Origin of the sequence: Brucella ciceri (genome assembly GCF_041930145.1) — a bacterium.
Lineage (GTDB): Bacteria > Pseudomonadota > Alphaproteobacteria > Rhizobiales > Rhizobiaceae > Brucella > Brucella intermedia.
In genome coordinates, this window is the sequence record NZ_JBHEEV010000013.1 from 1 (window position 1) to 57,671 (window position 57,671).

Genomic DNA, 57,671 nt, shown 5'->3' on the forward strand with positions numbered 1-57,671 from the left:
CGCATCAGCCTGCCGCTTGCGGCGCCGCCGCCCTCGTTGTGGCGCCATATAGACCCCACCAAACAAAACTGTCAACGACCAATCATAACTTTTTCCAAAAATTCTTTCCACAGGCATCAAAGAAAAAGGGCCGCTCAAAGCGGCCCTTTTTCAAAAGTATGTAGGAACGCGATGCGCTAATCGGGTTCGTATTCGCGCGCACCATCATCCTTGGAGAACAATACGCATGGTCCCTGGGAACCGCGGGGATCATATGCATAGCCCTTAGACGCAAGCGCCTGGGTCATGTCCCGAATGCCAGCCAGGCCGTAGAGATGGTCGTGCAATTCAAGAAAGATGCGTTCCACGCCTGTCAAATCCGCGTTTTGCAGCAGATCACGCTCGGCGCCCTCGATATCCATAACGAGGACATTGATGCCGTGTTGAGCGATGAATTCGTCAATATTGGTCGAGAACAGTTCTATGGCATGTTCGTAAGGCCCCTGATTCTCGTCCATGGACGACATCCAGAGATCACGCCGCACATAAAAGCGGAACGAACTGGGCTCACCCGCAGTCAGAATCCCTTGTGACAGCACCACATTGTTGAGGCCGTTGGCATCGACAACACGCCGGGCCAGTGCCGCTGTTGTCGGGTTCGCCTCGAAAGCCCAAACCGACACATCCGCTATCCTGGCAATAATGGAGGTGATAATTCCGATGCCTGAACCGAGTTCCAGTACACGATCCCCTGGCTTGACCGCCTTGAAAATCGAACGTGCTTCCTTGGCCTCATAGCTGCCACTTGTCAAAGCCTGCCAGATAACCGGCGAAACTTCGTCAGACGTTATCGGTACGTTAATCCCATGTACTTTCAGCAATTCCTGCGCCCCGGTTCCCCACGGAACATCTTGTTCGAACAAACGAGCAAAGAGTTCCGACATATTGATGTATTACATCGCAATCTAATTTTGCGCTGCAATCAGCGTATGAGCATAAACTGATTTGTGCCTTTGAAGCCAGTTGCAACGCGATGATATCATCAATGATTGGAAGCCAGACCGACTGTCTTCAAGTCTCGCGGGTGTCCGTGGAGATGTTTGAGCTTTGAAGCGGGCATCGGCTTACCAATTAGATAGCCTTGGACCTGATCGCATCCTAGCCGCTTGAGGCATTCAAACTGCTCCTCGGTTTCAATGCCTTCCGCGATCGTCACCATTCTGAGGCTGCGCCCTACTCCGGTTACGAGTTCGACAATCGCAAGTGCGTCGGGCCGTGTGGTCACATCGCTCACGAAAGTACGATCAATCTTGATCTTGTCGAAGGGAAATCCGCTGAGACTGCCGAGCGAAGAATAGCCTGTGCCAAAATCGTCCATGGCGATCTGAATACCCAGTGCTTTCAGTTGGCGCAGCGTGCTCAAGGTCTGTTCGTTCTTGTCCAGCAGCACCGATTCCGTAATCTCAAGTTCGAGCCGGTCCGCACCAAGCCCGCTTTGCTCCAGCGCATCAATAACGCTCTGAATAAGGTTCAGACTGCGAAACTGAACAGGAGAGAGGTTGACCGCGATCTTGAGAGGCTTGTTCCAATGTGCGGCCTCCAGACAGGCCGTCTTGAGCACCCAATCCCCCAGTGCATGAATAAAGCCTATCTTTTCGGCGACTGGAATGAATTCGACCGGTGAAACCGAGCCTCGGACCGGGTGTGTCCAACGAAGCAGGGCCTCATAACCGCATATTTCCCGCGTTACGGTGCAGGCTTGCGGTTGATAGTAGACCTCCATCTCACGGTTCTCCAGCGCCTTCTGAAGATCGGCTTCGAATGATTTCTTTTCCCGCAAGCGTGTCTGCATCTGGGATTCGAACACACTCGCGTGACCGGGTCCAAGCGCCTTTGCTTCGTAGAGCGCAAGATCGGCGTGTTTGAAAAGCTCTTCCGTATCGGGCTCGCCCTGAGAGATCGCGACGCCGACACAAGTTCCGATTTTTATTTCCAATTCGCCCACATGATATGGCTCACTGATGGCCTCCATCAGGCGGTCTGCAAGTTCCAGGGCCTGATCTTCCTGAAGTCCCGTGGAGAGCAAGGCAAACTCATCGCCCCCCAACCGGCAGACCATGTCGCCTCGCCCGCCCAGTTTGGTCAGACGCCGCGCGACAGCCTGCAACAACGCATCGCCGACATCATGTCCAAGTGTATCGTTGACGTCTTTGAAACCATCAAGGTCCAGAAGAAGAATGACCGCCGACTGACCTCCGGCATGTGCGGCTTCCAGCCTTTTTTCCAGATCCTGCCGAAACAGAACACGATTGGGCAAACCGGTCAGAGCATCGTGGTGCGCATCATGTTCAAGCCGAAAGTTCTGAGACTGCAGTTCCCCAGTCGCCTGCCGAAGATCGCTCGTCAGGCGCTGCATGCTACCATGCGCCCTATCAAGAAGCTTGTTGTGGCGAAGCAGAAGGATAACCAGCACCACCCCGCAAATGATGAGGCCCGCCGCCAAACCAGTGTAGATGAGATGCAGTTGACGCACTTCCGCCTGTGCGGCATCGATAAGCCCTACGTCATATTCGACGGCCGTCGAGGCAAGCGCTGTCATCGGTCCATCAAGTATGGTCATGGAGTGCAGGACAGTTTTGATACTGTCTATGTCCAACTTATCGAACTGACGATCAAGCGCCTGCAGAACATCGCTCAGTTTCAAAAACAGATCACGGCGCTGCGGATCGTCCTGAATGAAGGATCGCAGATTGCCCTGTTGCAGCAATTCCAACCGACCCAACATAATATCGAGACGAAGCCGTAATTCGTCGCGGCTTTCTTCGTTCATGTTCAGGGCATATCCAGCCAGAACATGCTCGAGCCGCATATATTCGGACACCGTCTGCCCGACGGCCCAGGAGTCGTTATAACGGGAGAATTTCTGAAGCGCTGTCTGCCGTTCGGCAATGACATAGGCGATATACGCCGTTGCCACCACGAAACAACAGATAATAACGCCTAGAATTCGTCTCACACTTGCCTCTATTCAACTATCAGCTTGGCAACCTGCCAGGCAGAACGTGTGTAATAGGTCTGAGTTTGAAGTTGTGGGTCGCTGTCATAAGGGTAAATTATAAACAACGGTCCTTTGTCACGAACCGGCATGTAATTCCCATCCCGCTTCATGGCAAGAATAACGTTGAATCTCTTGAAGTCCTCCAACGGCAACGAACTAACGTAATCGTTCAAAGCAACTGCGGTCACCTTCGTTCCCTTCGCGCCCACGAGCGACATAAGCTTGTCCATCGATACGCCCTCGAAACGCACGCGACCGTCATACCAAGGATTTGCCGTTTCCACGGTGACCAACCCCATCGCTTCCAGCATGTCCCGATCAAACTGGGCCGTATCGCCAACATTCGTATTCGAGATTTTGCCGGATATGACGAGAATCGGCTTACCGGTCGGCTTCGCCAAGGGTTCAGCAGCTGCCCCGGACAACCAGGCAAGAGGCAAGACCAGGCAGAAAAGGGCTCGGATAAGTTTCATTGCATTCTCCATAATAAACTAAACCATTAAAGAGAATTGCCTAAATCAACGTGAAGATCGCACCAGTTTTGTACCTTTTCATGCTTATCTGCAATAAAAATGAAATATCAAAAGCTCCCCTGACGCAACGTAACTTCAAAGGGTCGCAGTTGGAGAACCATCTTAATATTAGATAGCTTTCACATAACGGTCGCATTTTAACATGCCATGCCCGATAATCAGTTGAGGCGGGAGTGTCGATCCATACCAAAACAGGGCAACGTCATGACGCCGCCCTGTAGAAATAATCGATATGGATCGTTGATTCAGCCTGCCAGTTTTCCACCTGTCATGGCTTTCGGCACGCCCGTTGTGCTTGGAAAGCTGATGGGCAGGCCGCGCAGGACACGTACCGCCAGGAAAGCAAAACATTCCGCTTCCACGGCATCGCCCCGCCAGCCAAGCGTTTCGACTGGAACAAGTTCCACTTTCGCACGCTCAACCAACATGCGCATCATTGTCGGGTTACGGCGTCCACCCCCACTGACGGCAAGACGCTGAGGTCGGCGGGGGAGAAGGTCCAAAGCCTTGCCTACTGCCGAAGTCGTGAACGCGGTCAGCGTGGCCGCCCCATCTTCCTCATCCAGACCATCAGCCATTGCATCCGTAAAATCGAACCGATCCAGAGATTTAGGATATGGCGCGGCCAGATAGGGGTGTTTGAGCAGTTCGGCGAGCCGTGCCTCGTCCGCGCTGCCCTTCGCCGCCAGCGCTCCGTCGCGATCCATTTCCCCCAAGCCGCGTGCTTTCACGAAATCGTTGATGGGCGCATTGGCTGGTCCCGTGTCGAATGCCACAAGCGCATCCTCACCATCCCACCAGGTGATGTTACCGACACCGCCGAGATTAAGAATCGCTGTATTGCCGCTCGGATCCACGCTGCGCAGCAAGGCAGCATGATATATGGCAGCAAGCGGAGCACCCTGCCCGCCAGCACGGATATCTGCGGTGCGAAAATCATAGGCGACCTTGGTCCCCAGGAGTTCGCTCATAAGCCTTCCGTCGCCGAGTTGCCTTGTGTCTCCGATTCGACCGGTTTGCGGCGCGCGATGCAAAACCGTTTGCCCGTGGAAGCCGACGACACCGATATCCGCCATCGAGAGCCCGCTTTCCTCTACCAATTCGCGGACAGCCGCAGATTGCGCGCGCGTCAGCGCTTCTTCCGCCTCGGCAAAAACAGTGGGCTCCGATCCTTCGAAATTCCAGATGCGCGCTTCGGCCTGTGCCTGTTCCAACAGGTCGCGAATCCAGCGCGGATAAGGCTTTAGCGCATACGCTCCGAATTCTGTTACCGTTTCCCCATCTGTTTTCAACAGAGCGACGTCGATGTTTCCGTCAAGAACTGTGCCGGTCATCAGTCCGACGGCCCATATTGGCTGCATAGATGTCTCCTATCCCAATGAGATTGCGTCACCAACGCCCTGACGCAGTGCCAAGATACCGCTGTCGAAATGACGGGTGGGATGAATGCGGTTGGTGAGCAGGGTCCATGCCCGGCCTGCTTCAAAATCGATCCATAAGCCGGTTCCGGTAAACCCGGTATGGCCAATCGTATCCTTCGAATTGAAGCTGCCGCCCGACCAGCCATCATAAGGCCGTTCCCAGCCATGCGTGCGGGTTGCGGATAGTGGCTGACGCATGTGGGCGATCACGTTTCGCGGTGCTCCCGTTCCGTCAAGCAGACCAAGCGCGAAATCGAGTATGGATGCGGCAGTACCGAACAGACCGGCATGCGCGGCCCCTTGCAATGCCGAGCAATTATCGTCGTGTACTTCGCCGCAAAGTACACGATTGCGCCATGTGCAGTTTTCCGTCGCGGCACTCATTTCCGGCTCCGCAGAAAAAGCGAAGCCCTCGCCGGGCTCCATCTCTCGAATGGTCTTGCCGTATAGCCTTTCCAACGCAAAGCCGAGCAGGATGAAATTGATGTCCGAATAAACCGGTTGGCATTTGCGCCATTCGCGCTGCAGAACGAACGCGCGCAAAAGTTCCGGATCACGCCCGTAAGTGTAGATCGGTTCGACGGACGGAAAAGGCGTCTGGTGGCCAAGGCATTCACGGAACGTGACCTTGCGCTCCCAGGCGTCATTATCATACTGCCGAAGATCGGGTAGCAAGGTGGTCAATGGCGCATCGAGATCAATGACGCCATCCTCAGCCAGCGCAAGAATGCGGTGCGTCGTGAAAATGACTTTTGTCAGCGAAGCAAGATCGAACCACGTATCGATGCTCATTGCCCGTCTGGTCGGGACGATCTGTGCAAAGCCGGTCGCCCTGACAGCGCGGTTGCCAGAAAGATCGACCATCCCAAGAACACCGCCGGGAATGCGATAAGAGTCGCAAGCGTCTTTCACCAAAGCGAACGCTTTTTCAAAGCGAGCCGTAAAGGCGGTATCGGATCGGGGAATATTTGATTCTGCCATGGTAATTATGCCTCGGTCCGGGCCATGTGATCCCGGCCATATGTCTGCCAGTTTGCCGGCTCCGGCTCATAACCCAGCGGGCGCACAAGCGAGGGCACTTGTCGTGTGTCGAGGGCGAAATGTTCGTTGCGCCGATCAATACTTGGAACAGCAGAAATCAGCCGCTTCGTATAAGAGTGTTTCGGCGCAGAAAGGATTGTTGCGGCATCGCCGATTTCCACGATTTGCCCGGCATAGACAACTGCTATGCGATGCGCGATCCGCTCTACCACTGCCATGTCGTGCGATACGAACAAGTAAGCAAGGCCACGCTCCTTCTGGAGGTCGATCAGCAAGTCCAGAACTTTGGCCTGCACAGATACATCCAGCGCGGAAACGGCTTCGTCCAGAACTACGACCGCCGGGTTCAGCATCAGCGCGCGGGCGATACAGAGCCGCTGGCGTTGCCCGCCCGAAAACTCATGTGGGTAGCGCTCCAAGCTGTTGCCGGGGAGCCCGACGCGGTCAAGCAGTTGTAGCATCTTCTGCCGCGTCTCCGGTCCGTCCCGCCCGCCAGCTGCGATAACCGGCTCGGCAAGGATACTATCTATGCGCAGACGCGGATTGAGCGATGCGTAGGGGTTTTGAAAAACCATCTGCACCGAAGAGAAATTTCCCGCATCGTTGGTGCTAACCGCACCAATTTCCAACTTTCCGCGTGAAGCTTTGACAAGCCCGAGAATGGCTCGCGCAGTTGTCGATTTTCCCGAACCGCTCTCCCCCACGATCGCAAGCGTTTCACCGGGAATGAGATCAAGATCGACGTTCTCCACCGCATGAACTGCCCCCAGCCTGCGACCCAGAAAACCGCCTTTGACCGGAAAACGGACCGTCAATCCTTTCACCGACAGGATCGGTTTTGTTCCCGATAGCGTGGTGCGCACGGTATCGGTTCGCACCGCTTTGCCGCTTTCAAAATGCGGAACGGCCTTCAGGAGATGTTGTGTGTAGGGATGCTGAGGCTGGTCGAGAACAGTGCTCAGCTGTCCTTGTTCAACCGCCTTGCCATGCTGCATCACCATGACCTTGTCGGCCATTCCTGCGACCAGACCAATGTCATGCGTGATGAAGATCATCGCCATGCCGGTTTCTCGCTTCAGCTGTGCGAGCAGCGCCATGATCTGCGCCTGCACGGTAACATCGAGCGCCGTCGTGGGCTCGTCGGCAATCATGAGGCGCGGATTACATGCAAGCGCCGTGGCGATCATCACTCGCTGCAACATGCCCCCGGAAAGCTGGTTCGGACAGTATTTGAGCCGCCGTGCGGCGTCCGGAATACGCACGCGATCCAGCGCGTCCTTGGCAGCGGAAGCTGCCTGTTTTCCTGTGAGCCCACGATGGAGACGGAATGATTCCTCGATCTGCGTGCCTATCGTCAGTACAGGATTGAGGGATGTCATCGGCTCCTGAAAGATCATACCGATTTCTGCACCGCGGATTTTCGTCAGCTCTGCTTCGTTCGCAGTTACAAGATCGATTGTGCTACCGTTTGCGCGATTCAGCTTGATTGATCCGTCGATGACGCGACCGCCGCCAAAATCCACCAGACGATTGAGCGACAGGGCCGTTACAGATTTGCCGGAACCACTTTCGCCGACAATTGCCAGTGTTTCGCCCACAGCGAGATCAAAACTTACGCCACGCACAATCTCGTTGGCTACAGGATTGCGACCGAATCCAACGCGAAGGCTCGAGACAGAAAGCAGCGTGCTCATGCCATCGCTCTCCGCATCTTCGGGTCGAGGATGTCGCGCAGGGCATCACCCAGAAGGTTGAAGCCAAGAATGCCGATCATGATCGTAAGTCCCGGAAAGGCCAGCAGCCATGGCGCGATCTCCATGAGATTACGCGCATCGGCCAGCATGAGACCAAGTGACGAAGCGGGTGGCTGTGTGCCCAGACCCAGAAAGCTCAGGCCTGCCTCCGTCAGCAACGACCAGGCGAGCGCCAGGGTGATCTGCACTGTCAAAGGGGCCACCAGATTAAGCAGCAGATGGCGGGAAAGGATATAACGGTTGCTGCTGTGGAACGTACGCGCCGCATCAACGAATTCGCGTGTTTTGATCGACAAGGCCGGGCCGCGTACAACCCGCGTGAAGATCGGGGTGTAAACGATGGCAATGGCGGCGACACTTGTTCCTGTTCCCGGCCCGACAACAGCAATGATGAGAAGCGCAAGCAAGATTGCCGGAAACGCCAGAAGCACATCCATGATGCGCATGACGACACCGTCCCACCAGCGCCCGAACCACGCCGCGGTCAATCCCAGAACAGTTCCCGCGAAAGCGGCAATCCCGACTGCCGAAAAGCCCACCATGAAGGATTGCGCGACACCAGCCATCAGGCGGCTCATGACGTCACGTCCGAAAAGGTCGGTTCCCATCCAGTGGGGAGCACCTGGAGGACGCAGCCTGTCTATCCGATACTGCATCAGCGGATCATGCGGCGTGAAGCCGAAATAGCCGAGACAAGCCACGATCAGATAAACCAGAACGATGAACCCGCCGATACGACCGCTGGGATGAGCGAAAACAGAACGCAATATCTGCATCAGCTTTCCTCCAGACGAATGCGCGGATCGAGCGCTACATACAGGAGATCAACCAGCAGATTGACGATCATGAAATTGAAGGCAATGAAAAGAATGCTGCCCTGCACCAGAGCATAATCGCGCTGGAGAATGGCGTCGAGCACCATGCGTCCAAGCCCCGGCAGAGCATATATCTGCTCAACCAGCACAGCTCCGCCCAGAAGATAGCCGAACTCCACTCCGCTCAGGGTCACTACTGGTATCAGCGCATTAGGCAATGCGTGCCGCCAGATGACAGAGCGAGCCGATGCTCCCTTGCTGCGAGCCGTGCGAACGTAATCGTCGCTGAGAACGTCCAGCATGGCCGAACGCGATATGCGTGTGACCGATGCCGCAAAAGCAAAGCCGAGCGTCAGGGCCGGCAAGATCATCTGCAGGAAATTCTGCCACGGGTTCACCCAGAAAGGTGTAAATTCGCCCATCGCAGGCAAAACCCCAAACCCCGCCGACAGTATATAAATAAAGAGGAGACCGAGAACGAAGCTCGGAGTCGACTGCCCGATCATTGCGAAAATGCGCACCGCCAGATCGGATTTTTTCTCGTTGCGCGTTGCCGCATAAACGCCAGCAGGGAGTCCAACGAGCAAAGCGATAAACACCGACATCAATGCAAGTTGGAGTGTCAGCGGAAAACGCTCAAGGATAACCGTCAAAACCGGCTTTCCGAATGTCACCGAGACACCAAGATTACCTTGCAGCACATCACCCAGCCATCGCCAGTACTGGGTGGTCCAGCTTTGGTCGATACCGAAATATTGCGCCAGCGCCTGCCGCTGTTCCGGGGTCAACAACCCTGCCTCCGTTCCGAGCATGGCAGTGATGGAATCACCCGGCACCAGACGGATCGCAACGAAGACAAGGATCGACACCCCCAGCATGACCAGAGGAAATGTCAGCAGCCGACGTGTCAGATAATTCATGTCAGATTACTCACGGCCTGCCGTTCCGGAAGGCACTTGCAAGCCACGCCTTCGCAGGAAGACGTGGCGGATTTCGTGACATCACTGCCCGATCTGCAGCTTGGTTATGCCGAATAGCGATCCGGTTGCGCGAGGCTCGAAACCGGTAACGTTTTTCTGGTGAGCAACATAAGTGTTAGCCGTATAGAGCCATACCCACGGAGAAACTTCCGTTATGTGCTTATCGAAGTCGGCAAAAATCACCTTGCGCTTTTCAGGGTCCGTTTCGGCTCTCCCCTTCTGCATCAGATCGTCAAGCGTATCGTCGATATACTGCGCGACCTTCTGAAGGTTGCCCGCCTTGGTCCAGTATCGGCCATACATCGTATAGGGATCAGCCGAACCGCCGTTCAACGCCACCGCCATGTCGAAGTCCCCCTTCAGCCACGTATCGACATAGACGTTCAGTTCCATCATCCGGATATCGAGCTTTACACCGATTTCGGCGAGTTGCGACTGAAGCACCTGCGCCTCGGCCGCAGCGGTCGCAGGCTCTCCATTTGCCGCGATGATCGTTGCCGAGAAACCGTCCGCATAGCCCGCATCCGCCATCAGCTTCTTCGCCTTTTCTACATCGGGCTTATAGCAGAAAAGCGTGCTGGGGTCGCTTGCATAGGCGGGCATTGTCAGCGGGCCCGTCACCTTTCCTTCGCCGAGCAAGGCCGTGTCGAGAACATCCTGCCGGTCAACGGCGCAGGAAATAGCTTGACGCACGGCCAGCTCCGTCATGGGCTTGCGCGAAGGGTTCAATTGCAGGACATGATAAGCAAGCGCCGGCGTGCGCACCAACTCAAGAGCGCTTTCGTTCGGCACCATCGTTGCGACCAGCGGGTCATTGAGAAGCGCAAAATCGATCTGCTTGGCGCGAAGCGCGGCGAGAATCGCCGTTTCATCTGGCAGAACACTGATGTCGATCCCGTCGACCCTTACCTTACCGCCGGCCCAACCGGGATTGGCTTTCAGTACTTCCTTGGAATTCGGTTCCCAACGTTCAAGGACAAACGGGCCGGATCCAACGGTTTTTGTACCAATATTGCCCGCCTTGATCTCGCTTTCAGGAAGGATAGCCGCATTGATGCTGGCAATGGCCGCCAATAGCGGGGCGTCTGCCTGCGAGAGTTTGAAGACAACCGTTTCGTTGTCCGGCGTCTCAATAGCGGCGATGGAACCGAAATTGGCACGCGCCACCGCACCCGTTTTTTCGTCCAGGATACGCTCGAAGGATGCCTTCACATCGGCTGGCGTAACCGGCTGACCGTTGTGGAACTTGGCATTCGGGTCGAGCTTGAATGTCAGAATCTTGCCGCCATCGGAAAACTCCCAACTTTTCGCAATGGCAGGCGCGATCTGAAGATCGGAACCGAGACGAACGAGCGGCTCGTAGATGAGTTCAAGCAGCCGGATCGATGAAAACGCCGGCTGCTTATGCGGATCAAGACCGGTGGCATCCTGTGACCAGGCCATGCGAAGCGTCGCGGCAGAAGCCGTAGACAGGCCCAGCCCGCTGAAGCTCCCAATGCTCAATGCCAATGTGGCGGCGCCCGCAATCAGGCTTTTTTTGAAAATCGCTCCCATTTTCTTCCCTCGCAAATCACTGCAATGCTGATGTCCGACCGCTTCCCCGCTTCGGCTCACGCTTTATTGGCATTTATTGCCTGTCTAAGAAATCCCCCAGCATTCTTTAATGCCTTTCTTGCCTCATCCACTGGCATTCCGGTAATCGTGATGAGGATTGCAAGCTTGACGTCATTATCCGTCAGGGCGAGAACGCGTTTTGCCTCCCCCGCCCCGCAACCGGTTGCCTGCATGACAATTCTCGAAGCACGTGCGACAAGCTTGTGGTTGGTGGCACTGACGTCCACCATGAGGTTCTCATATGTCTTTCCTATCCGGATCATGCTTGCCGTCGTCAGCATATTGAGCACCAGCTTCTGCGCCGTGCCGGATTTGAGGCGCGTTGAACCAGTCAGTATTTCAGGCCCCACAACTGGCGATATGGCAATTTCAGCCATAGCCGCAATCGTCGAGTTCGGATTGCAGGAAAGCGCCACAGTCGTAGCACCAATTGTTGCCGCGTAAGCCAGCCCTCCGATCACATAAGGAGTGCGTCCACTGACCGCGATTCCCACGACGACATCCTTTGAGGCCAGACTCACATTGCGCAGATCGGCCTCCCCCAGTGAGGGATCGTCCTCTGCGCCTTCGATTGCATGTTGCAGCGCATCGGCGCCACCTGCAATCAAGCCCACCACCATTCCTTCCGGTACGCTGAATGTCGGTGGGCATTCCGATGCATCAAGAACGCCAAGACGTCCGCTCGTTCCAGCACCCAGATAAATCAGCCGACCGCCCCTCCGAAAGGCGTCAACAATTCTGTCGACCGCCTGCGCGACGTGAGGCAGAACTTTTTCGACAGCGGCGGGTACCAGATGATCCTCGTCGTTAATGCGGCGCACGATAGCAAGACTGGCCAGCAGATCGATATCCATCGTGCGCGGATTTCGCTCTTCTGAAACCAGCTTATCCAGTTCAGATAACAACGCCTGTTCTGTCATGCTCTGCCTGCCTGTCGAGCGGCGTTCAAATGCGCCTTTATGGTTAATATGCTAGGATTGAAAATTCTTTTCGTCAATTCAAATACGGAATATTTTATTCCTTACCTTCACCGAAGTACGGTCCAATCGGATAACACCGCATCAGACATATTGCCGGATCACCATCGGCGGAAAGAGGTGAATTCTGCCGATATCGAATCTAATCGCGAGCTATCCGCTGAAGCGTTCCGGTCTCCGCGCCGCATTCCACACATACCGTTGGGCAATTACGCATAATCGTTTATGTTGGAATTCTGTATTCCAAAGCAAATCGAATTGTCTTACGACCGAGGCAATCGAGTATCGAACCTTCCGGCACCGGAATCGGGAATAGTTACATATGTCGATTCTACAAAAGATCAGCGCCAAACTGAACGAACTGACCGTTGCGGATCGAAAGATCGGTCAGTTTATCGTCGACCATCCGGAACAGGTGTTGAAACTTTCTTCCTCCGCGCTCGCGGCGGCGACCGGACGCAGTCAGTCAAGCGTGGTCAAGTTCAGCCAGAAATTCGGATTTGACGGCTATCAGGAACTCAAACTCGCCGTCAGCGAAGCCCGGGCCAAGGAATGGCAAGTTCCAGCAGGCATGGTGCACGGCTCCATCGAAACCGGGGATAGTTACATCACCGTTCTGCAGAAGCTTATCGGCAGCAAGCTGCAGTCGATGCAACGAACGGTTTCCGCCAACAGCGAGCAGGATATCGACGATGCATTGCAAGCGCTGATCAGCGCGCGACGTATCCACCTCGCCGGCGTTGGCGCATCGTCACTCGTGGCGCGCGATTTTTCCTATAAGCTGATGAAACTCGGCCGCAACGTGATGCACGATAGCGACAGTCATATCCAGATGGCCAATGTTTCGACCTTGCACGAGGGCGATGTCCTGTTTGCCCTCTCCTATTCGGGAACGAGCATCGAAACCCTCCGCATCTCGGAAGAAGCCAGGAAATGCGGAGCAACCGTAATCGCTGTTACAGGTCTCAACAGGAATCCGCTTAATGAAATTGCCGATATTCCCTTGTATACCGTTGCGGATGAAGAGCGGGTTCGCTCATCATCGATAACCGCGCGCGACGCGCAACTTATTTTGACGGACCTGCTCTTTATCTTGCTGTTTCAGCGACAATCAGATGCCAGCGATTACGTGCATAAAAGCGAAGCGGCAGTGTCTTCGCTGAAACTATGAACGACGAGATCAATCGATAATAGCTGCGGCGGCGAGGCTCGCAAAGGCAGCAACGAATGCTACGGCGACAGCACCAACTTTTGTGAAGAGATTGAATGTGTCGCCCGGCATTTCACGGTTTGACATGTTGAGATAGACGAGCGCCGCCACGACAATAACAACCGAAAAGCCAAAAGCGGAAACCCACTGCCATACCTCAGGCATGAAACCTCACAGACGCTAACTCAATTTGAAATCTGCGGTTTCTTACCCAAATTTTGTTACCACAGTGTGACCCAGTTAGTGCTTTCTGTTCCAGCGCGCAATGTACAGCGCTGTCCCTGGTCATCATCTATTTGTGAATAGTCGACCCTTCCAGCACTGCGGTGGCCCGTTTCGCAGGCTCGCTCACGGCCATAGCACCGCCAGTTAACTGCAACTGCACAAGCTTCTGGATCAAGGCTGAAGATGACTACCGAACGGCAAAAGCCGTGATATATCTGCCGGCGAGCAAACAGCCGTGCGCATAAACGACAACTCAAAGGTATACATTATGACTTCGCCATCATCACCACCGCAAATCGAACAGGAAGAGCGTCTCGAACGGCTGGCATCGTTGCAAGGCAAGTTGAGAGAACGTGGTATCGGCGGGCTTCTGCTCGGGCCGACAGCAAGTTTGCGTTATTATACCGGGCTGGTCTGGCACATCAGCGAACGTTTTCTGGGCGCCCTCGTTACGCCTTCGGAGGTAATTTACATCGTTCCCGGCTTTGAGCAGAGCCGCGTCGAAAGCCTCCCGCATCTAGCTGGAGAAATCCGCATCTGGCAGGAGGAAGAGAACCCAGCCGCGCTGATCGCATCGCTCCTCCCGGCAGGTGCTAAACTTGCGGTCGATGACGCCATCCCGCTGTTTTTCTATAATGCTCTCAGGCAAGAGATCCAGCCGGACCGGCTGCTCGACGGCGGCGAGCTGATCCGGGAACAGCGTATCCGCAAGTCGGTCAAAGAAATTGCGATCATTCAGTATGCGATGAATCTGACGCTTGAAGTCCACCGCCGTGCGCATGCAATGATCAAGCCCGGCATTGCCGCAAGCGAAGTCGTGCGTTTTATCGATGAACAGCACCGCGCACTCGGCGCAAGGGGTGGCTCGACATTCTGTATCGTCTCATTTGGGACTGCGACCTCACTGCCGCACGGCGCGGACGGCGAACAGTTTTATCAGCCGGGTGATGTTATCCTTGTGGACACAGGCTGCCGCATCGACGGCTACCATTCCGATCTCACGCGCACCTATATGCTGGATGAGCCTACAGCAGAGTTTTCGCGCATATGGGCGATCGAACGCGAAGCCCAACAAGCCGTTTTCGACGCGGCGAAGCTCGGCGCTGCTTGCTCAACCCTTGACGATGCAGCGCGCGCTGCGCTCGTGAAGCACGGATTGGGACCGGATTATGCCCTGCCCGGCCTTCCTCACCGCGCTGGTCACGGCCTTGGCCTGGAAATTCACGAAGCCCCCTATGTCGTCCGCGGGAACTCACTCCCGCTTGCGGAAGGCATGTGCTTCTCCAACGAGCCGATGATCGTGGTCCCCGACCAGTTCGGCGTCCGTCTGGAAGATCATATCCATATGACGGCAACGGGGCCAAAATGGTTCACCCAGCCAGCGAAAAGCCCAACGCAACCTTTCGCATAGGCCTGCTTGCTGTTATCGGATGGCTGGAATACCCGTCCAGCTTTCTGATCTCTTTTCGCCAATGCCGATCAGGTCGATGGCCCGCGCCGCGATCTGATCGGCCACCTCGTCGACAGATTGCGGCTTGAAATAAAAGGCTGGAACCGGCGGCATCACAATCGCACCCAATTCCGTTACCGTGCACATATTGCGCAAATGCACCAGATGCAGCGGAGTTTCTCGTGCAATCAGAACCAGCTTGCGTCGTTCCTTCATATGAACGTCGGCCGCGCGGGTTAACAGGCTGTCGCTGTGCCCCGTGGCGATCGCTGCAAGTGTACGCATGGAGCATGGCGCAATGATCATACCTGCGGTTGCAACCGATCCGCTCGCGATAAGGGCCCCTATGTCGCTGACAGAATAACTTCTATTCGCGAGCCTGTGCAGAAGCGCATAACCGTCAGGACCTAGCTCGTGACGCAAGGTCTGCTGAGCGGCGTCCGACACAACCAAATGGGTTTCGACATCACTTAAGGCGGAAAGCTGTTCCAGCAGCTTGAGCGGGATGAGAGCGCCTGATGCCCCCGAGATGCCGACAACAATCCGTTTCATCGCATGGTTTCCTTATCCAGACCCAGTTCGCCCCACATCGCATCCACACGGGCAATCACGTCATCGCTCATCTCCAGCACGGCACCCCATTCCCGCTCGGTTTCAGCCCCGATTTTGTTGGTCGCATCAAGTCCAAGTTTCCCGCCCAGACCCGAACGAGGCGACGCGAAGTCGAGATAATCCACCGGTGTGTCAGCCAACGTGACGACGTCTCGGCTCGCATCGAAACGCGTGGCGAGCGCCCACATGACATCATCCCAGTTGCGGACATTTATGTCTGGATCGACTGCGATTATGAGTTTCGTGTAGCTGAACTGCGGCAACATGGACCAAAGCCCCATCATCACCCGCCGGGCCTGGCCGGGATAGCGCTTGTCGATCGAAACCACCATTGCGCGGTAGGAACATGCTGCCGGAGGCAGCCACAAATCGACGATTTCCGAAAACTGTTTCCGCACAAGCGGCACAAACAGTTCGTTCATCACTTCGCCAAGTCTGGAGGGTTCATCTGGCGGACGACCCGTATAGGTCGAAAGGTAGACGGGATTCTTTCGCATGGTAATAGCCGTCACCTGCATCACCGGAAATTCCTCCACACTATTATAGTAACCGGTGTGATCGCCATACGGCCCCTCCGGCGCGGTAGCGGATGAGGAAACTCGTCCTTCCAGAATGATTTCGGCATTGGCGGGTACGCAGAGCGGCACGGTGCACGCACTGACCACCGAAGGCCTCCGCCCTGCAAGCAGGCCCGAAAAGGCAAGTTCGCTCATTCCTTCAGGCAGGGGCATGACGGCCGAGAGAATCGTCGCGGGATCGGCACCGATGGCCACGACAACAGGCATATCCTCGCCGCGCCTTTGCCACATGCGATGATGGCGTGCACCGCCCCGATGGGCAAGCCAGCGCATGATGAGCTTGTCGTGTCCAAGCTTCTGCATCCGATAAATCCCGACATTGATATCGGATGGATCGTCCGGCGGCTGCGTGATGACCAGCGGCCAGGTGACAAGTGGGGCGGGTTCGCCGGGCCAACACCACTGGATAGGCAGCAGATCGAGATCGACGGCTTCGCCCTCGAGCACCTCAGCCTGCACCGCCGCATGTCGGACATGACGGAGGCGCATGTTCAATGCGGCCTTTGCCAAAGGCAGCTTGCTCCATATCTCACCCGCCGAACGCGGCGGCTTTGGCGCGCGCAGTTCCGCAAGCGTCTCGGCAAGGCCGGAAATTTCTTCGACAGAACGGCCAAGCCCCAACGCGATCCGCCGCCTCGAGCCGAAAAGATTGGCTACCAGAGGAATTGAGTGCCGACGCCCTTCCGCGTTGACGGGCTGCTCGAAAAGCAGCGCCGGGCCATCATCCTCAAGCACTCGCTTATGGATTTCGGTTATCTCCTGGACGAGCGATACCGGACGCCTGATCCTGACGAGATCATTGCGACGTTCAAGCTCCCATAAGAAGCTTTGCAGGCAGTCGTAATATGGTGGAATAGATCGGGCCGTTTTCATAACCCATTTTTGAATATCGAATTCTTTCGCCGTCTTTGATCTGAATCAAACTGTCCTTGTATTGAATCGCCTAATTCTGGTTTCACCTTGTAAGGCTCACCGGAGCTGGATGATGATGAAGATACCCTCGGCTGTGGCTGCGCCAGCCCGGCTTGTTCCACCGTTTCTGATCGCCCCGTTCGTCTCGCGTATGTTCTTTCACGTGATGCGAGCCCACCCGGGGCTCTTCGAACGTCTCGGGGATTATGCGACGAAGCGTTTCCGTTTTCACCCGTCCGACATTCCGTTTGCTTTTGTGATTGAGCCGGACAAGCCACGCATCACGATCATGCGCGAAGATGAGGCGACGTCGGTCGATGCGGGCATAGAAGGACCGCTGGTTATGTTGCTTGCGCTCCTCGAGGGCAAACTTGATGGGGACGCGCTATTCTTCTCCCGGGACATTACCGTGACGGGCGACATGGAAGCCATGCTCGCACTTCGCAATGCGCTGGACGACTGCAACATAGATCTTCCATCCGATCTCGGCACCGGCGCGGGGCCATTTGCGCCGATGGTGCGCGGAATCGCAAATTTTGTGCGAAGCAAAGCCTTGGGCAAGGAAACTGACGGATGGAACTGATCTGCCCTGCAGGCACGCCGTCGGCCTTGCGCGAAGCGGTAAGTGCCGGAGCGGATGCCGTCTATTGTGGTTTTCGCGATGAAACGAATGCGCGTAACTTTCCCGGGCTGAACTTCAGCCGCGATGAGCTACGCGACGCAATCCAGTTCGCCCATTCCCGCAAAACGCAGGTTTTCGTTGCCATCAACACGTTCATGCGCGCGGGCGATGAACACATCTGGTATCGCGCCGTGGACGATGCCTCGACACTCGGCGCAGATGCCGTGATCCTCGCCGATTTTGGACTGATGGCCTATACGGCTGAAAAACATCCAACGCAGCGGCTTCACGTATCCGTACAAGCTTCCGCTTCCAACGCAGATGCAATCCAGTTTCTCGTTGATGCATTCAAGGCAAGGCGTGTCGTGCTGCCGCGCGTGCTGACGATCCCCGACATTGCAAAACTGGGCCGCAAGATCACTTGCGAAATGGAAGTCTTCGTATTTGGCGGATTATGCGTCATGGCTGAAGGGCGCTGCTCCCTGTCTTCTTACGCAACGGGCAGATCGCCCAACATGAACGGCGTTTGTTCACCGGCAAGCCATGTCCGCTACCGGCAGGATCGGCAGGAACTCGTTTCCGAACTCGGTGAATATACGATCAATCGTTTCCCGGTGGGCGAACCCACCGGCTACCCAACCCTTTGCAAGGGCCGCTTCAACATTGCAGACGAGCAAGGCTATGCCTTCGAAGACCCCGTTTCGCTCGACGTCATGAACCATATAGACGAGTTGCGGGCGGCGGGAGTCTCGGCGCTCAAGATTGAAGGTCGCCAGCGCGGCAAGGCTTATGTCAGCGAAGTCGTCTCCACGCTGCGTCAAACACTTGCGGCGTCTCCCGAGAGCCGTGCAGCCCTGCTATCGCGTCTCAGACTGCTGAGCGAGGGCCAGCAGACGACTTCAGGCGCTTACGACAAACGCTGGAGATAGACATGTCCGGAGCGAGCCTCAGCCTTGGTCCCGTTCTCTTTCTGTGGGACGGCCCTAAATGGCGCGATTTTTACTTCCGCATCGCCGACGAAGCGCCAATTACCAATGTGACTGTCGGTGAAATCGTCTGTTCCAAGCGGTTCCATTTCCTGACACCTTACATGGACGCCGTGATAGAGCGGCTGCAGCGCGCAGGAAAGCTAGTGAGCCTCGGTTCGCTGGCGCTGGTGATGCTTGAACGCGAAGCCAAGCAGGTCCGCCAAACGATCAAGGAAGCATCACTGCCTGTTGAGGCAAATGATCTGTCTGCATTGGGACTGTTGTCCGGCGTGCCGCACATGGTCGGTCCGCTGGTCAATGTTTACAATGCGGCAACCGCCAAGGTTCTTGCCACTCGCGGCGCGCAGTCGATTTGTCTTCCGCCGGAATTACCGATCAGCTCTATCCGGGAGATTGTCAAAGCTGCACCCGATATTGCTTTCGAAATATTCACGTTCGGACGAGTGCCGCTCGCCATTTCAGCCCGTTGCGCGCATGCGCGGTCCAAGGGTCACATAAAGGACAATTGTCAGTTTGTATGCGGTGAAGAACCGGACGGACTGCCCGTCAAAACGCTGGACAGCCAACCCTTCCTGGCTCTCAATGGCGTGCAGACGCTCTCTCATACCTGTCAGTCGCTGATCGAGGACCTGCCCGACCTGCTCCAAGCAGGGATCAGGCGTTTCAGACTGTCACCGCAGGATTGCGATATGGTGGAAGTGGCCCGCATTCATGACGATGTGCTGAAACAGGTAACCAGTCCGGACGAAGGAGCCGCGCGCCTGCGAAAAATCTATCCCGATGTGCCGCTCTCAAACGGTTTTCTGCACGGAAATATCGGAGCTGCATGGATCAGCCGGCAGCGTTCAGCCGCAGCACATTAGAGCGGTTCGTGTTCTAACAGCATCGCCGGAACCGCTCTAATTATTTGTTTTATCGCATTATCCAACGCATCGAAGCGGGATAAGAAATCAGTCCAGTGAACTGATTTCCCCGCGTAGACGTTTCACACTTTTGCTGGAAATGCTCTAGATCGATGTAACTCGACCTTCGGGCGACCGTGACACCTTCCTCCAAGAGACAGCTCACAGATGCACGAAAATATCAATCACGCTTCCTGAAAGTCGAAGCGTCAATTGCGAGCTTCTGCAGACGGGCATAGAGGCTTCGTCGCGGCAATTGCAACAGCTCTGCGGCGGCGCCGACGTCGCCGCTGAACCGGTCCAGCGTCGCCCGAATGACACTTTCTTCAAAACGATCCATCTGCTCCGACAGTGATGGCGGGTTGGGTTCCGCGACGGGATCGTGGCGCAGTCCCAGCACGACTTGCTTGGCATAGTTGCGCAACTCGCGAACATTCCCTGTCCATTCGTCTGAATTCAGCCTCGCTTCCATCGCCGCATCGATAGCCGGTCGCGACCGGCCAAACCGAGCTGCTGCTTCATCAAGAAAATAGGAGAAAAGCAAACCGATGTCCTTCCGCCGCTCACGCAGCGGAGGAACACGGAGCCTGACCGTTTCAAGGCGGTAGAACAAGTCGGAACGAAAGCGACCCGAGGCCACAGCTTCTTCGAGATTTCCTTTTGCAGCCGCGATGATCCTCAGATTCACGGCCCGTGGTTCCCCGGAAAGTGAGGGCAGTTCACGCTCCTCGACAACACGTAGCAGCTTACCCTGAACAGCTGGCGACATGCTGTCTATCTCATCGAGAAACAGGGTGCCACGATCCGCATCCGCTATCCTTCCACGCTGGATGCGACTGCCGAACAGGACTTCGTCCGCTATGGGATCCGGCAAAGCCGCGCAATCGATGGCAACGAAACCGCGTGCGTGGCGCGCGCTCCAGCGGTGCAGAAGGCGGGCCACCAACTCCTTGCCTGTACCGGTTTCGCCTTCGATCAACACATCGACATCGACGCTGGCAAGCTGGCGGATCGTATCGCGCAACCGCATCATCACCGGCGTTTCGCCAAGCAAGGGATAATCCTGTTCGGCATCTGCCGCCGCCCGGCGAAGGCGACGATTTTCCAGTACCAGACGGCGCATTTCCAGTGCGCGCCGCACGCTCGATATCAGATGATCGGCGGCGAACGGTTTGGCAATGAAATCGAAAGCTCCCTTTTTGAGAGATGCCACAGCCATTCCAATGTCGCCGTGCCCGGTCATTAAAATGACCGGCAGTTCCGGGTCGCGCGCCAACAATGCTTCCATCACCGCATGCCCATCAACGCGCGGCATGCGAATATCGGTCACAACGATGCCTGGATAATCAGGCGTCAGACTGCTCAAAGCCGACTGCCCGTCACCATGCGCCTCAATATCGAGACCTGCGATCTCGAATGAATCGGCCAAGGCCGTACGAAATGCCGCATCGTCATCGACCAGCATGACCCGCAATGGCTCACTTTCCGTCACGGTGCCCCTCCTTTCCTGCACGTCTCAAAGTGGCAGCAAAAGCCGCGCCGCCAAGCCGCGATGGAATGACGTGCAATGTTCCTTCCATTTCAGTCATGAGGTCTCTTGCAATACCCAGGCCCAGGCCCAGCCCATCCGCTTTTCCGGTTACAAAGGGGCTGAAGATCTCATCGGCCAGCTTCGGTTCAATCCCCTCGCCGTTATCGTCCACGACAAGGGAAATTTGATCCCCTTCCTCCCGGATGCTGAATGCAACATGAGGATTATGGCTGGTCGCCACCGCATCCAATGCATTCTGCAGCAGGTTCACCAGCACCTGCTCGGATCGTATGCGGCAGGCGAGTATCACCATGTCGGATCGCTCAGGTATATCCAGTCGGACATTGGCGTTGCGGAACCTGTCTCCCATAAGCAGCATTGTGCCATCCACCAGTTCATTCAACGGAAGTGGGCGAACGATACCGCTCCGCCGGCGGGCAAACCGACGCATCTCCTGTGTGATGGAACCTATACGAGCCGTGAGCTCCACCGACGTACTAAGGTTACTGGCAACCTTGTCGAGCTTCCCATGTGCAAGATGATGCTGCGCGTTTTCCGCAAGTGTTCGAATGGTCGCGACTGGCTGATTGATCTCATGCACCAGTCCTGCGGTGATTGATCCGAGGGAAGCAAGGCGGTTTGCCTGGGCAAGCTCCTCCCGGGCATCGCGAAAGCGCTTGTCAGCCAGTTCCCGTTCCGCCATTTCGGCACTTAATGCCGCGGTACGTTCCTCAACCGCACTCTCAAGCTCTGTACGATAAGCCGCAGCACGCGCAGCGCGGCTTACCCGCCAATAAATCGCACCGGCTATTATGACGAAAACGAGCATCGCCGCCACGGTCACCAGACGGGCAAGATCATTTGCGGCCCGCAACGCTGGTCCCGTTGGTTCTATATGGACCAGTTTCAGCGCCGTTCCCGCAATCGGCTCATCGACAGCGATTGAATATCCGCCGGAAGGCTCGATCATCATTTCTTCCGGCGCAAAGCGATAATTGCTCGGTTTCATATCCGCCGCATTGAACTGCCCGCTTTCGATGATCTGCGCGCGTTCTGTGGTTGTTATCGGCTGAAACGAACGAAGGTCTTCGAATTTATCCGTAGAGGCGAGTATGATGCCCCGGGGATCGACAACGAAGGTTTGCCCAGGATCGTTGGACCAGGTTTGAACCAGCCTGTGAAACTCGAATTTTATCACGACCACACCGACCGGGTCAGCCTGATCGCCAATGCGCTGCGCGAGGAACAGACCAAAGCGCCCGCTCAGGTCACCTATGGCATAATATTCAGCCGAGCCCGCGGCCATCGCGCCCTTGAAATAAGGGCGGAAATCGTAGTTCCGCCCTACGAAGCTCTCTGGTGTATTGGCGTTGGAGGACGCGATAACAGTACCATCACGCGCTATGACATAGATGATTGGTGAGCCAATCTGGTGTGCAACAAGTTCGAGTTTCTGATTGAGACGGGCTGTGGCATCCCGCGAGCCACCGGCGAGCACATCGCGCAGATCGCTATATTCCTTTAAAACGACAGGCAGCAGCCGGAACTTCGCAAGTTCGCTGTCAATCAGTCGGGTCTGCTGGCGCGCAATAAGTGTTGCATCCTCGCGAAGACGATCAAGCGCCCCGCGTTCCGCCCACAGCCCGGCGGAAAACCACAGGCCGAGTGACAGCAGGAAAGCGAGGGTAACCAAAGCGAGTTTTGCGATCTTTGATGGCAGCTTCATTTGTGCCGATTTATGCAAACTTGAGCAAGGAGTCACGCAGAATCTTGCACACAATTTCCTGCGAACTATGCCGAGAATTGATAAACTTCATTTTGTTTCAAAGGCTTAAAAATTTTAACTCCTCTGTCTGGCGATGTTTTCTGCGCTGCAGCATGTTAGCGCCACTTCGAAATAGGGAGTTTCGAAGGGAGGAGTTAGCCGTGAACCACTTCAACATAGCACCAGCACCGCAATTGATATCCGGCGTCGCTCTTACCGGCCGGATCACTGATATTGCCTGCTCGAAGCTGAAGCGGAGTGCGGACTGAGATTCTTCACCAACGCTACACAAGTCTTCTCCCACAATCCCAAAAGGAAGTGCAGAGACAAGTTGAAGCGATGGAAAAACACCCCGAAACCGTTTCGTCGATCCGGTTAGCAAACAAGGGGTGAAATTCAAAAATCGAGAGATTTGAAGGAGCAACCATGGTCTCAATTACAAACGAACGGAGTGAAGTGCAAAGCACCAACAGCCGCCTGAAATCCATCATCGGCGGCTCGACCGGCAACCTCGTCGAATGGTTCGACTGGTATGTCTATGCAGCATTTGCGCTCTATTTTGCACCGCACTTCTTCCCGTCCGATAACCAGACCGCCCAGCTCATGAGCGCGGCCGCAGTCTTTGCGGTCGGTTTCGTCATGCGTCCTATCGGCGCTTGGATCATGGGTATTTATGCCGATCGCAAGGGCCGCAAGGCAGGTCTGGCGCTGTCCGTGACGCTCATGTGTGCCGGCTCGCTGATTATCGCGCTGACGCCGGACTACCAGACCATCGGGCTTGCAGCTCCCGCCCTCCTCGTGCTCGCCCGTTTGATGCAGGGCCTCTCGGTCGGCGGCGAATACGGCGCAAGCGCCACCTATCTGTCGGAAATGGCAGGCAAGGATCGCCGTGGCTTCTTCTCTTCCTTCCAGTATGTCACGCTCATTTCGGGGCAGCTTCTCGCAATCCTGCTTCTGATCGTGCTTCAGTCGACGATGGAAACCCCTGCGCTCGAATCCTGGGGCTGGCGTATTCCGTTCTTCATCGGCGCACTGCTTGCCGTTGTCGTGTTCTGGCTGCGTCGCGGCCTGGCGGAAACCGAGAGCTTCAAGAATGCAAAGACCAAGGACGCACCGAAATCCGGTTTCTGGACGCTTATCAAGCACCATCCGAAGGAAACCGCCCTCGTCATGCTTCTGACCGCTGGCGGCACGCTCGCCTTCTACGCATACTCGATCTACATGCAGAAGTTTCTGGTGAACACGTCCGGGTTCAGCCGTGAAGTGGCAAGCCAGATCAACGCCGTCACATTGTTCGTCTTCATGTGCCTGCAGCCCATCGCTGGCGCTTTGTCGGACAAGATCGGCCGCAAGCCGCTGATGATCGCGTTCGGCGCAGCCGGTGTTCTTTTCACCTATCCGATCTTCACGACCCTGGAACAGACCCGCGATCCGATCACGGCCGGCCTGTTGGTCATGGGTGCGCTCATCATCGTCACCGGCTACACTTCCATCAACGCTGTGGTGAAGGCGGAGCTTTTCCCGGCGCATATTCGCGCGCTCGGCGTCGCCCTGCCCTATGCGCTGGCCAACACCCTCTTCGGTGGCACCGCCGAATACGTCGCGTTGAGCTTCAAGAATGGCGGTTGGGAACGTGGTTTTTACTGGTATGTCACCATCATGATCGGCATTTCCCTGATTGTGTACCTGCGCATGCGCGATACCAGCAAGGACAGCATGATCAAGGAAGACTGACACAGCCTCCCAAGCGAAGAGATGCCGGGCCCAGTGCCCGGCATTTTTTTATTTCTCCTGCTGTACCGTCCGAAACCGTCCCGGGCTCTGCCCCATCCATTTATGAAATGCGCGATAAAAGGCGCTCGGTTCACTGTAGCCAAGTTCGGCGGCTACCGCCGCTACACTGAGGCTGTTTTCCTGCAGAAGCCGTTCGGCAGTCACGAAGCGCAACTCGTCCTTGATCGTGCCGAAACTCTGCCCCTCTCCCCGTAGCCTGCGCCGCAAGGTCGGTACGGACATGCCAAGTCCGCTTGCCAACTCTTCCAGGGACGGCCAGTCTGCCATTGGCAAGGCGTTCAGTTGCGACCGCACCCTTGCAGAGAGATCGTTATCATGACGATAGCGGATCAGAATATTGGCAGGAGCTTCGCGCAGAAAACTTTCCAGCGCCACATCGCTCCGAATGATCGGCAGCGACAGATAGGATGATGAGAAAACCAGTCGCGTGACCGGCTGGTCAAAGAGAACCGGCGCTCCGAAAAATTTATGATAATCCTGACGGTGGACAGGCGCAGGGCAGGCAAAGTCGAGCGTCCGCAGGGGAATACGCCGTCCGATCAGCCAGCAGGCCACTCCCATCAGGATCAGCCAATAGGCCCGATAGGCAAAGGCCGGTCTCGGAGGTCCGGCATCGGTCAGAACAACATGGGCCATGCCGTCGCGGATCCGCAATTCACCCTGCGGATCATCCAATACCACATTGAGAAACTGCAAGGCCCGCCGCAAGGCACGTTCCAGCGTGCCTGCATGCAAAACCGCGTGACAAAGGAGGTTGAAACTGCCGGGGCGCATCGGCCTTGCAGCCAGCCCGAAGAATTCATCATTGATCGTTTCGGCAATCAGCCACCACAAGCGACCGTATTCGACATTGGTGACGGGCTCAGTCACTCTTTCCGACAAGCCGATTTGGGCCATCAGGGGAGCTACATCTATCCCCCGAACGCGCACGCTTTCGAGCGCATCCTCGACAAAGCCCGGCGCGATATTGTGGCGCTCCATGCTCTTCCCATATTGCAAAATCGATCACACATTAATGCATCTAATGTCATTGTTTGCAATGCATGACGCGTTAACCTTCAGGAATGGTTGGCCACGAGGAGGTGGCGGTCAGGGAGGTTATACTGGATGACTGAAACGTCCGTTTCAGCGCGGCTGGCGCGTTATGAGGATGCCGTTGCGCAATTTCGCATCGAAGATGCTATCGCAAAGCTTCACGGCAATCCGGAAACCGGCATCAATGCCTGTGTTGAATGCTGCGACCGGCATATCGGTGATAATCGCGTCGCCTTGCGTGCCATTGCGGTAAATGGCGAACTTTCTGAACTCACCTTCGAGAACCTGCGCGATATGGCCGCTCGTGCGGGCAATGTACTGAAAGATGCAGGTGTCGGCGCTGGCGATGTCGTTGCAGGTCTGTTGCCGCGCACGCCAGAACTCATCGCAACCATTCTCGGCGCGTGGCGTATCGGCGCTGTCTATCAGCCGCTTTTCACCGCCTTCGGTCCCAAAGCGATTGAACATCGTCTGAAAACCAGCGGCGCAAAACTGGTCGTCACAAACACAGCCAATCGCGCCAAGCTTGCAGAAGTCGAAAAATGCCCCAAGGTCGCTACCGTTCTCGCATCCGGTGAAAGCCTGCCCGCCGGTGACATCGATTTTCGCCGTGCGACTGCGTCCGCTTCGGTTGACTGCCATCCGGTACTTCGCACAGGCAGCGACCTGTTCATGATGATGTCGACCTCCGGTACGGCCGGCCTGCCGAAAGGCGTGCCAGTCCCGCTTTATGCGCTGCTGGCATTCGGCGCCTATATGCGCGACGCCATCGGTCTGCGTTCCGACGATATTTTCTGGAATATTGCCGATCCGGGCTGGGCATATGGACTTTATTATGCCGTGACAGGACCATTGCAGCTAGGCATCGCAACCACGCTGTACGAAGGCGGCTTCACCGCTGAAAGCACCTACGATATCATTGAGCGTCTCGGTGTTACGAGCCTTGCCGGTTCACCGACCGCCTTCCGGCTGTTGATGGCGGAAGGACCGGAAGCAGCCAAACGCGTCAAGGGTCGCTTGCGCGTAGTATCGAGCGCCGGAGAGCCACTCAACCCGGAGGTTATTCGCTGGTTCGACGCATATCTCGGCGCACCGATCTATGATCATTACGGCCAGACGGAACTGGGCATGGTGGTCAATAATCATCACGGCCTTGGACACGCGGTCCGGCACGGGTCGGCTGGTTACGCCATGCCCGGCTATCGTGTGGCCGTTCTGGATGAACAAAGCAACGAACTCGGTCCTAACCAGCCTGGTATTCTTGCCGTCGATATAGCAAAATCGCCGCTTCTCTGGTTTTCCGGCTATTACAAGCAGGAAACGCCAGCCATTGCGGGCGGTTACTATCGCACTGGCGACACCGTGGAATTCGAGCCGGATGGTTCGATCAGTTTCATCGGCCGGGCTGACGACGTTATAACATCATCCGGTTACCGCATCGGACCGTTCGATGTGGAAAGCGCCCTTCTTGAACATGCAGCGGTCAATGAAGCCGCGGTCGTGGGCGTGCCGGACCCGCAACGCACGGAAATTGTGAAGGCATTCGTTATCCTTGCGCCGGGTTTCGAAGGTACGCAGGCACTGAAAGATGAACTGGCATTGCACGTGAAGACGCGGCTCTCCGCCCACGCCTATCCACGTGAAATCGACTTTCTAAGCGAACTTCCCAAGACACCGAGTGGAAAAATACAGCGTTTCCTCCTGCGCAAGGCGGAAATCGACAAACAGCAACAGACGAAGGCCTGAGGACAAGAATATGCAGATTAAGGATCGGGTATTCCTTATTACCGGTGCAAGCTCCGGCCTCGGCGCTGCGGTTGCGAAAATGGCCGTCGATGCTGGTAGCAAGGTTATGCTTCTGGATGTGAATGCAGAAGCAGGCGAATCGCAGGCGAAGGCGCTTGGCGCGGCAGCAAAGTTCCACCGCACGGATGTCACCAGCGACGAGGATGGCAAAGCAGCTATAGCAGCCGCACTGGAAGCGTTCGGACGCGTTGATGTGCTCGTCAATTGTGCCGGTGTCGCGCCCGGCGAAAAGGTCCTCGGACGCGACGGGGCGCATCGACTGGAAAGCTTCACGCGCGCAATTTCGATCAATCTGATCGGCACGTTCAATATGCTGCGCCTTGCCGCGGAAGCCATGGCAAAGAACGACCCCGGTGAAGGCGGGGAGCGCGGCGTCATCATCAACACCGCATCGGTTGCAGCCTTTGACGGCCAGATCGGTCAGGCTGCCTATTCCGCTTCCAAGGGCGGCGTTGCTGCGATGACCTTGCCGGTCGCCCGCGAACTTGCGCGTCACGGCATTCGGGTCATGACCATCGCACCGGGAATTTTCGCCACGCCGATGATGGCCGGCATGCCGCAGGAAGTGCAGGATGCGCTTGGTGCATCCGTGCCCTTCCCGCCTCGGCTGGGGCGTCCGGAAGAATATGCGGCTCTTGCCCGCCATATCGTGGAAAACCAGATGCTCAACGGTGAAGTCATCCGCCTGGATGGTGCACTTCGCATGGCAGCAAAATAAAGCCATTCCAGGAAAAGTGGAAACCGGTTTTCCGTCCGGAATTGCGTACGGAAAAAACCAACGAGGAACGATCATGTCCAACAGCGATCCCATTGTCATTGTCGGTGCTTCCCGTACTCCCATGGGTGGCTTTCAGGGCGATTTTGCCAGCGCTCAGGCTACAGACCTCGGTGCCGCGGCCATTCGTGGCGCACTTGCAGGAGCGGGGCTTGCGCCAGAAGCGGTCGAAGACGTCTTTATGGGCTGCGTTCTGCCCGCCGGTCAGGGACAGGCTCCGGCGCGTCAGGCTTCGATCAAAGCCGGAATACCCGTTTCCACTGGCGCGACGACCATCAACAAGATGTGCGGCTCCGGCATGAAGGCGACCATGCTCGCCCATGATCTTCTCCTCGCGGGTTCCGCCAATGTGATCGTCTCAGGCGGCATGGAAAGCATGACCAATGCCCCCTATCTGCTGCCCAAGGCACGTGGCGGGTATCGTATGGGACACGGCCAGATTCTCGACCACATGTTCCTTGACGGGCTTGAAGACGCATATGACAAAGGCCGTCTCATGGGCACCTTTGCCGAAGATTGCGCGGAAGCCTATCAATTCACCCGTGAAGCTCAGGATGAATTCGCCATTGCCTCACTGACGCGTGCGCAGAATGCTATCAAGGATGGGCTTTTCGCCGCCGAAATCACGCCCGTCACCGTGAAGGCTGGGCGCAGCGAAGTTGAAGTTTCGATTGACGAGCAGCCCGGCAAGGCGAAACTGGACAAGATACCGACCCTTCGCCCGGCATTTCGCGACGGTGGCACTGTGACGGCCGCCAATTCCTCCTCGATCTCGGATGGGGCAGCTGCACTCATTCTCATGCGCGCATCGGAGGCGGAAAAGCGCGGGCTCACCCCGCGCGCCGTTCTGGTCGGCCATGCCACCCATGCCGACAAGCCGAACCTTTATCCAACTGCCCCCATCGGCGCGATAAGCAAGCTTTCGGAAAAGATCGGCTGGAACCTGAGTGATGTCGATCTTTTTGAGATCAACGAGGCCTTTGCAGTTGTCGCCATGGCTGCCATGCGCGATCTCGATCTTCCGCACGACAAGGTCAATATTCATGGTGGCGCCTGCGCCCTTGGCCATCCAATCGGCGCGTCGGGTGCCCGCATTCTTGTGACCCTGCTTTCAGCCCTCGAAACCCATGGCCTGAAGCGCGGCGTGGCTGGCATCTGTTTGGGCGGTGGCGAGGCCACCGCCGTAGGCATTGAGAGGATTGTCTGATGCTCTTGAACGATACGCAGGAGCAGATTCGCGAAGCTGCCCGGCAGTTCGCACAGGAACGGCTTGCGCCGGGTGCTGCCGCACGCGACAGGGAGCACGCCTTTCCGCGCGCAGAACTCAGCGAAATGGGAGAGCTTGGCTTTCTCGGAATGCTGGTGTCGGAAGAATGGGGCGGCTCCGATCTCGGTACGGTTGCCTATGCGCTGGCGCTGGAAGAGATCGCGGCCGGCGATGGGGCATGTTCGACCATCGTTTCGGTCCATTCATCGGTCGGCTGCGTTCCCATCCTCCGTTTCGGCACCGAAGAGCAGAAACAGCGGTTTTTGCCCAAAATGGCGTCTGGCGAATGGATTGGCGGGTTCGCATTGACCGAACCCCAAGCCGGTTCCGATGCCTCCGCGCTCAAAACCCGTGCACGCCGCGATGGTGATCATTATGTGATCGATGGTTCCAAACAGTTCATCACGTCGGGCAAGAATGGCAGCGTAGTGATCGTGTTTGCCGTTACCGATCCATCGGCTGGCAAGAAAGGCATCTCGGCTTTCATCGTGCCGACCGATACACCGGGTTATGAGGTCGTTTCAGTCGAACACAAGCTCGGCCAGCATTCGTCTGATACATGTGCGCTCGCTTTCACAAACATGCGCATTCCGGTGGAAAACCGGCTGGGTGAAGAGGGCCAGGGCTACAAGATTGCGCTTGCCAATCTGGAAGGCGGGCGCATCGGTATCGCCGCACAGTCAGTCGGGTTGGCCCGCGCCGCATTTGAAGCCGCGCGTGCTTATGCCAGGGAACGCGTTACATTCGGCAAGCCGATCATCGAGCATCAAGCGGTCGCGTTCCGGCTCGCGGATATGGCGACAAAAATTGAGGCGGCCCGGCAGATGGTGCTGCATGCAGCCGCATTGCGTGAAGCAGGCAAACCCTGTTTGACGGAAGCTTCGATGGCCAAACTTGTCGCTTCGGAAATGGCCGAACAGGTCTGCTCCGCCGCAATCCAGATTCACGGCGGTTACGGGTATCTGGCTGATTATCCGGTTGAGCGCATTTATCGTGATGTTCGCGTATGCCAGATTTACGAAGGCACGAGCGACGTACAACGTCTCGTTATTGCACGGGGATTGTGATCGTCTCCCTGCAATAATGTTTGCAAGTCACGATGAAAATCGACCAAAGAGCGCATGCGGATAAGCGTGTAATCCGCGGCACATTGTGAGGCCCGATGACTGTTCGCCCGATTGTAAGCTATCCGGATAAACGGCTGCGTGCCGTAGCCGATCCTGTCACCCTGTTCGACAGCGCTTTGCAGGAACTGGGAACCGATCTCCTCGACACGATGCGAGCAGCCCCGGGCATCGGGATCACCGCGCCGCATATCGGTATTGCAATGCGTTTGGTGGTTCTGGAACTGCCTGAAGCAGGCCCGAAATTCTATGTGAACCCGCAAATCCTCTGGGCTTCAGAAGAAAAGATCCATCATCAGGAAGGTAGCGTTTCCATGCCGGGCGTTGTCGATGAGGTCGAACGCCACGCCCGCATCAAAATCCGCTATCAGGACCTCGACGGGAACGAGCAAACCGAGGAATCGGAAGGCCTGCTCGCCGTTTGCCATCAGCATGAAATAGACCAGCTTGACGGTATTTTCTGGATACAGCGCCTCTCGCGATTGCGCCGCGACCGCCTCGTCAAACGTTATGAGAAATCGCAGCGCCAGCGATAGTTAGCGCTGCGAAATAGATCAATAGAGCAAACGCGCACGAATGGTGCCTGGAATTTCGCGAATGGCCTGCAAGACCGTTTCGCTGGCGTCGCCGACGCCGTCAGCTTCCATAACAAGATAACCCACTTCGCCATCGGTCTGCAGAAACTGACTGGCGATATTGATGTTATGTGTCGAGAAAACATTCACGAGGCTGTTGAGAATGCCGGGGCGGTTTTCATGCACGTGCATGAAACGCGTACCCGTCGGGCGCGGCGGCAACTGCACCTGCGGGAAGTTGACGGCACCCAAGGTAGAGCCGACATCGGAATATTCGACCAGTTTTCGGGTGACTTCCAAACCGATACGTTCCTGCGCTTCTTCCGTCGATCCACCGATATGCGGCGTGAGAATGACGTTTTCCAGTCCCTGAATGGGCGAAACGAATTTGTCGTTGTTGGAGGCTGGTTCAACCGGGAACACGTCGATGGCAGCACCTGCGAGGTGGCCTTCCTGCAGGACCTTCGCCAGAGCCTCCAGATCGACAACCGTACCGCGAGCATTATTGATGAGGAAAGCGCCCTTTTTCATCTTCCGCAGTTTTGCTTCGGTAATCAGCTTCGAAGTCGATTTGTTCGACGGTACGTGCAGGCTGACGACGTCCGAAATCTTCAACAACTCATCAAGGCTCGCAGCCGGTTTGACATTGCCATATTGCAGTTTGTCGGAAGTGTCGAAATAGCGGACCGTCATGCCGAGGCTCTCAGCCAGATTGCCGACCTGCGAACCGATATTGCCATAGCCTACAATACCCAGCGTCTTGCCGCGCACTTCGCGGCTGCCGGTTGCCGTCTTATCCCAACCGCCTGCATGCGCAGAGACCGAACGCGGGAAGATCCGACGCATCAGCATGATGATTTCGCCAATCACCAGTTCCGCCACCGAACGGGTGTTCGAAAATGGTGCATTGAAGACCGGAATGCCGCGCTTGCGGGCTGCTTTCAGTTCAACCTGGTTGGTCCCGACGGAGAAGCAGCCGACTGCTATCAAGCGGTTAGCCGCAGCAAAAATCTCTTCGGTCAACTGCGTGCGGGAACGAATACCGACAATATGCGCTGACGAAATCGCTTCGATCAGATCGGCCTTATCCAGCGCCTTCGGCAAATGCGTGACATTGGTGTAACCGGAGGCTTTGAAGTAATCGACGGCCGTCTGGTTAATGCCTTCCAGCAGAAGAACATTGATGCGGTCGCGAGCGAGGGAGAGACGTTCAGTCATTTTGGGGATTTCCAAGCTGTAACAGCGAATAGTCGGTTTACGACATGAATGAACGCAAAGCCGTCGTCAACAGGATGAACTGAAAGATTTTACCCCGATTGCAGATTCACGAAGAAAGTGAACGGAGCATCGCCTTTCCGGAACGCCAAAGAGGCCTATCTGATAGGACATGACAAGCGGGACAGGGACGGCATTTCCCTGTCCCTGATGGCGTCGGACTTCATCGTAACAACCGGAGGAATGCTCTCTATGAGTGAAATGATCACTCTCGACACCCATGAAGCCATTCGCGACTGGGTGGCTGCTCGCAACGGAAATCCGGCATTTGTCAGCACCTCCATAGGTCCCGATGCTGCGCCGGTCTTGCGAATTGTTTTCGAACCAGAGTTTGTCGCCGATGTCGAACGCCCGCTGGACGCGGGCGGTCTTGAAATCGTCGAATGGGAAGATTGGTTTCGCCTGTTCGACCGGCAAAAACTCGTGATGCTTGTGGCACACTCGAAGCCGGGAAAACTCGACTTTTACTACCAGATTCTTCCGGGCTGACCGCTTTCCAGACCTTTACCGAGTACATAAGGCGGACCAGTTTGAAACTGGCCCGCCGGACTGAGCATTCAGCCCTTCAGTTTCCGACCAATGACTTTTGCAACCAGCGCCAGCGAAATGGCTCCCGCGTCCGGATGACCGATACTCTTGTCGGCAAGCGGCCTTGCGCGGCCGAGTTTCGGGGCCAGAGGCGCCGTCGCTTCGGCTGCTGCCTTTGCTATATCGGCAGCTTTATTCCATGCATCCGCCAGCCGAACACCTGCTGCAAACTCATTTTCGAGCGTCTCCACAAAAGGCACGAAAGCATCCACCAATGTCTTGTCGCCGGGTTTGGCCCGGCCAAGCGTGGTGACGGCATCGAGCGCGCGCCTGCCGCCGCGAACGACTGCTCCATCATCAATGCTGCCATTGTCGGACAGTTCTGTGCTCCATGAGCGCAGCAGAAGCCCCCATAGCGCTCCGGATGTTCCTCCGGCTCGATCTGCCCAAGCGTCACCGGCTACAGCCAATACGCTTGCGGACCCGGCTCCAGCTTTCACGGCTTGATCCGCAGCCTCCCTTGCAGCCGCGGAGCCGCGTCGCATACCCTGCCCGTGATCGCCATCGCCGGCAAAGGCATCAATGCGGCCCAGCTCTTCTTCGGCTTCAACCAGTGCGTCACCGACGGTGTGCAGAATAGCTTGAATGCAGGCACCCCCTGCTCGTCCTGCCTCATCCGCCTGGGCAAAAACCGGGGCTGCATCCTCATTGGCGATGATATCGTCAGCGGGTTCGACTGCAATGGCTGCGCCGCGACGAAGAACCGGGGTATCGCAAGCTGCCGTCCAATAGCGCTCGAGTTCTTCATCGAGCCACAGGAGTGTCAGTGAGCACCCTTGCATATCGAGACTGGTAACAAATTCACCCGCTTCCGGTGCCACAATATCAAGACCGAATTTTTGCAGAAGCGACGCGATCGCCGTCCACAAGACAAACAGCTCTTCATATTTTGTCGCACCGAGGCCGTTCAGGATAACGCCAACCCTTTGCGTTCCTTCCGGACGCTCCGCCAGAAGCTTCTCCACCAACAGGCTTGCCAGACCGGAGGCAGGCAGGATCGCCTCTTCCTTGATTCCTGGTTCGCCATGAATGCCGAGACCAAGCGCCATCTGGCCTTCCGGTACGGTGAAGAGCGGATGTGGAGCGCCAGGCAATGTGCAGCCTTTGAAGGCAACGCCAAAGGAGACAGTGTTCGCGTTGGCCTGACGCGACAGCCGTTCGACCTCATCCAGGGACAGACCGGCTTCGGCAGCCGCGCCAGCAATCTTGAACACGACCAGATCGCCAGCAATGCCGCGCCGCTTTTCGTGCATATTCGCCGGAGCGCTGGCCACATCGTCCGTTACCGGCAGGATGCGTACGTCGATCCCTTCGGCACGCAGGCGCTCGGCGGCAACGCCGAAATTGAGGACATCGCCTGCATAATTACCAAAGCCCAGAAGAATACCACCGCCCTTATGCGCCTGGCGGCAGACGCGGGCTACTGCCGCTGTCGAAGGTGAGGCGAATACGTCGCCAGCAACAGCTGCATCGGCTAGACCCGGTCCCACATATCCGGCAAACGCCGGGTAATGGCCGGAGCCGCCCCCCACAACCACAGCGACCTTGCCTTGAGGTACCTTTGTCGAGCGAACAACGCCGCCCCGCACGTGGCGAACATAGCGGTTATAGATACTGGCAAACCCGGCAAGAGCGGTCGAGGCAAACTCCTCCGGCGCGTCGAAAATCGTCGTCATTGAAACAGTCCTTGGTCTGGGTCATTAGCCGCGTGGCAGGATGCGGCGCAGATAGTCACGATTTGTAGCCGAAACGGAAAGCCCGTCGCCACCATAATGTTCACATAAAAACGGGCTGGCAAATCCGTGATCCAGCGCCATTCCGATCGCGGCGCGATAATTGATGATGCCGCTTTCAAGCGGAGCCGGATGCGTGACGATTACACCCGATGCGGGATCTTCAGTGCGGGTGTAGTTCTTGACGTGCCAGAACTTTGCGTAAGGCGCCACCTTTTCCATCATCTGCTGCCAATGCTCGACCGGACGGTGCAGACGAATGAGATTGCCCAGATCGGCATTGATCCCGACATTGTCGAGACCGACTTCCTCGACAAAACGAACTGAACTGTCCGCAGTGCCAAGATAAGTATCCTCATACATTTCAAGCGAAAGCTCTATATCGAGCTCCTCCGCATGGCGTCCGAGTTCGCGAATTCGCTCCACGGCCTTTTTCCAGACAGCCGGATCGTCCGGGTTCTTCGCCCCGTCAACCGTCCAGAACCACAATGCCTGTTTCTGTGCATTCGTCAGCGGTTCAAACAATCCGAAGGAAACGCTGCCCGCGCCGATCTCTTTCGCCGTGTCGATAACTCGATGCCCATAGGCCAGATATTCATCGCCGCGCTGGGCGTCGATCACACTGCGCCGTGAAGTCGAAATTGCAGGAATGGTGAAGCCTAGCGATTTGGCAACGGTCATGAATTCAGCGAGGCGTGCAGGCGACAAATCAGCGAGCCGCAGCCAGCTGTCTGTCGGGTCAAGTTCCGTAAAACCTGCGTCCGCAACATCGGACAAGGTGCAAGCCCAATCTTCCGCCGACTGATCCTGCACCGAACTGCCATCCGGCAGCATATTGGGATACTGGATCATCGCCGCTGCAATTGGCCAGGTTTCGCGTGTCCATTTGGAAGTTGTCTGTTTCAACTTGCATTCCTGTTTTTTTGCATCATCCATCGGGATCAGGCCACATTGCCATTGCCGGAGGGAACCTGGGGCTTGCGGTTCCGCAGCCTGCCGATTGCCCAGAATAGGGCTGGGGAGACCAGCAGGAAGACGCCGAGCGTCATCAACGAGGCAACCAGGCCATTCGACCAGAATATCGAGAGCTGACCGCCGGACATCATCATCGACTGGCGGAATGCATCTTCTGCCTTGTCGCCGAGAACCATGGCGAGAACCAAAGGCGCCAGCGGATAATCGAGCTTCTTGAAGATGTAGCCCAGCACACCGAATGCGATCACCAGCCAGACATCGGTTATCGAGTTGGCAACCTGATAAGCGCCGGAGAAAATGACCGCGACAATGATCGGACCAATGATCGAGAACGGCACGCGCAGAATAGATGCGTAGAGCGGCACGGTCGCAATCACCAGAATGACGGCGACAATGTTGCCGAGATACATGGAGGCAATCAGACCCCAGACGAAATCCGGACGATCCGTGAACAATGTCGGACCCGGAGTGAGCCCCCAGATCATCAGCCCACCCATCATCACGGCAGCGGTTGCCGACCCCGGCACGCCCAGTGCCAGCATGGGGAGAAGGGCGGATGTGCCAGCAGAATGGTCGGCGGTTTCCGGCGCGACGATCCCGCGAGGATCGCCTTTGCCGAACTTCGATTTGTCCCGTGCAGAACGGCGAGCCACCCCGTAGCTCATGAAGGATGCAGCGGTTGGTCCTGCGGGGGTTATACCCATCCAGATGCCGATCAGCGTGGAACGAGCGAGCGTAAACCAATAGCGCGGCATTTCGAGAAGAGTGCGCCCGATCTCGCCAAGACGCACCCGCGCCTTGATACCGTCGAAACGAAGCCCCTCCTCCGTCGTCAGCAACAATTCACCAATCCCGAACAGGCCCATCACCGCGATTAAGAAGGAGATACCCTTGATAAGTTCCGGTATGTCGAATGTCAGACGCAGATTGCCGGAGATCGTGTCCATACCTACGGAAGCAAAGGCGAAGCCAATCATCATGGAAACGAGCGTCTTGAACGGCGATTGCGCGCCCATGGATATGAAACTGGCGAAAGCCAGAAAATAAACAGCGAAATATTCCGGGGATGAAAACCGCAGGGCGAAATTGGCGACCCAACTTGAGAGCAGTGTAATCATCACCACGCCAGCCAGTGCGCCGATCCCAGCCGAGACGAATGCCAGCGTCAGCGCGCGGCTCGCATGTCCGGCCTTCGCCATCGGATAGCCGTCGAAAGTGGTGGCTACGGACGAAGGTTCCCCCGGAATGTTGAACAGAATGGACGTTGTCGACCCACCGAACAATGCCCCCCAATACATGCACGAGAGCAGAATAATCGCGGAGATCGGGTCCATCGTGAATGTCAGCGGCAAAAGCAGGGAAACGCCATTGGGCGCGCCCAATCCCGGCAGGACACCGACCAGAATTCCAAGCGTCACCCCCAGCATCATCAGCAGAACATGATTGAAACTGAGTATGTGGGCGAAGCCATCCATCAGGAGACTGAAGTTTTCCATGTCTTTCCTCCAAAGACATCGGACTTTCCGGTATCAATAAATCCCGAAGAAAGCCTCGACCGGACCTTTAAGGAGTGGAACCTTGAATCCGATTTCAAAAATGACGAAAAAGAAGAGGGAAACGGCAATACCGGCTGGCAATGAAGCCCACCACCTGTAGCGCCCCTGAAACATCATCGCTCCAGCGATGTAGAGGGCGGTGCCGATATAAAGGCCGAGAACCGTCGATATGGCAGCGAAGGCAACCAGCGGCACAGCGAAACCGAGAACCGGTTTCAGCCGGGAGAGCTCAACGAAGACTTCTCCGCTACCGCGATGTTTTACAAATGCCACAACGAGGTTAACCGCGCTTCCGAACAGGATAAGCAGGCCGATATAGAACGGAAAGTAACCCGCATCCGGCCCCATTTCCGTCCAGCCTGTGCCAGCCTGCTGCGCCCCGTAACAAACTGCGGCCCCCAGCGCGCCCGTGAGGAGAGCCACGCCCGCCTCAACGGAGAAGCGGGAAAATCCGCCGTCGCCATTTTCACTCATGTGATGAGCTCCTTCGATGGAAGATGCAGGCGCCAGCGGCACCTGCACAAATGCCCAAAACGTCAGTTGGCCAGCCAGCCTTCGCGCTTGAGCACCGCCGTTACCGCCGTTTCATCATTCTTGATAAAGGAGGAAAGGTCGTTTCCGCTCATATAGGCGGCAGATTGCGAACTATCCGCAAGGTACTTCGCCCATTCAGGTGTTTCGGAAACCTTTTTGAGTACCCCTGCATAGTAGTCGACGACTTCCTGATCGACACCGGCTGGCAGCCACACTGTGCGCGGCATCGAGTAATTTTCGATTGCGATCCCCGCTTCCATGCAGGTCGGAATGTCGCTCCATCCCATATCGCCAGCCACCTTTCCCTCCCCCTTGAGCTTTTCGCTCTTGAAGACACAAAGGGGCTTTACCATTCCGGCCTGCCATTGACCGAGATTTTCGCTCGGATTGTTGACATTGGCGGCGATGTGCTCCCCTGCGAGCTGGACGGCCGCTTCACCACCGCTTTTGAACGGAATGTAGCCGAGTTTCGAACCGGTGGCATCGTTGATCATGGATGTAAGAATCTGGTCAACGTCTTTGGACTGGCTTCCACCAACCTTCATACCCGCATCATCCTTCGCCTTGGCGATAAACTCTGCGGCGGTCTTGAAATCGGATTTTCCGCTGACCCAAAGGATGAACTCGTCTGCGGCAAGGGCTGAAACGGGTATCAAATCGTCCGATTTGTAAGGAACCTTGGCGCGCACCGGCAAAAGATAGGCGTTGTTGGTGCCGAAAGCGAGCTTATACGGATCACCCTTGTAACCAGCAGTATAGACAAAGCCTTCGGCTCCGCCCGCACTCCCCTTGTTCGTGACGACGATTGGCGCGCTCATCAGCTCATACTTGCCGATGATCGACTGAATTGTGCGCGCGAAAATATCAGTTCCCCCGCCCGGTCCGGCGGTTACGACAAATTCCACAGGACGCGTCGGCTCGAATGCGTGCACAGACGAGGCAACTACCGCCGCCCCTGCGGCGAGGCATGCAATGCGCAAAGACTTCTTCATGGTCTATCCTCCCAGTTAAACGGCATGGGCCTCCCCCCAGGCCGATTGCATCAAAATGTCAGCAATCACGCAGCGCTTGGAGCGCTTTGGCTCTTTTCGCCATCCGTGCGGCAAGCAGGATCGCTTCGCGCGTAGCTCCCACATCCGCAATCCCTTTCCCGGCAATATCATAGGCTGTGCCGTGGGCAGGCGTGCAAAGCGGAAATGGCAGTCCGCCCATCATCGTCACGCCCTTGTCGAAGCCCATCAGCTTCATCGCAATCTGCCCCTGGTCGTGATACATTGTCAGCACCGCCTGGAAGCCATCCTTGAGGGCACGCAGGAACACCGTGTCCGCCGGAAAGGGCCCATCCACATCGAACCCCTTGGCCTTGGCAGCCTTTACCGCCGGCTCAATGATGTCGATTTCTTCCATCCCAAAGCTGCCTCCGTCACCGGCATGCGGATTGAGCCCGGCTACTGCAATCCTCGGGTTGTCATATCCCGCCTTTTTCAGGCAGGCCCAAGCCAGTTCGAGCTCAGCCAAAATTCCTTCGACAGTCAGCGTCGAGGCTACGTCCTTGAGCGGAATATGCGACGTTACGCGCGCATTCCAAACCTTCTCCAGAACGTTGAATTCACGCACCTTGCCCGCGAAGTTCAGCACATCGGCAACAAAGCGAATTTCGTCGTCGTAGCCTGGATATGCAAACCGCATGGCCTGCTTGTTGAAAGGCGTGAAGCAAACGGCCTGCGCGTGACCTGCCCCGGCAAACTTCAAGGCGGTGCGGAAGTTGTGGGTCGCGAAAGTTCCTCCAACCAATGTGGCCTCGCCACGCACGACATCCTTCGGATCGAGATTCTCCAAGTCCACGAAGACATGCTTGCCCACCGGCATGCCAGGCGCATTTTCGATATTGGCATCCTGCAGATCAAGTTCGACACCTGCGACGCGCGCGCCTTCATCCAGAATACGACGATCCCCGAAAACGACGAGATGCGCTTCTTTCTTGACATCCGGCAGGGCCAGAAGACGTGCCGTCAGCTCGGGGCTGACACCGGCTGGATCCCCCATTGCAAGCGCAATCACGCTCGGTTCAGCGCCAGTGGCAGTCATTAGCATCCTCCTCGTCTGCATTCTGTATGCAGCATGCATAAGTCACTCTTAGTGGGGACGCAAGCATTTTGTATTCTGTATGCAGCATTTTATATTGACGATTGAGAGCGGGCCAGCCATCTTCGCGTCAGATGGTGAGATGGGATTCGAGCTCACTCTTTGAGAAAAAGGTCGATGGACGAAATTCAGAAAACCGAGCAGTCCGATAACGGCTCACAGGCGTTCCGCCGCACTGCTTTGCACGATATGCTCGTCAACCATCTGCGCGATATGATCATCGAAGGGCAGCTGGAACCGGGCACCCGCCTGCACGAAGGTCAGCTTGGCGAACAGCTGGGGGTATCGCGGACGCCACTGCGTGAGGCGATCAAGTATCTGGCCAGCGAAGGTCTGGTGGAACTTGTTCCAAGCCGCGGCGCCGTTGTGAAACGGTTCAGTGCGACCGATGTAAAGGACATGCTTACAGTCCTGCGCGCCTTGGAAGAGCTTGCTGGAAAACTTGCCTGCGAACTGGCGACCGACCGGGAAATCGGAGAAGTTCGAGCACTGCATGATGAAATGATCGAGCGTTACAAGCACTCTGACCGCCTGCAATATTACAAGCTCAACCAGCAGATACATCTGGCCATTGTCCGTCTCGCCAAAAATCCAACGCTCGCGGATATTCACCAGATGCTGCAGACGCGGTTGAAGCGCATCCGCTTTGTGGGGCATGAGGGCGCGGAGAAATGGGCCGCAGCCGTCTCCGAGCATGAAGAAATGATCACGGCTCTCGAAGCCCGCGATGCAGAACGGCTCTCCGAGGTTCTGGGGCGCCATTTGGCGAAAGCCTGGGAGCGCGTCCGCGATACGATGTAGAATGAACAGGCGGCCCGCTATCATCCAGATCACTGTTTGATCGAAAACATCAGATGAAGTCTACCTCAATCCAATCAGTTCGCGTTATAGATGAGGTTGGAAACTTTTGCTTATCTGATGCATCGGTGCAGACTATGGAACTGAAATGGCTTGAAGATTTCGTCAGTCTTGCAGAGCACAGGAGCTATTCCCGCGCGGCAGGTGACCGCAATATTACACAGTCCGCCCTCAGCAAACGCATCAAGCAACTGGAGGACTGGATTGGTCTACCCCTAATCGATCGTTCTTCGAATCCTATTGGCTTGACGAAGGCGGGAGAATGTTTTCTTCCGCGAGCACACGATGCTCTTGAAATGCTGCTTACCGCCCGTAAGACCGTCAGCGATGGTTACAGCGCATCGTGGGAAATCATCTCTTTTGCTACACTCAATACGCTGTCACTCACGTTCTTTCCGCACTGGATGGCGCAGATTGAAGCCGCCGGCGTGTCATTCCGCGCTCGTTTTGCCGATCCGCATTCATCATTCGTCGGAAATATTTCCACGCTTGTCAGCGGACATTGCGACTTCTTTCTGACTTATGCGCATCCGGCAGTTCCGCAGATGGATGATCTCAGTGGTTATCCGTTTCTGGCGCTTGGCACCGAAAGGGTCATCCCCGTCTCCGCTCCTGCCCCGAATGGACAAGCCCTTCATAGCCTTAAGGAAAAGTCGTTGCCGATCGACTTTCTCAGCTATCGTGGCAACTCGTTCTTTTCTCTCGCATTGCCCTGGCTGTTTGAGAAACATGGGTTCGAATTGAACACGGTTTATGAAAACGGAATGTCTGTTGCGCTCAAGGCAATGGCGGTTTCCGGACATGGTGTTGCATGGATACCGGAAAGCCTTGTCGATGATGAACTCAAGCGTGGCGTGCTGGTCCGCGCCGGTGAAACCGACACCGATCTGTTGATTGATATCCGCGTTTACCGAACACCCCAATTCAGGAACAAGCAGGCCGAACTCCTCTGGCGCCGTGCCTCGCAACTGGTTGCCCAGAAAAATGGCCACGACGCCGGAAGTCCTGCGTCCGGTTAAAACATCAGAGCCAGGGGAAAAGCGCTGCAATAGTTTTCAGGTTCTCTTTGTCGTCCAGATCGCCCAGATCCCTATAGATCCGATCGGCGGCAGGAATTGTCGCGCAACAATCGAGGAATTTTCGCGCACGGTCATCGACGCTGAACGGTTGCTGCAGGGTACCAACGGCGAAGCTGCGAGCCCCTTGCAATACACAACCGTTTTTCAGTGTAACAGTTACGACGTGCGGCAGTTTTTCCGCGGATGCCCGTTCTTCTTCTCCTGAATAGCTGCGCATGGTAATAGCATTGATCAGTGGATCATGTCGGAAAGTATCCACGGCCTCTGGGGTGAAATCTGCGAGAGTCAGGTATCCCTGCCGCAGAGCGCGTGCGACGCAATATTGCATGGAGAAGCGTGCCTGCATCTGGTCGACCGGCTGCGTGTAGGCAAGGTTGCGATAGTTCGCGATCCCAACCAATGTATTCACAGCCCAGATATCCTCGGCATCAAATTCGTGCTCTCCCTTAAGATCAAGCAATGCATCAACGGTCATATGGGTGGACCCACAGCAAGGATGCCGTTTCGGCATGACACCGACCGTTTCAATGACATGCGGCTTATCGGAGAGGATGGCTTCGATATTCCAGCCGAGACGTGGATCCCCTGCAAATAGCTCACGAATGCCCTGCTCACCTTCCAAAATATCGTGCCGTGCCTGCATTCCGGCTTTTGCGAGCAACGCGGCCTCAACCGCATTACGCGCGGCCATACCCGCATGAAACGGCTTGATCAGCGTACCAAACTGGCCCTTGGTACCGGATGCAAAACTGGCAGCGATGGTTATCGCCTGTGCCGTCGCCGTAACATCGAGACCAAGCATATGGGCAGTCGCGACAGCCGTCCCGATGCTCCCCACAGTGGATGTCCCATGCCAGCCAGCTGTGTAATGTGCCTGTCCCAAGCCCTCGCCCACCAGCGCCTGTGCCTGCAGCCCGGCCAGATAGGCGTCAATCAAGCGACGCCCCGTTGTTTTATCCAAATCGGCCAGCGCCACGATGGCGGGGACGATCACTGCCGAAGCATGGCTCATGCCGGGCAGGAAATTATCATCAAAATCCAGTGCATGCGCTGCCGTACCGTTGACCAGTGCAGCAAACATCGGGCTGCCTGTCCCTCCCGTAACCGACAAGGCAGTTCCACCGGCGCTGAACTCTGCAAAGGCTTTAGCAACGCTTTTGGTGCTGTCGTCGCCGCGACCGGCCACCATGCAGGCCAACGTATCCAATATGGCGTCGCATGCCAGTTTTCGTGCATCGATGCTTATAATCGGCTTTGCACAAGCTAAAGCTATCGCGAGCGCGACCGTCATCTCCTCCCGCTGCATGACGTTACCCCTGAAAAGCATCAAGAATGAGTTTCAGGAGACGCCCGAACTTGTGCCGGTTCAGCTGACGCCCAGCAACATTGGTATCCACGCGATGCACAATCACCATGTCGAGCGCGGGCAATACGATACAGAAGTGACCGCCCGCACCGAAGCCTGCATAGCTGCCTTTCGGTGTAACCACGCCGGGGAAGAAGACACCGTCACGCTCCAGCCACCACATATAGCCATAGGCCCCGCGGGCACCGGCATGAGAATAAGGCATCACACACTCCTGCGCCCAGCCTTCAGGTAGAATGAATGCACCATTCCAGCGACCATTGCGCAGATAAAGCTGACCGAAGCGAGCCAGATCACGTGTGGACAGACGGAACGGGTAAGCGGCATGCTGGCTTTCCGTAAATCGATCATGCCAACCATCCGGTTTTTCGCCGTCCAACCTGAAATCCTCAAGCCCGAGTGGTTTAGCGATACGTTCATCGAAAGCCTGATGCACGGTCTTGCCCGTCAGCTGTTCGAAAATAGTTCCAAGCGCATTGAAATCCCAGTTGTTATAACACCAGAAAGTTCCTGGCGCATGGGAGTGGCGCTTTTCCTTGATCATCCGCATCCAGGGCGTCTCGTAGCCCGCAGGATGATAGATGCCCGAACGCGCGGTCAGGAGATCATAAACCGTTGCCTGCTTCTCGACTTCGCTCAAGCCTTCATTGTCGTCAATGCCCAGCTGCTCCAGCGTTATGCTAAGATCGATGGTTCCATCGGCCACATCCTGCCCCATCAGTGCGGCAAGGATACTCTTGCGAATGGAGTGGCAGAGGTATTTGTGTGTGATGTCGCCATAGGTGTGGACGATCTTGTTACCTTGAACGACCATCAACGCGTCAGTTTCCTGTTGATCCGCGCAAGCATCAACAGCACGAAGTCCAGCCTCCGACCAACCGGCTGCAGCAGGATTCTGCAAGCGTTCCCATTCCGGTCCAGGATTGGCTACCGAATGATAGTTCATATTCGTACTTCCCTAGCTTAATTATGTGCGACAGCTTCCACGCTAGCCTGCAGAAATTCCTGCGTGTATTTGGCCTTGGCGCGTGAATGACGAAGATCGTCCGCCGTCAATTCTTCCAAAATGATACCCTTATGCATGACCCCGACGCGCTGGCAGATATGCGCCACCACCGCGAGATCGTGCGAAACCATCAGGTAGGTGAGATTGCGTTCCCGGCGCAGCACTTTGAGCAGATTGAGGATTTCCGCCTGCACCGAAACATCGAGCGCAGATGTCGGTTCATCGAGAAGCAGTACATCCGGCTCGATGATAAGCGCACGCGCTATCGCGACGCGCTGGCGTTGACCGCCAGACAGTTCATGCGGATAGCGATAGAGAAAGCTTGGACCGAGACCGACCGCTTGCAATACATCACGAATGCGCTCGTCCCTGCGATCCATGCCGTGAATAGCAAGCGATTCCGCCAGCACCTTGTGTACCTGCTTGCGCGGGTGCAGTGAGGCATAGGGGTCTTGGAAGACCATCTGAACACGACGGAAAAACGCTTTATCGCGCTCGCCGCCCATTCTTTGTCCGTCAAAGAAAAAGTCTCCTTGATAGTGCGGAATGAGACCTGCGAGAGCGCGCAGGATTGTGGACTTGCCACAACCAGATTCGCCGATCAGCCCATAGGCTTCGCCGCGCTCGATATGAAATTGCGCCTTCCTGACAACTGTGGCGCGCTTGCGTCCTTTGCCAAAACTGATGGAAAGGTTCGAAACATTCACGAATGGAGAGTTGGCTGCATGTGTCATGAAACTCCTCCAACCAACGTCGGCTCGGTGAGCCAGCTCTTCTCCCGTTCCGGCACCTTCAGCATATCGACCGGCTGGTCCAGCCGAGGAAGGCTCGCCAGCAGCGCCTGTGTATAGGGGTGACGCGCCTTGTGCAGTTCCTTGGCTGGCAGATATTCCATGATGCGCCCCGCATACATGACCAATACCCGGTCACAGAAATCCGCCACCAGATTGAGATCATGGCTGATAAACATCAGCCCGGTACCTGAACGGCTTACCAGTTCATCGAGAACTGTCAAAACCTGGCGCCGCACCGTCACGTCGAGCGCTGAAGTCGGCTCGTCCGCAATGATCATGTCCGGTTCGGGGATCAACATCATCGCGATCATCACACGCTGCCCCATACCGCCGGAGATCTCGTGCGGGAACAGACGCATGACACGTTCAGGATCGCGAATGTGCACGGCCTCCAGCATGGCAATCGTCTTTTGTCGCGCCTCTGTCGATTTCACTCGATGATGGAGCCGATAAGCTTCCATAATCTGATCACCGATACGGATCAGCGGATTGAGTGAATATTTTGGGTCCTGGAGGATCATTGAAATGCGGTTGCCACGCACGCTGCGCATCTGGCGTTCGCTGGCCGACAGCAGGTCAATCTCGCCGAAACGCAGGCTCTTGGCGCGGATTTGTGCCACCTTTGGCGTCAGTTTGAGAATCGAGCGCCCGGTCATCGATTTGCCGGAGCCGGATTCGCCCACAATGCCCACCTTTTCGCGACCAATGGAAAAACTGATGCCACGAACGACATCGATGTTGCGGTCAGCACCCGGAAAAGACACCCAAAGATCGTCAACTTCAAGCAACGGTTCTGTCATGGATCTTATCCGTTTCTGGGGTCTAGCACATCGCGCAAACCATCACCGAAAAGGTTGAAGGCGAGGCTGGCGAGCAGGATTGCGGTGCCGGGAACGGCGGCAAGCCACCACGAGGTCATCATGAATTCCCGCCCACTGGAGAGCATCGCGCCCCATTCAGGGCTTGGCGGCTGCGCACCAAGGCCGAGAAAGCCAAGACCAGCGGCTGTGAGAATGATCGAAGACATGTTGAGTGTGATGCGGATCACCACCGAGGGAATGCACATTGGTACGACATGCTTAGCGATCACCCGCATGGTAGAAGCCCCCTGCAGACGTATCGCGGCGACGTAATCGGACGAGCGAATGGTCAGTGTTTCGGCACGGGCAAGGCGCGCTATGGGTGGCCAGGCGGCGAGCGAGATAGCGATAACCGCATTTTCAATGCCCGGCCCAAGTGCCGCAGCGAAGGCTAGCGCCAGTACCAGACTGGGAAAGGCAAGGAAGATGTCGACTATGCGCATCAGTGCCGTATCGACCCAGCCGCCCATATAGCCGGCGGTGGTGCCGACGACGAGACCTATGGGTGCCGCAATGCTGGCAGTCAGCGTCACGATGTAAAGCGTGATGCGCGAACCATAGACGAGCCGGCTGAAAATATCGCGACCCAGTTCGTCCGTGCCAAAGAAGTGCTCCCAGGACGGTGGTTGAAGGCGGTTCGCGAGATTGTTGGCTCCGATATCGTGCGTGGCGATCAAAGATGCAAAAATGGCGATCAACACCAAAAGCACGATTACTGCTAGGCCGAAGACGGCGGATGTGTTGGCCAACAGCTTGAACCAGGAACGGCGCAACTGCTGAATATTGGCCTGAAAGGCAGAAGTCGGTACGGAGGCGGTCAGCCAGGCCCGCAGGGAACCGGAAGTTGGCGATGTGCTGTTGTGCGTGTCCATCGGCAATTTCCTACCGTGTGCGGGGATCGAAAACGCGATACAGGAGATCGCTGATCAGGTTGATACCGACGAACAGAATGCCGACAATAAGAGTACAGCCGACAACCGCGTTCATGTCGCCTGCCAGAAGCGCATTGGTGAGGTAACGCCCGAAGCCTGGCCATGCGAACACGGTCTCGGTCAGCACCGCCCCTTCCAGCAGGAAGGCATAAGACAGCGCCACGACTGTAACGACCTGAACCGCGACATTGCGAAATGCGTGGCCCCAGACCGTGCGCGCCCAGGACAATCCCTTGACGCGCGCAGTGATGATATATTCCTGATTGAGCTGCTCGATCATGAAGCCGCGCGTCATGCGGCTGATGTAAGCCATTGAGCCAAACGCGAGTATCAGGGCTGGCATGATGATATGGCTTACGGCGTTCCAAAATGCATCCCACTGCCCCTGCATTGCACTATCCACAAGCAGGAAACCGGTCGTCGGCTCGACGGAGTATTCGTAGATGAAATCTATCCGTCCCGGACCACCGATCCAACCTAGCGTGGCGTAGAAGATCAGCAGCGCCATCAAGCCGAGCCAGAAGTTTGGCGTTGAATAGCCGAGCAGACTGACCATGCGAACGGCATGGTCAAGCGGCGAATTGCGATACATGGCTGAGAAGACACCAAGCGGAATGCCAAGCGCGGTACCAATGACGATTGCCACAGTCGCCAGTTCGATGGTGGCGGGGAAGACGCGCGCAATATCTTCCAGTACCGCGCGGCCGGAAGTCAACGCATTGCCGAAATCGAACATCAGCGCATTCTTGAGGTATAGGCCGTATTGCACGATCAACGGCTGATCAAGACCCAGCTTACGATACATCGTGTCATAGGCTTCCTGAGAAACATTGTCCCCCAGCATGGCGATGACCGGATCGAGTGGCAAAAGGCGGCTGATGAAAAAGGTCAGCGTGATCAGTCCCAGAAGCGTAATCACCACTGAAACAATCAGGCGCGCTGTGGCGGCGAGGTACTGAAGCACCGGACCGGCTTCCCTGTCGCGGTCGGCCTCCTCGACGTCTTCCATGATTTCGTGCGTCGTCATCTGAAAATTCCCGAAAGAGAGAAACGGGACACCAGGCCGGGATCACATTGAGAACCACAAGCGGCCATACGGACATCCATCAAATCGAAGTAGACGCCCGGCGACTGCCAGGAAGTCGCCGGTAACGCCATTCGCCTTACTTTGCGGCCAGATCGTAATAGACCCGGAAGCCGTTCCAGCTCCAATTCTTCATGGCCTTGTTGACGCCCGCAACATTGTAGATTTGGAAAATGAAGGCATGGGGCCCTTTCTCCATCATCTCTCTCTGAAGATCGATATACATCTGCTTGCGCTTGGCCTCGTCCTTCTCGAACAAGGCTGCGTCGACCTTCTTGTTGACGGCCTCGTTGAAATAGCTCGCACGCCAACTCGGATACATGGTCTGCTTGGCTTCAGCCCGGTTGTCGGGATTGAATATCTGGCGCGAAGCATTGCCATGCGCATCCGGCACGGTAGTCTGCCAGCCCATCAGCGAGGTTTGGAACTCGCGGCCCCGGATACGGCTGAACAATTGCGCATTGGCCATGCGCTCAATCTTGATTTTCACACCCACCTTAGCGGCTGCGTCCTGAATGCTCTGAGCAATCGGAGCTGCATAAGGCGCGGTACTGATAAACATCGTCGTCTCGAAGCCCCTCTCGTAACCGGCTTCCTTCAGCAGTTCGCGGGCCTTTTCAACGTCAAGTTTGAAGGGCTGTCCTTCCTTCTCATCCAGCGCGCCGAAAGCACCGAGCTGCACGAAGCTCGCACGCGGCACGCCAACATTGTTGATTACCGTCTTGCCGAGACCTTCGTAGTCAATGAGATAGCGCATAGCGAGGCGCACCTTCTCGTTGGCAAAGATCGGATCGGCATTGTTGAAGTTCCAGTAGAATAGCGAGGGCTTCAACGAGCGTGAGGCGGTCACCTTGTCCTGGGTTTCGAGATCGCGCAGGTCCTCTGGCGTCAGATCACGAGCAATGTCGATGTCACCTTTTTCAAGCAGCAGCCGTTGAGTTCCCGCTTCCGAAACATGGCGGATCAATACCTGCTTGAGCTTCGGTACTTCTCCCCAGTAATTATCGGTCGCCTGAAGTATTACCACTTCCGCGGGGTTCCATCGCATCAGCTTGTAGGGGCCGACGCATTCCGATCGAGTGGCCAGGTATTTGTTGCCCATGTCATTATCGACCTGGTTTTCCATCAACACCTTCTGATTAAGAAGGCTGGCTACCCGGTTGGCTGCAATCGCTGCCAGGATGAGGTTGACCGGATAGGGCTTGTCGAGCTTGAAAACCACCGTATTGTCGTCCGGTGCCGAGATGGTCTGGTCCACATTCTCCTTGGTGAAACCGTATTCCGTCAGCGTCGCGGCATTACCGAAACCGAGCTTGACCGCGCGCTGGAGCGACCATGCCATATCCCCTGCCGTCGCCTTGTCGCCATTGTCGAACTTCAGATCATCGCGCATGTGGAACGTGATCTGCAGGCCGTCCTGTGAGACATCCCAGCTTTTGGCGAGTTGTGGCACGATCTTGGTTTCGTCAGCCGGATCAAAATCCACCATCGGGTCACAGATATTCTGGATGATCTCGTTGGTAGCGGCCTCGCCGATCTGCGCGGGATCAAAAGTGCTGATAGCGTCGATGTTCCATGCCATGACAAGCGCATTCGGCGGTGAGGCGGCTTCAGCCGCGAACGGCGCAGCGCCCATACCGGCGGCAAGCGCAAGTGCTGTCGTGCAACGCAGGATGGATGTCGTCTGTCTTTGCATTGTTGTCCCCTTTTTATGGTTGGGCATTTTCAAATGTGCTGCGCGCGGACGCGCAGCACCAAGTGCAATCATTCAGCCGTTTAATCTGCCGGACGCGGCTGAAGTGGTGGATTGACTTCAGGTGGGATCGGGCAAGTGTAGGGTGTCTTTGCCGTGCGGGCCTTGTGATCAGCTTTGGCGTCGCTCAGGATTTTCTCGTTCTGAAGAACATCTAGCGCCGTGCCCGCCATCACCTTGGCGGCATAGACCATGCCCTTATGCGCGGCCGGCATTTTGCCTTGAGCGGTGATCTGCCACGAATGACCGGGCGAACCGATCGCATGCGTTGCCACGCGCGCCTGAACGGTTGGCACGACCCAGCTCACATCACCCAGATCAGTGGAACCGATCATCGGCACACCTTTCTGCTCGCGCGGCAAGACGTAGTCGCAAAGCGGTTCATTCTCCGCCAGCGGTTGGCCAACGCGTAGATAATCAGTTTCTATGTCTTCCTTCGACAAGGTTGCCTGAATCTTGGCGGCAAACGCACGGTCCGCATCATCGAACGGCACACCACCCAGGCGCTCCATGTTCGAATGCATCGCGATTTCGAGCGGCGTGTTGCCCAGGAGGTTCGAGACAGCGCTCATGATGGAAATGTCGACGGTCGTCTCCGTCATCATCGCAGCGCCTTGGGCAACCTTCTTCACCCGTTCATTGAGGGCGAACATGCCCGGCAGGTCGGTAGCACGAATGGCATAGCGCACCTTGGCCTTGGCCTGCACGACATTTGGCGCGATACCGCCCGCATTGAGATAGGCATAGTGAAGACGGCAATCAGAAGGGATGTGTTCTCGCAGATAATTGCAGCCGACACTCATCAACTCCACCGCATCCAGAGCCGAACGCCCCAGATGCGGTGCCGCGGCGGCATGGGAGGCTCGTCCGGTGAATTCGAAATCCATGCGCGTATTGGCGAGCGACTGTGCGTCATCCACCTGTGTGAACGAAGCCGGATGCCAGCAGATGGCAATGTCGACATCGTCGAAAGCGCCGGCGCGCGCCATGAACGACTTGGCCGCGCCGCCTTCTTCTGCTGGGCAACCGTAATAGCGTACACGGCCTTTCTTGCCGGTCTGTTCCAACCAGTCCTTGACCGCCGTCGCGGCCAAAATGGCAGCGGACCCCAGAAGATTGTGGCCGCAGCCGTGGCCATGTCCCGTGCCAGGGATCGGGCGGGGTTCCGCAATACCGGCTTCCTGGCTGAGGCCAGGAAGAGCATCGTATTCCCCCAAGATTGCGATGACTGGCCCGCCCTCGCCGGCCTCGCCCATCACGGCGGTGGGAATGCCAGCCACGTTCTCGGTGATACGGAACCCCTGTTCCTTCAGCATTTCAGTATGCTCGGCACAGGACCTATATTCGGTATAAGCGATCTCCGGCATGCCCCAGACTCGATCACTCAAGGCTTCAAAATCAGCCTTCTTCGCGTCCACAAGATCCCAGATCTCTTCACCATTCTTCACGGCGTATTCTCCCCACATTACTTCTAAAGATTCTCGTCGATGAAACGGGCAAGCGCGCCAAAAACACGACGGCGATTTTCAATGCGTGCAAAGCCATGGCCTTCATGCGGAACGCGCAGATATTCGACAGGTTTGCCGAGACCGCGGAGGCACGAATAGACCATTTCGCTCTCGCATGGCGTGACGCGCGGGTCCTCCAGGCCGTGCGCGATCATCAATGGCGCGGCGATGTTGCCGATCCGATTGATGGGTGAGAACCGCTCCAGTTGATCCCGCATGGTTTCGGCATCGCCATATTCGATTGCACGCAATTCCTTGCGCCAAGGTCCCGTGGTCTGCAGCAGGGTGAGGAAATTCGCGATCCCGTAATATTCGACGCCCAGCTTCCACAAATCTGGATATTCCGTCATGGCTGATAGGACCATGAACCCGCCATAGGAACGGCCGAACACACCGATACGGCTCTCGTCCACATCATCGCGTGCCCCGATCTCCATGCGCACCGCCCAGAGATCGGCTACGCTGTCCATACGCAGCTCACGGTCATCGAGGTGCTGATAGGCGCGGCCATAGCCAGTGCTGCCGCGAATATTGGGCGCGATGACCATGATGCCCCGCGCCAGCATATACTGGATGTCAGCCCGGAAGTCCGGCTTCCACTGGGCTTCGGGGCCACCATGTACGATGATCATCACCGGATAACCATCAGGGCCGGCTGCACGTTCCGGCTTGTAGACGAAATAAGGGATTTCCAGACCATCGAAACTTGCGACGCTCGTTACCGTGGGTTCCACAAAGGCTGGCAGTTTCACCTTAGCCTTCGGCACGTCCGTCAGGCGCGTGAAAACACCGCTTTCAACATCGCAGCGCCAGATATCGCCCGACATCGTGGCGCCTTCCACTGGCATGATCAGCGACGTGCCGTCAGGCGCCCACGCCATCGAAGCGACGACCGCTGCAACCGGCATCTCTAGCTGTTTCCGTACGACTCCGTCACGGCCGATCAGAACCACATCGTTCCAGCCCTGACGGTTCACGACGAGTGCTATCGCGTTCTGGTCAGGTGAGATTGCGAGCGCTTCGACATCTCGCCCTTCGAAAGCGGCAAGTTCTGTCAGCGTTGCCACACCGTGCGGCTTGACCATAACCGAGAGATACTCACGTTCCTGATCGGCAATCAAGAGAATGCCGGAACCGTCCTTGAAGAATTTCGGAGCCTGATAGCGCGCCCGGCCCTCATGTGGCAGGATGTTCTCATAAGCGCCTGTTTCGAGATCGAGACGGCAAAAATCCTGATCCGTCATGGCACGCTGGCAATCATTGACCAGAAGCGACTTGCCATCGGGCGCAAAGGCGGCGGGCGTGCGCCAGCCGGCACCTTTGTAGACACATTTGGTCTCGCCCGTGGCAACGGTCATCACATAAATGTCCATATGCGAACGGTCGCGATAATTGGCGCCATAGGCGATCTGCGTTCCATCCGGCGACCAGCAGCCCCAGGCGTGCACCACCGTCGTATCAGTGGTGAGGAGACGCGGTTCTCCTTCGGCGTTTTCGATCAGCCACAGCTGGTGACGCTCATCACCACCCCAGTCGGTGGTTATGAGCAGATCACGGCTCTTCGGATTGAATGCAAGATTGCCGACCGGTTCTGGTAGGTTGGTAATCTGGCGTGGCCTGCCGCCCGCGAGCGGGCGCGCCCAGACCTGCGCCGTGCCGCTTTCATCGCTAAGATAAACCAGAAGCTCACCATCCGGCGAGACGGCTGGCTTTACTGCCTTGCAGATATCGATGTAGTGCGTCATCGAAAGCGATGTCTCGGCGGTTCTTGTATCGAACATCGAACTGTCCTCAATTCCAGGCATTGCAGTGTGGGCTTAGGTCAATTGTCTCGCCAGCCGGGCTGATGCGGCTGTCAGTGCATCTGCCATCGGGCCGATTGTCGACTGATGATTGGCAAGCGTGACGATGGTGAAATTCGCTTCCGGCCAGGCTTCCTTGAGTTTCCACGCCGTCATCATCGGAGTGACAGTATCGTAGCGCGCCTGCACAATTTCAGCGGGAAGGTGTCGGATACGATCGATGTTATCGAGGAGATAATTGTCTGGAAGAAAAGCCCGGTTGACGCAATAATGGGTAAAAATGCGTGATACAGACAAAGCCGCTTCCGGCTTCAAAAGTTTGGAAACATGGTCCGTGTTCGGTTCGAAAGTTTGTGTACGTGCCGAAAATCCTCGCAGGCTCTTGGCGGCTTCCTGTTCTTGTAGCGGGTTTCCAGAGGTTAGCCGCTTATAATAAGCGGTAAGTAGATCGCTGCGTTCGCTTGCCGGCACGAATTCGGCAAATTTCTGCCAGTGGTCTGGAAAAATAGCCCGACAGCCATAGAACCACCAATCGACATCTTCCTGCCCGCCGAGAAATATGCCGTGCAGCCGAAAGCCGAGGCAACGCTGCGGGTATGCCAGGCCATAGGCAAGCGCAAGACAGGATCCCCAGGACCCCCCCGCCACGAGCCAGCGCTCGATATCGAGCTTTTCACGCAGGGTTTCCATATCCATGATCAGATGCTGTGTGGTGTTTTCAGCAATTTCAGCGGCAGGGGTGGAACGACCCGCACCACGCTGATCAAAGGTGATGACGCGATAGGTATCAAGATCAAAACTGGCTACCTGCCTGGCTGACACGCCTGCACCAGGACCGCCGTGCAGAAAGACCGCTGGGATGCCTTTCGGATTACCATATTCCAAAACGGAAAGCTCATGCAGATCGCTGACCGGCAAGCGGAACTGCTGCGTCGGTTGCGCAGCACTTACCGCATCACTGGCGCCGCTTTGAGGCGCCATATCATTGAATAGCTGCGCCTTTTCGTCAGAAGGGTAATTCCTCCCCTCCGGAACGCACTTGGCTTCCGTCATTTATTTCCCCATTTTTTTGCGCTCGTTTGAAAGGCGCGCCAGTCTTAGTTGCCCGAAGCTAATCTCTCTCTTTTTCAAAAGCTTAAAGAAAAGCTGAGGAGCATCCTCCCTTGACTGTCAATTTTGTTGTTTGAAATTTATAGGCAGCAAATTTAGGCTTTGGCCAATGCAATTTTAGACTTGCCATTCCAATTTGGAATAGGTTGCCATGCGCGGTCATATCGTTGATAGGCTTATCCCGCCGGGGCTCGAATAATACTGATCCGTTAGTGTGTTGAAGCTGACGTTGCCAGCATCTTCAGAAAGAGATTTAAGGCGTATGGAATAGTCCCTTACGATATAAACAACCGTTTCAAGACAACAGAACTTGCAAAACCCCAGCAAGCTCTGCAATCTCAGCGAGCTATTCAATCCAGGCCATAAATGCCGGTATGAATCTCACCATCTGTACCGCACCATGCGCGATACATGCCCGGACTGTTGAACGGCAGACTGACATTGCCTTTACGGTCTACCGCAACCAGACCACCAGAACCGCCGATTTCACCAAGTTCACGGACAACGGTGCCGGCTGCTTCGTCGAGTGATTGCCCTGCCCAGCGCATCCGTGCATCAATTTCATGGCCCACCGCCCAGCGGATGAAATATTCTCCGTGACCCGTGGCGGAAAGCGCAACCGTCTGATCGTCCGCCCAGGTTCCCGCGCCGATGACCGGGCTGTCGCCAACGCGTCCCGGCGTCTTCGCAGTCATACCACCCGTGGAGGTAGCAGCAGCCAGATGTCCGAAGCTATCCAGTGCGACAGCGCCTACCGTGCCATGCTTGCGGGCTGGATCGCCATCGTCGGCTGCGCCGCTGCGACGACGTTCCATTTCGTCATGCAATGCCTTGCGGCGTTGTTCTGTCGAAAACCATTCGGGAGCCATCATTTCCAGGCCCGCCGCTTCGCAAAAACGCTTTGCTCCTTCACCCGCCAAAAATACGTGTTCGGTCTTTTCCATGACCGCACGTGCCGCAAGAACAGGATTGCGCGGGCCGCAAATTCCAGAAATTGCTCCACAAGCGCGCGTAGCGCCATCCATGATGGCTGCATCCATCTCGTGCGTTTCGTCTGCGGTGAAAACAGCTCCTCGCCCGGCGTTAAAAAGCGGATTTTCTTCCAGAGCCATTACAGATGCCGTCACAGCATCGAGAGCTTTGCCGCCCTTACGTAAGACGTCCAGTCCAGCCCGCAGGCATTCACGCAATCCGGCATGATAGGCCGCTTCCTTCTCTGGCGTCATATTGGCCTTGAGAATGGTTCCAGCGCCGCCATGCAACGCAATTACGGGGACGAATTTGGACATTTTATCTCACTGTTAAAGAGGGTGTCTAAGTCGGAGACAGGTTGCAGAGCCTAACGATCTATCGAAAAGTATCCGCCCGTTTCGACTGGTTCGTTTCGCTTTGGGTGTTTTCAAGTTCCTTCGGAAGAGGCAAGCTCGAGCAGCGCAGATGCATCTCACGAACGAACAATTTTCTGCGCTTCTCGTCGTTCTCTTTTATGGCTGCCGCAATGCCGAGCCCGTAGGGACCGATAAGCAGGCCTGGAGCCAAATCGGAAGCCTTCGTTTCTCTCGCCTCATAGTTCACAGCCTCAGCACGAATTTCTTCGCACTGCGGCGACTGCCATTTGGGGTCCTGAGATGAGAGGGTGGCTGCATAATTCTGCGGCGATGTCGTGCACCCCGCCGCTGCCAGTGAAAGCAGGCAAACGACCCCTATCCCTGAATGTTTGATTACCATTTCGATCCATTTCCGTGCGCGATGAGTTTCAACGACGATGCGAACGCTCTAATCCGAAACATGGCCATTTCCTGCGAGTATTGCATCCGCAGCCAACCCGCCTGCCATGCGATAATCGTCCGACCACTCTTCATCATCAAACACGCAGAGCGCAATCGTCGCGCATCGCTGCCTTTCCCGGAGGATGGCAAGCGCGATTGCGTCAACAGGTGCTATTCTTTCGTTGGCCTCTGAGACTTCGAGCCACAAATTTCTGGCCGCATCTACAATGTCACGGGGAAATTCCATGCCCTCTGCCTTTTAACGTGGTCCAATGCGGAGCAATTTCGGCTCTTCGAATCACAAGCTCGTACTTGCCGTTCCTATATCGTTTCATAGTTCAACGTGTCAGACACTTCTCAACAACGCCGCATTGAATGAACAAAAAGCACCATTCGGCGGATACAGCTCCATCCAAGTGCCGGCTGCAATATCCCGGCTACTTACCGGTACCGTCAGAAAGCCTGTTAGCCCTATAGGTCAGACTTCCCGGTTCAGCAGCATCCACATCGATCCGGATATTTCTGATTTCGATGGCATGTTGGTCAGCCGGGAAATCCAACATTTGCCCCGTATCCGGGGTTTGCAGATCATTGGCAGTGTAACCGCGGATTTCGAAACGCATCCTGCCATCGACAACGCCCCGATAAACGATATCAAAAATAGTGCCGGACTCATTGGGATCGTATTCGCCAGGATTCGGTATCTCCAACCCTTTTGCATAATCGCGCGGAGGGATGATGGGATCGTCGCTTAGAACAAACTGCGTCTGACCAAAGGTGTTGGTTGCCGGTGCGGGATGGTGCGATGTCTCTTCAGTGCCCGTTGAGACCTCTGCACCTGCGGCTTGTTGCGCATGCAATTCGGGCGGGAAATTCAGAAAACAGACAGCGACCAAGTATATTGTAAGCCATCGGCTTATCTTTGAACGTTTAACCATCGGCTCTTCTTTTTCCTGAATCGCAAATTACCCCGCTGTTTTGACCGAAACGCAACATGCAGGCAATCCCGCATGTCAACTGCTGTTCGCGCTGAGGGCATGGTCGTAACCGTCACGATTTTATGACTGCAATCCTAAGCACCTTAGGTTAGGGTCAGCCCGGGAAGATCACCGTCCGAAACCTCAATAGAGAGGCATGGCATGACCGTTGAAGCCAGATCTGTTCGCATCATTCGGACAGTTGTTGAAACGCTGCGGCCACAGTTCAATGTGGAGTTATGGGACGGTACGCGCATAGGCGCATTCGACGGTCCGTCACTGGTGATCAACGATCCGACGATCGTTCGGCAGCTCCTTCTCAAACCGAATTACGATTCACTGATCGAGATATGGACCTCAGGTCGGGTCGATATCAGCAATGGTACAATCTTCGATCTCGCCAAAGCCAAAACCGACGGGAGCGTGAAGAACAGGCTGAAGGAGTTGCCAAAATGGCAACTCCTCAAGGATCTCCCGGCTCTTCTTTTTGCTAGTAAACCCAATAGACGCGATGTTCTTGACGGCAAGGAGCCTTTCGTCAGCGGATCGAACAAGGAGGCAATCACGCATCACTACGACGTCTCCAACGAGTTTTACCGTTTATTCCTCGATGAGCGAATGGT

The 57,671-nt window shown here is 56.1% G+C and carries 52 protein-coding genes (1 of these 52 running past the window's edge); 15 read left to right on the forward strand and 37 right to left on the reverse strand.

The features are described from left to right. Window positions 1–176: 176 nt before the first annotated feature. From JNC63_RS19490 to murQ, 10 genes are all read right to left on the reverse strand, one after another. Window positions 177–923, reverse strand: a complete 747-nt coding sequence (locus JNC63_RS19490; RefSeq protein ID WP_006470162.1) for an FkbM family methyltransferase — start codon at window positions 921–923, stop codon at window positions 177–179. 98 nt (window positions 924–1,021) lie between these two features. Next, window positions 1,022–2,995, reverse strand: coding sequence for a putative bifunctional diguanylate cyclase/phosphodiesterase (locus JNC63_RS19495; protein WP_006470161.1), 1,974 nt, complete (start codon window positions 2,993–2,995; stop codon window positions 1,022–1,024). Window positions 2,996–3,003: 8 nt separating this feature from the next. Continuing rightward, window positions 3,004–3,510 (reverse strand): putative pterin-binding protein, encoded by a 507-nt coding sequence (locus JNC63_RS19500; RefSeq protein WP_006472448.1) that lies wholly within the window; start codon window positions 3,508–3,510, stop codon window positions 3,004–3,006. 305 nt (window positions 3,511–3,815) lie between these two features. Then, complete coding sequence (locus tag JNC63_RS19505; RefSeq protein ID WP_006470159.1) at window positions 3,816–4,931, reverse strand: anhydro-N-acetylmuramic acid kinase; 1,116 nt, start codon at window positions 4,929–4,931, stop codon at window positions 3,816–3,818. Window positions 4,932–4,940: 9 nt separating this feature from the next. Continuing rightward, window positions 4,941–5,972, reverse strand: coding sequence for a serine hydrolase domain-containing protein (locus JNC63_RS19510; protein WP_006470158.1), 1,032 nt, complete (start codon window positions 5,970–5,972; stop codon window positions 4,941–4,943). Between the two features lie 5 nt (window positions 5,973–5,977). Further along, window positions 5,978–7,726 (reverse strand): ABC transporter ATP-binding protein, encoded by a 1,749-nt coding sequence (locus tag JNC63_RS19515; RefSeq protein WP_063620236.1) that lies wholly within the window; start codon window positions 7,724–7,726, stop codon window positions 5,978–5,980. After that, complete coding sequence (locus tag JNC63_RS19520; protein WP_063620235.1) at window positions 7,723–8,562, reverse strand: ABC transporter permease; 840 nt, start codon at window positions 8,560–8,562, stop codon at window positions 7,723–7,725. The genes JNC63_RS19515 and JNC63_RS19520 overlap by 4 nt, the downstream gene beginning before the upstream one ends. After that, entirely contained in the window at window positions 8,562–9,521 is a 960-nt protein-coding gene (locus JNC63_RS19525) for an ABC transporter permease (protein ID WP_006470155.1), read from the reverse strand. Before JNC63_RS19525 ends, JNC63_RS19520 begins: the two co-directional genes overlap by 1 nt. Before the next feature lie 81 nt (window positions 9,522–9,602). Further along, on the reverse strand, window positions 9,603–11,135 hold the full coding sequence (locus tag JNC63_RS19530; RefSeq protein ID WP_063620234.1) for an ABC transporter substrate-binding protein: 1,533 nt from the start codon (window positions 11,133–11,135) through the stop codon (window positions 9,603–9,605). 56 nt (window positions 11,136–11,191) lie between these two features. Beyond that, window positions 11,192–12,115 (reverse strand): N-acetylmuramic acid 6-phosphate etherase, encoded by a 924-nt coding sequence (gene murQ / locus JNC63_RS19535; RefSeq protein ID WP_006470153.1) that lies wholly within the window; start codon window positions 12,113–12,115, stop codon window positions 11,192–11,194. A gap of 379 nt (window positions 12,116–12,494) precedes the next feature. Here murQ and JNC63_RS19540 point away from each other — a divergent pair, with 379 nt between their 5' ends. Further along, window positions 12,495–13,343 carry a MurR/RpiR family transcriptional regulator gene (locus JNC63_RS19540; RefSeq protein ID WP_006470152.1) on the forward strand — a complete coding sequence of 283 codons (849 nt, stop codon included), beginning with the start codon at window positions 12,495–12,497 and terminating at the stop codon, window positions 13,341–13,343. A gap of 9 nt (window positions 13,344–13,352) precedes the next feature. On the opposite strand, the gene JNC63_RS19545 is transcribed toward JNC63_RS19540, so the two are convergent. Then, window positions 13,353–13,547: a hypothetical protein gene (locus tag JNC63_RS19545; RefSeq protein ID WP_006470151.1), complete on the reverse strand. Its 195-nt coding sequence runs from the start codon at window positions 13,545–13,547 to the stop codon at window positions 13,353–13,355. A 328-nt stretch (window positions 13,548–13,875) separates the two neighbouring features. Here JNC63_RS19545 and JNC63_RS19550 point away from each other — a divergent pair, with 328 nt between their 5' ends. Beyond that, window positions 13,876–15,018: a M24 family metallopeptidase gene (locus tag JNC63_RS19550; RefSeq protein ID WP_006472087.1), complete on the forward strand. Its 1,143-nt coding sequence runs from the start codon at window positions 13,876–13,878 to the stop codon at window positions 15,016–15,018. Window positions 15,019–15,030: 12 nt separating this feature from the next. On the opposite strand, the gene JNC63_RS19555 is transcribed toward JNC63_RS19550, so the two are convergent. Continuing rightward, a complete protein-coding gene (locus JNC63_RS19555; protein WP_006470149.1) occupies window positions 15,031–15,609 on the reverse strand; it encodes a UbiX family flavin prenyltransferase in 579 nt (192 codons plus the stop codon). After that, the gene (locus tag JNC63_RS19560) at window positions 15,606–17,120 is read right to left on the reverse strand and encodes a UbiD family decarboxylase (RefSeq protein WP_006470148.1); all 1,515 of its coding nucleotides are present in this window, start codon (window positions 17,118–17,120) and stop codon (window positions 15,606–15,608) included. Before JNC63_RS19560 ends, JNC63_RS19555 begins: the two co-directional genes overlap by 4 nt. Before the next feature lie 112 nt (window positions 17,121–17,232). Here JNC63_RS19560 and ubiT point away from each other — a divergent pair, with 112 nt between their 5' ends. From ubiT to ubiV, 3 genes are read left to right on the forward strand one after another with little or no spacing between them, the layout of a single operon-like run. Further along, window positions 17,233–17,742, forward strand: coding sequence for a ubiquinone anaerobic biosynthesis accessory factor UbiT (gene ubiT / locus JNC63_RS19565; protein ID WP_063620233.1), 510 nt, complete (start codon window positions 17,233–17,235; stop codon window positions 17,740–17,742). After that, entirely contained in the window at window positions 17,733–18,710 is a 978-nt protein-coding gene (ubiU, locus tag JNC63_RS19570; RefSeq protein WP_063620232.1) for a ubiquinone anaerobic biosynthesis protein UbiU, read from the forward strand. Before ubiT ends, ubiU begins: the two co-directional genes overlap by 10 nt. Window positions 18,711–18,712: 2 nt before the next feature. Continuing rightward, window positions 18,713–19,633 (forward strand): ubiquinone anaerobic biosynthesis protein UbiV, encoded by a 921-nt coding sequence (gene ubiV / locus JNC63_RS19575; protein WP_006470145.1) that lies wholly within the window; start codon window positions 18,713–18,715, stop codon window positions 19,631–19,633. Window positions 19,634–19,853: 220 nt separating this feature from the next. Here the strand turns inward: ubiV and JNC63_RS19580 are convergent, their stop codons facing one another. Together JNC63_RS19580 and JNC63_RS19585 are read right to left on the reverse strand one after the other, a co-directional pair. Then, window positions 19,854–21,164: a sigma-54-dependent transcriptional regulator gene (locus JNC63_RS19580; RefSeq protein WP_006472090.1), complete on the reverse strand. Its 1,311-nt coding sequence runs from the start codon at window positions 21,162–21,164 to the stop codon at window positions 19,854–19,856. Continuing rightward, window positions 21,151–22,929, reverse strand: coding sequence for a sensor histidine kinase (locus JNC63_RS19585; RefSeq protein ID WP_006472091.1), 1,779 nt, complete (start codon window positions 22,927–22,929; stop codon window positions 21,151–21,153). The genes JNC63_RS19580 and JNC63_RS19585 overlap by 14 nt, the downstream gene beginning before the upstream one ends. A 465-nt stretch (window positions 22,930–23,394) precedes the next feature. Here JNC63_RS19585 and JNC63_RS19590 point away from each other — a divergent pair, with 465 nt between their 5' ends. Further along, window positions 23,395–24,702, forward strand: coding sequence for an MFS transporter (locus tag JNC63_RS19590; protein ID WP_006470142.1), 1,308 nt, complete (start codon window positions 23,395–23,397; stop codon window positions 24,700–24,702). A 48-nt stretch (window positions 24,703–24,750) separates the two neighbouring features. Here the strand turns inward: JNC63_RS19590 and JNC63_RS19595 are convergent, their stop codons facing one another. After that, on the reverse strand, window positions 24,751–25,743 hold the full coding sequence (locus JNC63_RS19595; RefSeq protein ID WP_006472092.1) for an AraC family transcriptional regulator: 993 nt from the start codon (window positions 25,741–25,743) through the stop codon (window positions 24,751–24,753). 126 nt (window positions 25,744–25,869) lie between these two features. On the opposite strand from JNC63_RS19595, the gene JNC63_RS19600 reads away from it, so the two are divergent. From JNC63_RS19600 to JNC63_RS19620, 5 genes are all read left to right on the forward strand, one after another. Continuing rightward, window positions 25,870–27,543 (forward strand): acyl-CoA synthetase, encoded by a 1,674-nt coding sequence (locus JNC63_RS19600; RefSeq protein WP_006472093.1) that lies wholly within the window; start codon window positions 25,870–25,872, stop codon window positions 27,541–27,543. A gap of 10 nt (window positions 27,544–27,553) precedes the next feature. Next, on the forward strand, window positions 27,554–28,321 hold the full coding sequence (locus JNC63_RS19605; RefSeq protein ID WP_006472094.1) for a 3-hydroxyacyl-CoA dehydrogenase: 768 nt from the start codon (window positions 27,554–27,556) through the stop codon (window positions 28,319–28,321). Window positions 28,322–28,394: 73 nt separating this feature from the next. After that, the gene (locus JNC63_RS19610) at window positions 28,395–29,585 is read left to right on the forward strand and encodes an acetyl-CoA C-acyltransferase (protein ID WP_063620230.1); all 1,191 of its coding nucleotides are present in this window, start codon (window positions 28,395–28,397) and stop codon (window positions 29,583–29,585) included. Next, on the forward strand, window positions 29,585–30,712 hold the full coding sequence (locus JNC63_RS19615; protein ID WP_006470137.1) for an acyl-CoA dehydrogenase family protein: 1,128 nt from the start codon (window positions 29,585–29,587) through the stop codon (window positions 30,710–30,712). Before JNC63_RS19610 ends, JNC63_RS19615 begins: the two co-directional genes overlap by 1 nt. A gap of 95 nt (window positions 30,713–30,807) precedes the next feature. Next, a complete protein-coding gene (locus tag JNC63_RS19620) occupies window positions 30,808–31,305 on the forward strand; it encodes a peptide deformylase (protein ID WP_006470136.1) in 498 nt (165 codons plus the stop codon). An 18-nt stretch (window positions 31,306–31,323) separates the two neighbouring features. Here JNC63_RS19620 and serA read toward each other — a convergent pair whose 3' ends face one another. Continuing rightward, entirely contained in the window at window positions 31,324–32,562 is a 1,239-nt protein-coding gene (gene serA / locus JNC63_RS19625; protein WP_006472096.1) for a phosphoglycerate dehydrogenase, read from the reverse strand. A gap of 249 nt (window positions 32,563–32,811) precedes the next feature. Here serA and JNC63_RS19630 point away from each other — a divergent pair, with 249 nt between their 5' ends. Then, window positions 32,812–33,108 carry a hypothetical protein gene (locus JNC63_RS19630; RefSeq protein WP_006472097.1) on the forward strand — a complete coding sequence of 99 codons (297 nt, stop codon included), beginning with the start codon at window positions 32,812–32,814 and terminating at the stop codon, window positions 33,106–33,108. Between the two features lie 68 nt (window positions 33,109–33,176). Here JNC63_RS19630 and JNC63_RS19635 read toward each other — a convergent pair whose 3' ends face one another. The 6 genes from JNC63_RS19635 to JNC63_RS19660 all read right to left on the reverse strand — a co-directional run bounded on the left by JNC63_RS19635 (window position 33,177) and on the right by JNC63_RS19660 (window position 40,093). Next, window positions 33,177–34,883 (reverse strand): dihydroxyacetone kinase family protein, encoded by a 1,707-nt coding sequence (locus JNC63_RS19635; RefSeq protein ID WP_006470133.1) that lies wholly within the window; start codon window positions 34,881–34,883, stop codon window positions 33,177–33,179. Window positions 34,884–34,907: 24 nt separating this feature from the next. Then, window positions 34,908–35,876: a sugar phosphate isomerase/epimerase family protein gene (locus JNC63_RS19640; protein ID WP_006470132.1), complete on the reverse strand. Its 969-nt coding sequence runs from the start codon at window positions 35,874–35,876 to the stop codon at window positions 34,908–34,910. Between the two features lie 5 nt (window positions 35,877–35,881). Next, window positions 35,882–37,411 carry a tripartite tricarboxylate transporter permease gene (locus JNC63_RS19645; RefSeq protein WP_006470131.1) on the reverse strand — a complete coding sequence of 510 codons (1,530 nt, stop codon included), beginning with the start codon at window positions 37,409–37,411 and terminating at the stop codon, window positions 35,882–35,884. Window positions 37,412–37,444: 33 nt separating this feature from the next. Next, complete coding sequence (locus JNC63_RS19650; RefSeq protein ID WP_006472098.1) at window positions 37,445–37,945, reverse strand: tripartite tricarboxylate transporter TctB family protein; 501 nt, start codon at window positions 37,943–37,945, stop codon at window positions 37,445–37,447. 62 nt (window positions 37,946–38,007) lie between these two features. Then, a complete protein-coding gene (locus JNC63_RS19655) occupies window positions 38,008–38,997 on the reverse strand; it encodes a tripartite tricarboxylate transporter substrate binding protein (protein ID WP_063620228.1) in 990 nt (329 codons plus the stop codon). A gap of 58 nt (window positions 38,998–39,055) precedes the next feature. Further along, window positions 39,056–40,093, reverse strand: a complete 1,038-nt coding sequence (locus tag JNC63_RS19660; RefSeq protein ID WP_063620227.1) for a 4-hydroxythreonine-4-phosphate dehydrogenase PdxA — start codon at window positions 40,091–40,093, stop codon at window positions 39,056–39,058. 174 nt (window positions 40,094–40,267) lie between these two features. Between JNC63_RS19660 and JNC63_RS19665 the strand changes: the two genes are divergently transcribed. After that, complete coding sequence (locus JNC63_RS19665) at window positions 40,268–40,951, forward strand: GntR family transcriptional regulator (protein WP_063620226.1); 684 nt, start codon at window positions 40,268–40,270, stop codon at window positions 40,949–40,951. A gap of 134 nt (window positions 40,952–41,085) precedes the next feature. Continuing rightward, window positions 41,086–42,027 (forward strand): LysR family transcriptional regulator, encoded by a 942-nt coding sequence (locus tag JNC63_RS19670; RefSeq protein WP_006472101.1) that lies wholly within the window; start codon window positions 41,086–41,088, stop codon window positions 42,025–42,027. A gap of 4 nt (window positions 42,028–42,031) precedes the next feature. On the opposite strand, the gene JNC63_RS19675 is transcribed toward JNC63_RS19670, so the two are convergent. The 14 genes from JNC63_RS19675 to JNC63_RS19740 all read right to left on the reverse strand — a co-directional run bounded on the left by JNC63_RS19675 (window position 42,032) and on the right by JNC63_RS19740 (window position 57,009). Beyond that, entirely contained in the window at window positions 42,032–43,393 is a 1,362-nt protein-coding gene (locus tag JNC63_RS19675; RefSeq protein ID WP_085979589.1) for an MmgE/PrpD family protein, read from the reverse strand. A 4-nt stretch (window positions 43,394–43,397) separates the two neighbouring features. Beyond that, complete coding sequence (locus JNC63_RS19680; protein WP_063620225.1) at window positions 43,398–44,399, reverse strand: serine hydrolase domain-containing protein; 1,002 nt, start codon at window positions 44,397–44,399, stop codon at window positions 43,398–43,400. A gap of 17 nt (window positions 44,400–44,416) precedes the next feature. Further along, window positions 44,417–45,193 (reverse strand): ABC transporter ATP-binding protein, encoded by a 777-nt coding sequence (locus JNC63_RS19685; RefSeq protein ID WP_063620224.1) that lies wholly within the window; start codon window positions 45,191–45,193, stop codon window positions 44,417–44,419. After that, window positions 45,190–46,053 carry an ABC transporter ATP-binding protein gene (locus JNC63_RS19690; protein WP_063620223.1) on the reverse strand — a complete coding sequence of 288 codons (864 nt, stop codon included), beginning with the start codon at window positions 46,051–46,053 and terminating at the stop codon, window positions 45,190–45,192. The genes JNC63_RS19685 and JNC63_RS19690 overlap by 4 nt, the downstream gene beginning before the upstream one ends. Before the next feature lie 5 nt (window positions 46,054–46,058). Next, entirely contained in the window at window positions 46,059–46,985 is a 927-nt protein-coding gene (gene nikC / locus JNC63_RS19695; RefSeq protein ID WP_100652499.1) for a nickel transporter permease, read from the reverse strand. 10 nt (window positions 46,986–46,995) lie between these two features. Further along, complete coding sequence (locus tag JNC63_RS19700; RefSeq protein WP_063620221.1) at window positions 46,996–48,072, reverse strand: ABC transporter permease; 1,077 nt, start codon at window positions 48,070–48,072, stop codon at window positions 46,996–46,998. Between the two features lie 136 nt (window positions 48,073–48,208). After that, window positions 48,209–49,825 carry an ABC transporter substrate-binding protein gene (locus tag JNC63_RS19705; RefSeq protein ID WP_162994784.1) on the reverse strand — a complete coding sequence of 539 codons (1,617 nt, stop codon included), beginning with the start codon at window positions 49,823–49,825 and terminating at the stop codon, window positions 48,209–48,211. A gap of 80 nt (window positions 49,826–49,905) precedes the next feature. Next, window positions 49,906–51,330, reverse strand: a complete 1,425-nt coding sequence (locus JNC63_RS19710; protein ID WP_006472104.1) for a M20 family metallopeptidase — start codon at window positions 51,328–51,330, stop codon at window positions 49,906–49,908. 23 nt (window positions 51,331–51,353) lie between these two features. Further along, complete coding sequence (locus tag JNC63_RS19715; RefSeq protein WP_006472105.1) at window positions 51,354–53,171, reverse strand: S9 family peptidase; 1,818 nt, start codon at window positions 53,169–53,171, stop codon at window positions 51,354–51,356. A 36-nt stretch (window positions 53,172–53,207) separates the two neighbouring features. After that, the gene (gene pip / locus JNC63_RS19720) at window positions 53,208–54,245 is read right to left on the reverse strand and encodes a prolyl aminopeptidase (protein WP_006470116.1); all 1,038 of its coding nucleotides are present in this window, start codon (window positions 54,243–54,245) and stop codon (window positions 53,208–53,210) included. A 407-nt stretch (window positions 54,246–54,652) separates the two neighbouring features. Then, window positions 54,653–55,591 carry an isoaspartyl peptidase/L-asparaginase family protein gene (locus tag JNC63_RS19725; protein WP_006470115.1) on the reverse strand — a complete coding sequence of 313 codons (939 nt, stop codon included), beginning with the start codon at window positions 55,589–55,591 and terminating at the stop codon, window positions 54,653–54,655. A 58-nt stretch (window positions 55,592–55,649) separates the two neighbouring features. Then, the gene (locus JNC63_RS19730; protein ID WP_006470114.1) at window positions 55,650–56,030 is read right to left on the reverse strand and encodes a hypothetical protein; all 381 of its coding nucleotides are present in this window, start codon (window positions 56,028–56,030) and stop codon (window positions 55,650–55,652) included. Between the two features lie 48 nt (window positions 56,031–56,078). Beyond that, window positions 56,079–56,318 (reverse strand): hypothetical protein, encoded by a 240-nt coding sequence (locus JNC63_RS19735; protein ID WP_006470113.1) that lies wholly within the window; start codon window positions 56,316–56,318, stop codon window positions 56,079–56,081. Window positions 56,319–56,508: 190 nt separating this feature from the next. After that, window positions 56,509–57,009 (reverse strand): hypothetical protein, encoded by a 501-nt coding sequence (locus JNC63_RS19740; protein ID WP_006470112.1) that lies wholly within the window; start codon window positions 57,007–57,009, stop codon window positions 56,509–56,511. Window positions 57,010–57,210: 201 nt separating this feature from the next. Between JNC63_RS19740 and JNC63_RS19745 the strand changes: the two genes are divergently transcribed. Next, a protein-coding gene (locus JNC63_RS19745) for an SAM-dependent methyltransferase (protein ID WP_006470111.1) crosses the window boundary here: on the forward strand, window positions 57,211–57,671 show its 5' end (the start). Its footprint extends 826 nt past the window's final position; only the first 461 of its 1,287 coding nucleotides appear in the window; it begins with the start codon at window positions 57,211–57,213; its stop codon lies off the right edge, out of view.

Coding starts and splice junctions, on each gene's coding strand:
- JNC63_RS19640 (WP_006470132.1), bottom strand. CDS start 35,876: ATGGATGATGCAAAAAAACAGGAATGCAAGTTGAAACAGACAACTTCC.
- ubiT (WP_063620233.1), top strand. CDS start 17,233: ATGATGAAGATACCCTCGGCTGTGGCTGCGCCAGCCCGGCTTGTTCCA.
- JNC63_RS19635 (WP_006470133.1), bottom strand. CDS start 34,883: ATGACGACGATTTTCGACGCGCCGGAGGAGTTTGCCTCGACCGCTCTT.
- murQ (WP_006470153.1), bottom strand. CDS start 12,115: ATGACAGAACAGGCGTTGTTATCTGAACTGGATAAGCTGGTTTCAGAA.
- JNC63_RS19650 (WP_006472098.1), bottom strand. CDS start 37,945: ATGAGTGAAAATGGCGACGGCGGATTTTCCCGCTTCTCCGTTGAGGCG.
- JNC63_RS19540 (WP_006470152.1), top strand. CDS start 12,495: ATGTCGATTCTACAAAAGATCAGCGCCAAACTGAACGAACTGACCGTT.
- JNC63_RS19585 (WP_006472091.1), bottom strand. CDS start 22,929: ATGAAGCTGCCATCAAAGATCGCAAAACTCGCTTTGGTTACCCTCGCT.
- JNC63_RS19735 (WP_006470113.1), bottom strand. CDS start 56,318: ATGGAATTTCCCCGTGACATTGTAGATGCGGCCAGAAATTTGTGGCTC.
- JNC63_RS19525 (WP_006470155.1), bottom strand. CDS start 9,521: ATGAATTATCTGACACGTCGGCTGCTGACATTTCCTCTGGTCATGCTG.
- JNC63_RS19680 (WP_063620225.1), bottom strand. CDS start 44,399: ATGAACTATCATTCGGTAGCCAATCCTGGACCGGAATGGGAACGCTTG.
- JNC63_RS19675 (WP_085979589.1), bottom strand. CDS start 43,393: ATGCAGCGGGAGGAGATGACGGTCGCGCTCGCGATAGCTTTAGCTTGT.
- JNC63_RS19730 (WP_006470114.1), bottom strand. CDS start 56,030: ATGGTAATCAAACATTCAGGGATAGGGGTCGTTTGCCTGCTTTCACTG.
- JNC63_RS19705 (WP_162994784.1), bottom strand. CDS start 49,825: ATGCAAAGACAGACGACATCCATCCTGCGTTGCACGACAGCACTTGCG.
- JNC63_RS19530 (WP_063620234.1), bottom strand. CDS start 11,135: ATGGGAGCGATTTTCAAAAAAAGCCTGATTGCGGGCGCCGCCACATTG.
- JNC63_RS19510 (WP_006470158.1), bottom strand. CDS start 5,972: ATGGCAGAATCAAATATTCCCCGATCCGATACCGCCTTTACGGCTCGC.
- JNC63_RS19490 (WP_006470162.1), bottom strand. CDS start 923: ATGTCGGAACTCTTTGCTCGTTTGTTCGAACAAGATGTTCCGTGGGGA.
- JNC63_RS19545 (WP_006470151.1), bottom strand. CDS start 13,547: ATGCCTGAGGTATGGCAGTGGGTTTCCGCTTTTGGCTTTTCGGTTGTT.
- JNC63_RS19645 (WP_006470131.1), bottom strand. CDS start 37,411: ATGGAAAACTTCAGTCTCCTGATGGATGGCTTCGCCCACATACTCAGT.
- JNC63_RS19600 (WP_006472093.1), top strand. CDS start 25,870: ATGACTGAAACGTCCGTTTCAGCGCGGCTGGCGCGTTATGAGGATGCC.
- ubiU (WP_063620232.1), top strand. CDS start 17,733: ATGGAACTGATCTGCCCTGCAGGCACGCCGTCGGCCTTGCGCGAAGCG.
- JNC63_RS19655 (WP_063620228.1), bottom strand. CDS start 38,997: ATGAAGAAGTCTTTGCGCATTGCATGCCTCGCCGCAGGGGCGGCGGTA.
- JNC63_RS19560 (WP_006470148.1), bottom strand. CDS start 17,120: ATGAAAACGGCCCGATCTATTCCACCATATTACGACTGCCTGCAAAGC.
- JNC63_RS19605 (WP_006472094.1), top strand. CDS start 27,554: ATGCAGATTAAGGATCGGGTATTCCTTATTACCGGTGCAAGCTCCGGC.
- JNC63_RS19620 (WP_006470136.1), top strand. CDS start 30,808: ATGACTGTTCGCCCGATTGTAAGCTATCCGGATAAACGGCTGCGTGCC.
- JNC63_RS19615 (WP_006470137.1), top strand. CDS start 29,585: ATGCTCTTGAACGATACGCAGGAGCAGATTCGCGAAGCTGCCCGGCAG.
- JNC63_RS19725 (WP_006470115.1), bottom strand. CDS start 55,591: ATGTCCAAATTCGTCCCCGTAATTGCGTTGCATGGCGGCGCTGGAACC.
- JNC63_RS19685 (WP_063620224.1), bottom strand. CDS start 45,193: ATGACACATGCAGCCAACTCTCCATTCGTGAATGTTTCGAACCTTTCC.
- JNC63_RS19630 (WP_006472097.1), top strand. CDS start 32,812: ATGAGTGAAATGATCACTCTCGACACCCATGAAGCCATTCGCGACTGG.
- JNC63_RS19660 (WP_063620227.1), bottom strand. CDS start 40,093: ATGACTGCCACTGGCGCTGAACCGAGCGTGATTGCGCTTGCAATGGGG.
- JNC63_RS19670 (WP_006472101.1), top strand. CDS start 41,086: ATGGAACTGAAATGGCTTGAAGATTTCGTCAGTCTTGCAGAGCACAGG.
- JNC63_RS19740 (WP_006470112.1), bottom strand. CDS start 57,009: ATGGTTAAACGTTCAAAGATAAGCCGATGGCTTACAATATACTTGGTC.
- JNC63_RS19505 (WP_006470159.1), bottom strand. CDS start 4,931: ATGCAGCCAATATGGGCCGTCGGACTGATGACCGGCACAGTTCTTGAC.
- JNC63_RS19715 (WP_006472105.1), bottom strand. CDS start 53,171: ATGTTCGATACAAGAACCGCCGAGACATCGCTTTCGATGACGCACTAC.
- JNC63_RS19500 (WP_006472448.1), bottom strand. CDS start 3,510: ATGAAACTTATCCGAGCCCTTTTCTGCCTGGTCTTGCCTCTTGCCTGG.
- JNC63_RS19515 (WP_063620236.1), bottom strand. CDS start 7,726: ATGAGCACGCTGCTTTCTGTCTCGAGCCTTCGCGTTGGATTCGGTCGC.
- JNC63_RS19555 (WP_006470149.1), bottom strand. CDS start 15,609: ATGAAACGGATTGTTGTCGGCATCTCGGGGGCATCAGGCGCTCTCATC.
- JNC63_RS19665 (WP_063620226.1), top strand. CDS start 40,268: ATGGACGAAATTCAGAAAACCGAGCAGTCCGATAACGGCTCACAGGCG.
- JNC63_RS19590 (WP_006470142.1), top strand. CDS start 23,395: ATGGTCTCAATTACAAACGAACGGAGTGAAGTGCAAAGCACCAACAGC.
- nikC (WP_100652499.1), bottom strand. CDS start 46,985: ATGGACACGCACAACAGCACATCGCCAACTTCCGGTTCCCTGCGGGCC.
- JNC63_RS19550 (WP_006472087.1), top strand. CDS start 13,876: ATGACTTCGCCATCATCACCACCGCAAATCGAACAGGAAGAGCGTCTC.
- JNC63_RS19690 (WP_063620223.1), bottom strand. CDS start 46,053: ATGACAGAACCGTTGCTTGAAGTTGACGATCTTTGGGTGTCTTTTCCG.
- JNC63_RS19520 (WP_063620235.1), bottom strand. CDS start 8,562: ATGCAGATATTGCGTTCTGTTTTCGCTCATCCCAGCGGTCGTATCGGC.
- JNC63_RS19610 (WP_063620230.1), top strand. CDS start 28,395: ATGTCCAACAGCGATCCCATTGTCATTGTCGGTGCTTCCCGTACTCCC.
- ubiV (WP_006470145.1), top strand. CDS start 18,713: ATGTCCGGAGCGAGCCTCAGCCTTGGTCCCGTTCTCTTTCTGTGGGAC.
- pip (WP_006470116.1), bottom strand. CDS start 54,245: ATGACGGAAGCCAAGTGCGTTCCGGAGGGGAGGAATTACCCTTCTGAC.
- JNC63_RS19595 (WP_006472092.1), bottom strand. CDS start 25,743: ATGGAGCGCCACAATATCGCGCCGGGCTTTGTCGAGGATGCGCTCGAA.
- serA (WP_006472096.1), bottom strand. CDS start 32,562: ATGACTGAACGTCTCTCCCTCGCTCGCGACCGCATCAATGTTCTTCTG.
- JNC63_RS19700 (WP_063620221.1), bottom strand. CDS start 48,072: ATGACGACGCACGAAATCATGGAAGACGTCGAGGAGGCCGACCGCGAC.